Origin of the sequence: Comamonas halotolerans (assembly GCF_030162935.1) — a bacterium.
Classification (GTDB): domain Bacteria; phylum Pseudomonadota; class Gammaproteobacteria; order Burkholderiales; family Burkholderiaceae_C; genus Comamonas; species Comamonas halotolerans.
On sequence record NZ_JASAUZ010000067.1, the window covers coordinates 113,712 to 170,390 of the forward strand.

Annotated in this window: 54 protein-coding genes (2 of these 54 running past the window's edge); 28 read left to right on the top strand and 26 right to left on the bottom strand. The window is 56.9% G+C overall.

Features of this window, described 5'->3' with window-relative positions; genetic code table 11:
* Positions 1–41, bottom strand: the 5' portion of a protein-coding gene (locus QEP11_RS17195) for a YbhB/YbcL family Raf kinase inhibitor-like protein (protein WP_284337876.1). The gene continues 457 nt to the left of window position 1, outside the view; only the first 41 of its 498 coding nucleotides appear in the window; it begins with the start codon at positions 39–41; its stop codon lies beyond the left edge, outside the window.
* A gap of 151 nt (positions 42–192) precedes the next feature.
* Between QEP11_RS17195 and QEP11_RS17200 the strand changes: the two genes are divergently transcribed.
* Positions 193–1,233, top strand: a complete 1,041-nt coding sequence (locus tag QEP11_RS17200; protein WP_284337877.1) for an alpha/beta hydrolase — start codon at positions 193–195, stop codon at positions 1,231–1,233.
* Positions 1,234–1,364: 131 nt separating this feature from the next.
* A complete protein-coding gene (locus tag QEP11_RS17205) occupies positions 1,365–2,549 on the top strand; it encodes a DSD1 family PLP-dependent enzyme (RefSeq protein WP_413788748.1) in 1,185 nt (394 codons plus the stop codon).
* A gap of 74 nt (positions 2,550–2,623) precedes the next feature.
* On the opposite strand, the gene ccsB is transcribed toward QEP11_RS17205, so the two are convergent.
* From ccsB to QEP11_RS17220, 3 genes are all read right to left on the bottom strand, one after another.
* The gene (ccsB, locus tag QEP11_RS17210; protein WP_284337879.1) at positions 2,624–3,961 is read right to left on the bottom strand and encodes a c-type cytochrome biogenesis protein CcsB; all 1,338 of its coding nucleotides are present in this window, start codon (positions 3,959–3,961) and stop codon (positions 2,624–2,626) included.
* A complete protein-coding gene (locus tag QEP11_RS17215; RefSeq protein ID WP_284337880.1) occupies positions 3,958–6,123 on the bottom strand; it encodes a cytochrome c biogenesis protein ResB in 2,166 nt (721 codons plus the stop codon). Before QEP11_RS17215 ends, ccsB begins: the two co-directional genes overlap by 4 nt.
* A 117-nt stretch (positions 6,124–6,240) precedes the next feature.
* The gene (locus QEP11_RS17220; RefSeq protein ID WP_284337881.1) at positions 6,241–6,864 is read right to left on the bottom strand and encodes a c-type cytochrome; all 624 of its coding nucleotides are present in this window, start codon (positions 6,862–6,864) and stop codon (positions 6,241–6,243) included.
* A 69-nt stretch (positions 6,865–6,933) separates the two neighbouring features.
* Here QEP11_RS17220 and yihA point away from each other — a divergent pair, with 69 nt between their 5' ends.
* Together yihA and QEP11_RS17230 are read left to right on the top strand one after the other, a co-directional pair.
* A complete protein-coding gene (gene yihA / locus QEP11_RS17225; RefSeq protein WP_284337882.1) occupies positions 6,934–7,680 on the top strand; it encodes a ribosome biogenesis GTP-binding protein YihA/YsxC in 747 nt (248 codons plus the stop codon).
* Between the two features lie 42 nt (positions 7,681–7,722).
* Entirely contained in the window at positions 7,723–8,625 is a 903-nt protein-coding gene (locus QEP11_RS17230) for an alpha/beta fold hydrolase (RefSeq protein WP_284337883.1), read from the top strand.
* 34 nt (positions 8,626–8,659) lie between these two features.
* Here the strand turns inward: QEP11_RS17230 and QEP11_RS17235 are convergent, their stop codons facing one another.
* Both QEP11_RS17235 and QEP11_RS17240 read right to left on the bottom strand, forming a co-directional pair.
* Entirely contained in the window at positions 8,660–9,541 is an 882-nt protein-coding gene (locus QEP11_RS17235; RefSeq protein ID WP_284337884.1) for a lysophospholipid acyltransferase family protein, read from the bottom strand.
* Complete coding sequence (locus tag QEP11_RS17240) at positions 9,538–10,395, bottom strand: lysophospholipid acyltransferase family protein (RefSeq protein WP_284337885.1); 858 nt, start codon at positions 10,393–10,395, stop codon at positions 9,538–9,540. Before QEP11_RS17240 ends, QEP11_RS17235 begins: the two co-directional genes overlap by 4 nt.
* A 127-nt stretch (positions 10,396–10,522) precedes the next feature.
* Between QEP11_RS17240 and metK the strand changes: the two genes are divergently transcribed.
* On the top strand, positions 10,523–11,707 hold the full coding sequence (metK, locus tag QEP11_RS17245; protein ID WP_284337886.1) for a methionine adenosyltransferase: 1,185 nt from the start codon (positions 10,523–10,525) through the stop codon (positions 11,705–11,707).
* Between the two features lie 12 nt (positions 11,708–11,719).
* Here metK and QEP11_RS17250 read toward each other — a convergent pair whose 3' ends face one another.
* Entirely contained in the window at positions 11,720–11,899 is a 180-nt protein-coding gene (locus QEP11_RS17250) for a hypothetical protein (RefSeq protein ID WP_284337887.1), read from the bottom strand.
* A 25-nt stretch (positions 11,900–11,924) separates the two neighbouring features.
* Between QEP11_RS17250 and QEP11_RS17255 the strand changes: the two genes are divergently transcribed.
* From QEP11_RS17255 to groL, 10 genes are all read left to right on the top strand, one after another.
* Positions 11,925–14,006 (top strand): carbon starvation CstA family protein, encoded by a 2,082-nt coding sequence (locus QEP11_RS17255; protein ID WP_284337888.1) that lies wholly within the window; start codon positions 11,925–11,927, stop codon positions 14,004–14,006.
* A gap of 17 nt (positions 14,007–14,023) precedes the next feature.
* Positions 14,024–14,233 carry a YbdD/YjiX family protein gene (locus QEP11_RS17260; protein WP_284337889.1) on the top strand — a complete coding sequence of 70 codons (210 nt, stop codon included), beginning with the start codon at positions 14,024–14,026 and terminating at the stop codon, positions 14,231–14,233.
* 243 nt (positions 14,234–14,476) lie between these two features.
* Positions 14,477–14,662 carry a DUF1328 domain-containing protein gene (locus tag QEP11_RS17265; protein ID WP_284337890.1) on the top strand — a complete coding sequence of 62 codons (186 nt, stop codon included), beginning with the start codon at positions 14,477–14,479 and terminating at the stop codon, positions 14,660–14,662.
* A 102-nt stretch (positions 14,663–14,764) separates the two neighbouring features.
* A complete protein-coding gene (locus QEP11_RS17270; RefSeq protein WP_284337891.1) occupies positions 14,765–15,592 on the top strand; it encodes a cysteine hydrolase family protein in 828 nt (275 codons plus the stop codon).
* An 18-nt stretch (positions 15,593–15,610) separates the two neighbouring features.
* A complete protein-coding gene (gene pncB / locus QEP11_RS17275; RefSeq protein ID WP_284337892.1) occupies positions 15,611–16,807 on the top strand; it encodes a nicotinate phosphoribosyltransferase in 1,197 nt (398 codons plus the stop codon).
* 60 nt (positions 16,808–16,867) lie between these two features.
* A complete protein-coding gene (locus QEP11_RS17280) occupies positions 16,868–17,941 on the top strand; it encodes a bifunctional nicotinamide-nucleotide adenylyltransferase/Nudix hydroxylase (RefSeq protein WP_284337893.1) in 1,074 nt (357 codons plus the stop codon).
* Positions 17,942–17,962: 21 nt separating this feature from the next.
* Positions 17,963–18,454, top strand: a complete 492-nt coding sequence (locus QEP11_RS17285; RefSeq protein ID WP_284337894.1) for a GNAT family N-acetyltransferase — start codon at positions 17,963–17,965, stop codon at positions 18,452–18,454.
* A 125-nt stretch (positions 18,455–18,579) separates the two neighbouring features.
* Positions 18,580–19,764 carry a GGDEF domain-containing protein gene (locus QEP11_RS17290; protein ID WP_284337895.1) on the top strand — a complete coding sequence of 395 codons (1,185 nt, stop codon included), beginning with the start codon at positions 18,580–18,582 and terminating at the stop codon, positions 19,762–19,764.
* A 278-nt stretch (positions 19,765–20,042) separates the two neighbouring features.
* Complete coding sequence (gene groES, locus QEP11_RS17295) at positions 20,043–20,333, top strand: co-chaperone GroES (RefSeq protein WP_174862408.1); 291 nt, start codon at positions 20,043–20,045, stop codon at positions 20,331–20,333.
* Positions 20,334–20,503: 170 nt separating this feature from the next.
* Positions 20,504–22,153: a chaperonin GroEL gene (gene groL / locus QEP11_RS17300; RefSeq protein ID WP_284337896.1), complete on the top strand. Its 1,650-nt coding sequence runs from the start codon at positions 20,504–20,506 to the stop codon at positions 22,151–22,153.
* A gap of 140 nt (positions 22,154–22,293) precedes the next feature.
* Here the strand turns inward: groL and pgi are convergent, their stop codons facing one another.
* The 3 genes from pgi to tal are packed head-to-tail and all read right to left on the bottom strand — an operon-like array spanning position 22,294 to position 26,034.
* Positions 22,294–23,910 carry a glucose-6-phosphate isomerase gene (gene pgi, locus QEP11_RS17305; protein ID WP_284337897.1) on the bottom strand — a complete coding sequence of 539 codons (1,617 nt, stop codon included), beginning with the start codon at positions 23,908–23,910 and terminating at the stop codon, positions 22,294–22,296.
* Positions 23,911–23,915: 5 nt separating this feature from the next.
* A complete protein-coding gene (locus QEP11_RS17310) occupies positions 23,916–25,034 on the bottom strand; it encodes a beta-ketoacyl-ACP synthase III (RefSeq protein ID WP_284337898.1) in 1,119 nt (372 codons plus the stop codon).
* A 52-nt stretch (positions 25,035–25,086) separates the two neighbouring features.
* The gene (gene tal / locus QEP11_RS17315; protein ID WP_284337899.1) at positions 25,087–26,034 is read right to left on the bottom strand and encodes a transaldolase; all 948 of its coding nucleotides are present in this window, start codon (positions 26,032–26,034) and stop codon (positions 25,087–25,089) included.
* A gap of 144 nt (positions 26,035–26,178) precedes the next feature.
* Between tal and QEP11_RS17320 the strand changes: the two genes are divergently transcribed.
* Positions 26,179–27,027 carry a MurR/RpiR family transcriptional regulator gene (locus tag QEP11_RS17320; protein ID WP_284337900.1) on the top strand — a complete coding sequence of 283 codons (849 nt, stop codon included), beginning with the start codon at positions 26,179–26,181 and terminating at the stop codon, positions 27,025–27,027.
* Positions 27,028–27,077: 50 nt separating this feature from the next.
* Here QEP11_RS17320 and QEP11_RS17325 read toward each other — a convergent pair whose 3' ends face one another.
* The 3 genes from QEP11_RS17325 to QEP11_RS17335 form a co-directional block, all read right to left on the bottom strand.
* Entirely contained in the window at positions 27,078–28,439 is a 1,362-nt protein-coding gene (locus tag QEP11_RS17325) for a porin (protein WP_284337901.1), read from the bottom strand.
* 196 nt (positions 28,440–28,635) lie between these two features.
* Positions 28,636–29,691: a porin gene (locus QEP11_RS17330; protein ID WP_284337902.1), complete on the bottom strand. Its 1,056-nt coding sequence runs from the start codon at positions 29,689–29,691 to the stop codon at positions 28,636–28,638.
* Positions 29,692–30,057: 366 nt separating this feature from the next.
* On the bottom strand, positions 30,058–30,507 hold the full coding sequence (locus QEP11_RS17335; protein WP_284337903.1) for an OsmC family protein: 450 nt from the start codon (positions 30,505–30,507) through the stop codon (positions 30,058–30,060).
* 376 nt (positions 30,508–30,883) lie between these two features.
* On the opposite strand from QEP11_RS17335, the gene ilvA reads away from it, so the two are divergent.
* The 7 genes from ilvA (at position 30,884) to QEP11_RS17370 (ending at position 36,593) form a co-directional block, all read left to right on the top strand.
* Entirely contained in the window at positions 30,884–32,443 is a 1,560-nt protein-coding gene (ilvA, locus tag QEP11_RS17340) for a threonine ammonia-lyase, biosynthetic (protein WP_284337904.1), read from the top strand.
* A 67-nt stretch (positions 32,444–32,510) separates the two neighbouring features.
* Positions 32,511–33,317, top strand: coding sequence for an adenosylcobinamide-GDP ribazoletransferase (locus QEP11_RS17345; protein WP_284337905.1), 807 nt, complete (start codon positions 32,511–32,513; stop codon positions 33,315–33,317).
* 1 nt (position 33,318) lies between these two features.
* Positions 33,319–33,930, top strand: a complete 612-nt coding sequence (locus QEP11_RS17350) for a histidine phosphatase family protein (RefSeq protein ID WP_284337906.1) — start codon at positions 33,319–33,321, stop codon at positions 33,928–33,930.
* Positions 33,931–33,963: 33 nt separating this feature from the next.
* The gene (locus QEP11_RS17355; RefSeq protein WP_284337907.1) at positions 33,964–34,227 is read left to right on the top strand and encodes a DUF2164 domain-containing protein; all 264 of its coding nucleotides are present in this window, start codon (positions 33,964–33,966) and stop codon (positions 34,225–34,227) included.
* Positions 34,228–34,272: 45 nt separating this feature from the next.
* Complete coding sequence (locus QEP11_RS17360) at positions 34,273–34,569, top strand: hypothetical protein (protein WP_284337908.1); 297 nt, start codon at positions 34,273–34,275, stop codon at positions 34,567–34,569.
* Positions 34,570–34,664: 95 nt separating this feature from the next.
* Positions 34,665–35,666, top strand: a complete 1,002-nt coding sequence (locus QEP11_RS17365) for an LLM class flavin-dependent oxidoreductase (protein WP_284337909.1) — start codon at positions 34,665–34,667, stop codon at positions 35,664–35,666.
* A gap of 12 nt (positions 35,667–35,678) precedes the next feature.
* A complete protein-coding gene (locus tag QEP11_RS17370; RefSeq protein WP_284337910.1) occupies positions 35,679–36,593 on the top strand; it encodes a 5'-nucleotidase in 915 nt (304 codons plus the stop codon).
* Between the two features lie 54 nt (positions 36,594–36,647).
* Here QEP11_RS17370 and QEP11_RS17375 read toward each other — a convergent pair whose 3' ends face one another.
* From QEP11_RS17375 to QEP11_RS17385, 3 genes are all read right to left on the bottom strand, one after another.
* On the bottom strand, positions 36,648–37,091 hold the full coding sequence (locus tag QEP11_RS17375; protein WP_284337911.1) for a hypothetical protein: 444 nt from the start codon (positions 37,089–37,091) through the stop codon (positions 36,648–36,650).
* Between the two features lie 146 nt (positions 37,092–37,237).
* Entirely contained in the window at positions 37,238–37,711 is a 474-nt protein-coding gene (locus QEP11_RS17380; RefSeq protein ID WP_284337912.1) for a cyanophycin metabolism-associated DUF1854 family protein, read from the bottom strand.
* Entirely contained in the window at positions 37,708–40,008 is a 2,301-nt protein-coding gene (locus tag QEP11_RS17385) for a cyanophycin metabolism-associated ABC transporter (RefSeq protein WP_284337913.1), read from the bottom strand. The genes QEP11_RS17380 and QEP11_RS17385 overlap by 4 nt, the downstream gene beginning before the upstream one ends.
* A 221-nt stretch (positions 40,009–40,229) precedes the next feature.
* Here QEP11_RS17385 and QEP11_RS17390 point away from each other — a divergent pair, with 221 nt between their 5' ends.
* On the top strand, positions 40,230–42,230 hold the full coding sequence (locus QEP11_RS17390; protein WP_284337914.1) for a cyanophycin synthetase family protein: 2,001 nt from the start codon (positions 40,230–40,232) through the stop codon (positions 42,228–42,230).
* 78 nt (positions 42,231–42,308) lie between these two features.
* The gene (gene cphA / locus QEP11_RS17395; protein WP_284337915.1) at positions 42,309–44,891 is read left to right on the top strand and encodes a cyanophycin synthetase; all 2,583 of its coding nucleotides are present in this window, start codon (positions 42,309–42,311) and stop codon (positions 44,889–44,891) included.
* An 83-nt stretch (positions 44,892–44,974) separates the two neighbouring features.
* On the opposite strand, the gene QEP11_RS17400 is transcribed toward cphA, so the two are convergent.
* Both QEP11_RS17400 and QEP11_RS17405 read right to left on the bottom strand, forming a co-directional pair.
* On the bottom strand, positions 44,975–45,811 hold the full coding sequence (locus QEP11_RS17400) for an alpha/beta fold hydrolase (protein WP_284337916.1): 837 nt from the start codon (positions 45,809–45,811) through the stop codon (positions 44,975–44,977).
* A gap of 92 nt (positions 45,812–45,903) precedes the next feature.
* Positions 45,904–47,124, bottom strand: coding sequence for an MFS transporter (locus tag QEP11_RS17405; protein WP_284337917.1), 1,221 nt, complete (start codon positions 47,122–47,124; stop codon positions 45,904–45,906).
* Positions 47,125–47,329: 205 nt separating this feature from the next.
* Here QEP11_RS17405 and QEP11_RS17410 point away from each other — a divergent pair, with 205 nt between their 5' ends.
* Positions 47,330–47,812: a CreA family protein gene (locus QEP11_RS17410; protein WP_284337918.1), complete on the top strand. Its 483-nt coding sequence runs from the start codon at positions 47,330–47,332 to the stop codon at positions 47,810–47,812.
* Positions 47,813–47,821: 9 nt separating this feature from the next.
* On the opposite strand, the gene QEP11_RS17415 is transcribed toward QEP11_RS17410, so the two are convergent.
* Positions 47,822–48,745: a LysR family transcriptional regulator gene (locus QEP11_RS17415; protein ID WP_284337919.1), complete on the bottom strand. Its 924-nt coding sequence runs from the start codon at positions 48,743–48,745 to the stop codon at positions 47,822–47,824.
* Positions 48,746–48,870: 125 nt separating this feature from the next.
* Here QEP11_RS17415 and QEP11_RS17420 point away from each other — a divergent pair, with 125 nt between their 5' ends.
* Positions 48,871–49,923: a YeiH family protein gene (locus QEP11_RS17420; RefSeq protein WP_284337920.1), complete on the top strand. Its 1,053-nt coding sequence runs from the start codon at positions 48,871–48,873 to the stop codon at positions 49,921–49,923.
* An 80-nt stretch (positions 49,924–50,003) separates the two neighbouring features.
* Here the strand turns inward: QEP11_RS17420 and QEP11_RS17425 are convergent, their stop codons facing one another.
* On the bottom strand, positions 50,004–50,270 hold the full coding sequence (locus QEP11_RS17425; RefSeq protein WP_284337921.1) for a DUF2789 domain-containing protein: 267 nt from the start codon (positions 50,268–50,270) through the stop codon (positions 50,004–50,006).
* A gap of 249 nt (positions 50,271–50,519) precedes the next feature.
* Here QEP11_RS17425 and QEP11_RS17430 point away from each other — a divergent pair, with 249 nt between their 5' ends.
* On the top strand, positions 50,520–50,768 hold the full coding sequence (locus QEP11_RS17430) for a hypothetical protein (RefSeq protein ID WP_284337922.1): 249 nt from the start codon (positions 50,520–50,522) through the stop codon (positions 50,766–50,768).
* 85 nt (positions 50,769–50,853) lie between these two features.
* Here QEP11_RS17430 and QEP11_RS17435 read toward each other — a convergent pair whose 3' ends face one another.
* The 6 genes from QEP11_RS17435 to QEP11_RS17460 form a co-directional block, all read right to left on the bottom strand.
* On the bottom strand, positions 50,854–52,296 hold the full coding sequence (locus QEP11_RS17435; RefSeq protein ID WP_284337923.1) for an NAD-dependent succinate-semialdehyde dehydrogenase: 1,443 nt from the start codon (positions 52,294–52,296) through the stop codon (positions 50,854–50,856).
* 383 nt (positions 52,297–52,679) lie between these two features.
* Complete coding sequence (azu, locus tag QEP11_RS17440; protein WP_284337940.1) at positions 52,680–53,138, bottom strand: azurin; 459 nt, start codon at positions 53,136–53,138, stop codon at positions 52,680–52,682.
* A 60-nt stretch (positions 53,139–53,198) separates the two neighbouring features.
* Entirely contained in the window at positions 53,199–53,735 is a 537-nt protein-coding gene (locus QEP11_RS17445; protein ID WP_284337924.1) for a RidA family protein, read from the bottom strand.
* An 83-nt stretch (positions 53,736–53,818) separates the two neighbouring features.
* A complete protein-coding gene (locus QEP11_RS17450; RefSeq protein WP_284337925.1) occupies positions 53,819–54,289 on the bottom strand; it encodes a c-type cytochrome in 471 nt (156 codons plus the stop codon).
* A 29-nt stretch (positions 54,290–54,318) separates the two neighbouring features.
* A complete protein-coding gene (locus QEP11_RS17455) occupies positions 54,319–55,905 on the bottom strand; it encodes a flavin monoamine oxidase family protein (RefSeq protein WP_284337926.1) in 1,587 nt (528 codons plus the stop codon).
* Between the two features lie 311 nt (positions 55,906–56,216).
* Positions 56,217–56,679: the 3' portion of a Bug family tripartite tricarboxylate transporter substrate binding protein gene (locus QEP11_RS17460; RefSeq protein ID WP_349816787.1), read on the bottom strand. The gene runs 518 nt beyond the window's last position; only the last 463 of its 981 coding nucleotides appear in the window; its start codon lies off the right edge, out of view; its stop codon occupies positions 56,217–56,219.

A 56,679-nucleotide genomic window follows, 5' to 3' on the forward strand; every position in this document is an offset into this window, starting at 1 on the left:
TCCGCAGCAATATCAGGGCTGTGTAAACGGAATGCGGTCATGGCGAGGACTCCTTCTCAATAACAAGCGATCAAGTATGCCTTCTGCGCTGCCTGATAGCCAACTGCACCAGACTCCAATAGATAGATTTCAACCCAATATTGAGAATGGATCGCATTTAAACTAATCCGCTTCGATGTTTCTGGATCTGCCATGCCTGCCCCAATATCCTCCGTTTGCCTATCGACCGCCCGACGCCACTGGATGATCAGTGCCTTGGCCGCTCCCAGCCTTGGCTTGCTGGGATGCAGCACCGCAGCGCTGACACTGCAGGAACGCGCAAGCACACTGAGGCACCCCTGGCAGATGCCCGGAGTACACAGTTTTGATATGCCGGCAACCCCGCTACCTGGATCCTCCAGCACACGCCAGCACCGCGTGATGGTGTACGTCCCCCAGGGGCCTGCCCCTCAAACGGGCTGGCCTGTGATCTATGTGCTTGACGGCAACCTCATGTTTGCACCACTGGCTCAACTGATCCACAACCGGGGTGCACGCGGAGTGGAAACACGTGGCCCCAGTGCCATTGTGGTAGGCCTCGGTCATGCACTGCCTGTGGACAGCGTTGAAGTGCATGATCGCGCAGCACGCACCTATGACTACACCCCGCCTTTTGATGGAGTGGCGCCCGACAGCCAGGGGCGCGCACAAGGAGGTGCCGATGCGTTTCTGGATTGGATGTCCGGGCAGTTGCAGCCCCGGCTTCAAGCCCAGCTTCCCATCAATCCCCAACAACGAACCCTGGTAGGCCACTCCTATGGCGGCTTGTGCACCTTGCACACGCTGTTCACGCGCCCAGCCATGTTCCAGCGTTATGTAGCTGCCAGTCCATCTCTGTGGTGGGGCAATGGCATGCTGCTGGACGAAGCCGTGCAGTTCATGCGCCGCCATCATGCCTCCCCCTTGCCTCACAAAGTCAACGTCTATGTCAGCCAGGGGAGCCTGGAGATGGGGCAACCCAGAGGCCCGCAACCACGTGCAGCGGTGCAGGCAGAGCGAGAGGCTTCCGCCCGAAAAGCACAGCAGCGTGCGCAACAACACGGGCTGCACTCGCTCGCAGAGTTGTCTCAGGCTTTGAACAGCATGGACCAGCTCAGCAGCCAGCACGATGTATGGCCTGGCGCCAACCATGGCGGCACCCAGATGTTTGCCTGCATGCAAGCAGCGCGGATAGGCATTTTCTCGGAGCTCTGAGCCGACACCCTCCAGCGCTGAAGATCCGAGGAAGCCACGCCAGCAAACAACCTTTGCGTCCCAGCATGTTTGCAGTCTTTTTGTTCGAGCCTTGCTACGCTTGAAGCCTGTTTACCCGCGTGATGTCTGCCATGCCCTCTGCTTCATCCTCCTTGCTGGCTCTGATCGGCCAGCCGGTACAAGCCATTGAAACGCCTGCGCTGGTCATTGACCTGGACGCCATGCAAAGCAACATGACCCGCATGGCCCAGCATGTGCGGCAGCACCGCGTGCGCTGGCGGCCCCATGCCAAGCTGCACAAAAGCGTACAGATTGCCCGGTGGCTTGAGCAAGCCGGTGCATGCGGCCACTGCGTGCAAAAACTAGAAGAAGCCGAGATTCTGGCCGCTGGCGGCATTCGTGACCTCTACATCAGCAATCAGGTCATCGCCCCCAGCAAGCTGGCACGTGTAGCACAACTGGCACTGCGCCTGCATGCAGCAGGCGGAAGGCTGGCACTGGCTGTCGATCAACTTGAGGGCGTCCACCGTCTGGCTCAGGCCATGCAGGCCGCAGGCGCTCGTCACGCAGTCATTGATGTGCTGGTGGAAATCAATGTGGGGCAAAACCGCTGCGGGGTCGCACCCGGTCATGCCGCTGTTCCACTGGTACAAGCCATCCTAAAACAGCCTTGTCTGCGCTATGCAGGTCTGCAGGCCTACCATGGCGGCGCGCAACACTTGCGCAGTGCAAAGCAGCGCAAGGCAGCTATCGATGAGGTGCTGAACCATGTCCACGCCACACTGCAGGCCTTGGAGGCTGCTGACATTGCAACCCCACTGGTCACAGGCGCAGGAACGGGCACCTTCATCCACGAAGCCGCAAGCGGTGTGTATGGTGAGCTGCAAACCGGCTCTTTTTTGTTCATGGATGCAGACTATGCGGTGAATGAACCTGACCCTAGCCAGCCAGCGTTTGAGCACGCTCTATTTGTCAAAACCCAGGTGATTTCGGTCTGTGCCAGCCATGCAGTTTGTGATGCAGGGCACAAGGCCCATGCCATTGATTCAGGCATGCCCACAGTTCATAGACTCCTGCCCAGACACGCTTTGCGTTTTGCCAATGGAGGTGATGAACATGGCGTCTTGCATGCAGACAGCGCTGCAGGCAATGCCAGCGGCTGGTTACCCGCCTGGGGCAATACGCTGTGGCTCATTCCCGGCCACTGCGACCCTACGGTCAATCTGCACAACCACATGATCGGTGTGCGCGGCGGCCTGCAATCCGGCACCGTGGAATCCATCATCACCGTGGACGCGCGCGGCGCTTTGCGTTGAAATGCACGATGCCCATGAGAAAAAAGCCTGCGCAGATCATCTCTGCGCAGGCTTTTTTGTAGGTGCTGTGAGGCTTACAACTCGCCGTAGCTATGCAGGCCAGACAGGAACATATTCACACCCAGGAAAGCAAAGGTGGTGATAGCCAGACCCACCAGTGCCCACCAGGCAGATACGGTGCCTCGCAGGCCCTTCATCAGGCGCATATGCAGCCAGGCTGCATAGTTCAGCCAGACAATCAGCGCCCAGGTTTCCTTGGGGTCCCAGCTCCAGTAGCCACCCCACGCCTCTGCTGCCCACAACGCGCCCAGTACAGTAGCGATGGTGAAGAACGCAAAGCCCACCGCAATGGATTTGTACATCACGTCATCCAGAATTTCATAGCTGGGCAGACGTGCTGCAATGGCCTTGCGCCCTGCAAGAATGGCAGCCACGATCAGGGAAGAAATGCCAAAGTAAATTATCCAGTAGCTGCTGCCTGACTCCGTGCTCTGACGAAATGCCAGGGGCTCAAAACACAGCGCCACACCCAGCAGCCACAAAGGTGCCAGCTTGTACCACTTGGTCTCATTGGCCTGCTGTTTGATCAGATAGGCAAAGGCCACCATGGCCGCCAGAGCAAATGTACCGTAGCCAATAAAGTTGGCAGGCACATGAACCTTCATCCACCAGCTTTGCAAAGCCGGCACCAAAGGCTGGATCGCATGGGCTTCTCGGACCACGGTGTACCAGAGCAAAAAACCAACCGCAGCACTGACCACCAGCATCACAAAGCCACCCAGAGCGCGGGTTTGGTACTGTGCTTCGTAATAGAGATAAAACAGTGCCGTCATCCAGATGAACATGACGAACACTTCATACAGATTGCTGACCGGGATGTGTCCAATATCTGGCCCCAGCAAATAGCTTTCAAACCAGCGCACCATGGTTCCCACCAATGCCAAGGTGATGGCTATCCAGGTGATGCGAGAGCCCATCGAGCCGAAGGTGTCACGCTCTCCTTTGGCAAACAGGCTGATCCAGTAGAAGATGGTGGACATGAAGCACAGAACACTCATCCACAAAATGGCGGACTGGCTGGACAGAAAATACTTCAGGCCAAACACCGTTTCGGAGCGGTCAATTTGTGCCACACCGTCTGGGCCCTGGTACAGCCCGATAGCCAGCAGCGACAATCCCGCCACGGCCAGCATCAGCTTTGCCAGCGGACGCCAGAACCACCCCATCCAGATCATGGCAGGAATGCTGCCCAGCAGAATGCCTTTCTCATAGACATCCATGGCATGGCTGTATTGGCTCAGCGCAAACAGGCCGCCAGCCACCACAAGCGCTGCAAACAACCAGTCAAACCAGTTGCGGCGCGCAAGGTAGCCTTCGTTCAAGGTAATGGTGGAAGTAGTCGTGCTACTCATACAGAACGCTCCGTGGGGGTCTGCCCTGCACCCGATGTGCTCAGCAGTTTCTCAGTCAAATTCTCAAATTCGCGGTCAGTGTCCATGATCTTGCGATTTGACGAAAGCGCCATGGTTGCTCGCGCCGCATCACCTTGTGGCGCAACCCAGACCCACAGACGACGATCACGCACATACAACATGGCAAAAACGCCAATGATCAGAAACAGGCAGCCCAGATAAACAATGTTTTTTCCCGGTGCCCGAGCCACCTGGAAGACACTGGCTTGCACCTGAGTGAAATCATCCATCATGAAAGCCATGGGCGCTGGGTAGAACTGCGCATCACTGAGTGCAAACACCGATTGGGTCATGAACGCCAAGGTCTGCTCTCCAGGCTCCAACGCTTTCAGGCCGGCTTTTTCACGGCTGAGCTGGGCCAGATCAAACAATACGCCATTCAAGATCCGAATGAGTACCTCGCTGGCACGCTCACGCTCGGCCTCAGGCACATTGGCCTCCATGAACTGGCCAATAGCTTGCAAACCGCCATCAGGTTTACCCTCGGATTGTCCCGTCCCAGCAAACAGGCCCACCGCCCGCAACGCCGACTGCTCCAGCGCATCACGCAGATCTTCACGATCTTCCGGAACAGCCTGTTTGGCGTAACGGCGCACCGCTTCTGCCCGCATGGCAGGGTCCATCAATGCGGCACGCATGCGCATGAAACCTTGCATGCTGCCTTCGTCATCCGCAGGAATGCGCAGGTAGCGGAAGGGCTCTGACGGATTTTCTCGCACTCCCAGCAGAAACATCGGCACACCATCTCCGAAGTCAACCGGACTCATGTAGTTCTGATACTCACGCGCCTGACCCGAGGCATCACGCAGCTTGTAACCGATGCTGGGCCCAATATTGCGCAAGTCCTGCGCAGTAGTCGTTTTGTGACCACCACCCAAGCGTGACTCGATGGAGCTGCGCAAATCCACCTTGCGCACATCCACAGCAGCTTTGTTGCCCGCCTGGCCGCTGAAGTTCTCCACGTTGATCGTGCGCAGTTCGGTGAATTCCAGCGTCAGGCTGTCCTCAGGCCTGGTCGAGCCGCCGCGCATCAGCTGTGTGACACTGCCGATATGGCCCTCCACCTCAAAAACTTCTCCTCCAGCAGTGAAAGGTACGGCGCGCAGTTTCACGCGTGAGCCACCATCATCAAAGCTGGACTGATAAATCTCGATGCCTTTGTAACTGGCGGGGTGATTCACCTCGATGCGCTTTTCCACCTGTTCGCCGGTTTCTTTGTCGTGAATGATCACATCACTGGCAAACAGCTTGGGCATCCCCGTGTCGTAATACTCCACGATGAACTTTTTCAGCTCCACTGCAAACGGCAGCTCTTGCAGCAGCACACCATCGGACTGGTTCAAAATAGCCGTACCGGCCTGCGTGCCCTCAGCCACCATCAAGTTGCCGCGGAAAGTGGGGTTGCGCAACGACAGGCGGTGCTCCTCGGGCACATCAGAAATGCGTCCTGCCCCGATGTACGGGGTTTTCCCCCCTAGCCACATCTGGGCACGCACCACCAGATCACCATCCAGCAGCCCGCCAATGCAGATCAGCACAATCGCTGTGTGCGCCGCGATATAGCCCAGCTTGTTAGCCGCGCCAGCCTTCGCGGCCAGCATATAGCCCTTGCCTTGCGGGGTTTCACGTTCTTGCAGCTTCACCTTCCAGCCACTGCGCGCCAGGATGCCGCCTATGCGCTGCGCCGCAACCTGCGGAACCTCTGCCAACACTGAATCGGCTTTGTGGTGGAAGGCCTTGAGGCTTTGCTCGCGAATGTTCTCTTTGTAATTGCGCAGATCCGCCAGGTATTTGGGCGTATGGCGCAACAAGCACAGCGAAGTGCTGATCACCAGGAATGCCAAGATCAACAGAAACCACCAGGCGCTATAGACAGCGTTGAGCTTGAGCGCCAGAAACAGCTCCGCCCAGAACGGACCAAACTGGTTCACATAATTGACATTGGGCTCGTGCTGTTTGAGCACTGTGCCGATCACCGAAGCGATACAGATGACGGTAAGCAGCGCAATCGCAAAGCGCATGGAAGCCAGCAACTCAAGCAACGCACGCATGCGCTGGGGGCGCTCAAATTCAAAAGGCTTGCCAGAAGTGGAATCAGACATGGGAAGAGACACAGAACCCGAAAGAAAAAAGGCGGGGCCATCACATCATGATGGACCCGCCTTGATTAGGATTTGGTTTGGGCGGCAAGTTCCCGCACTCAACGCGGGAAAATTGATTTAGCGCAAGCCAGCAATATAGTCGGCAACCGCCTTGATTTCGCGGTCGTTGAGTTTAGCGGCCACATCTGTCATTTGCACATTGTTGGCACGAGATCCATCACGGAAAGCATTCAACTGCTTGACTGTGTATTCAGCGTGCTGGCCCGACAAGCGTGGATACTGCGCAGGAATACCAGCACCATTAGGGCTGTGGCAGCTTACACAAGCCGCAATCTTGCGGTCAGGAACACCACCACGGTAAATGCGTTCGCCAATGGTCACCAGCTCCTTGTCAGTGGCAAAGCCAGGCTTGGCTGGCTGTGTAGACACCCAGGCTGTGACGTTTCTCAATTCTTCTTCCGAAAACATCGTCGCAAAGCCCTTCATGACGGGGTCGATGCGCTTGTCATCGCGGAAGTCATGCAGCTGCTTGAGCAAATACTCTGGATGCTGTTGTGCCAATTTAGGATTGATGACAATAGTGGAGTTGCCATCGGCAGCGTGACACGCCACGCAAACAGATTCAAAAATGGCCTGGCCTTTCGCCAGGTCTGGCTTAGCCGGTGTATCGCCCGCCGCGAAGGCCGGGAGAGCGGGTGCTGCCAGTGCGGCAGCCGTCAGCAAAGAGGCGAGCAACTTCATATTGTGGGTCTGGTTATGTGCGCAAATCTGCCAGATTCTACAATGAGGCCCTTACGCTTAATACCCCCCATGACGACCAACTCTCCCGCATTTGCTTCGGGTCAAACTTCTGACCTGATTGATCCCAAGCTGGCCATGGGCTGGATGCACACGGCACGCTTTTTGACTACAGCGGCTCAACTGCACCATTTACCCAAGGTAGACGTCCCGGAAATAGCCTTCGTGGGCCGCTCCAATGCTGGCAAATCTACTTCCATCAACACGCTGACACAGCAAAAGCAACTGGCTTTTGCATCCAAGAAACCAGGCCGCACTCAGCACATCAATTTGTTCTCCTTGGGCAAGCAAGGTGTGACCGATGCCGTTTTGGCTGACTTGCCTGGCTACGGCTATGCCGCAGTATCGCGCTCGGACAAAGAGCGCTGGCAACGTGTGATGCTCAACTACCTCATGCAGCGCGAGAGCCTGACTGCGGTCGTCTTGCTTTGCGATCCTCGCCTGGGACTGACCGAACTGGATGAAGCGCTGCTGGACGCCATCCGCCCGCGCGTGGAAAACGGCCTTAAATTCTTGATTTTGCTGACCAAGGCCGACAAACTCACCCGTGCGGAGCAAGCCAAGATCCTGTCCATCACCAAGCTCAATGCCGGTGGTGGCGAGGTGCGCATGTTCTCCGCACTGAAAAAGCAAGGTGTGGATGCAGTGGCGCAACTGCTGTGGCACTGGAGCCATCCCGAGGGTTTGCCCCCCGGGAAAACAGAGCCTGTTGCCGTCACCCCAGAGACCCCTGAGTCGCCCGCACCAGCTCAAGATTGACTCCCTCGGCACCGCTGAGGTGCTGTTTTGCGGGAGATCAGCATGGTTCGTACTGGCACTCTTACCTTGCCCCAGGGCATCACGCTGCATTGCCACAGCAGCGGTAGTCCAGACCGGCCTTTGCTGGTCTTTTTACATGGTTTCCCCGAGGGTGCATTCATCTGGGACGTCCTCATGGAAAACCTGGGTCAGGATTTCTACTGTGTTGCGCCGAACTTACGCGGCTATGGCGCATCCAGTCAGCCCACAGCCGTTGAAGACTATCGCCCCAAAGTCTTGGTTCACGACTTGGTCACCTTGATTGAACGTCTCTCGCCAGGGCGCCCCGCGGCTTGCGTGATCGCTCACGATTGGGGCGGCGCACTGGCATGGAATCTGGCCAACCAACATCAGCGCTTGCTGCAGCAACTGCTGATCATCAATGCTCCGCATCCAGGCAGTTTTGTACGCGAGCTGCAAAACAATCCCGCTCAGCAAGCCGCCAGCCAGTACATGCACTATTTGCGCCGTCCCGACGCAGCGCAGCGCTTATTGGCCAACGATGGCGCCCAGCTGTTTTCCTGCTTTCAGACGAAGCACGGGCATTGGCCCTCCTGGCTAACGCAAAAATTGCGCACCCAGTATCTGGCCCACTGGAAACTGGGACTGCATGGCGCTTGCGCGTACTACGCGGCCAGTCCCTTGGTTCCACCCCGCGGCGATGACCGCAGCATCATGGGCGTTGACCTCCCCGAGAGCATGCTTCGTATTGAAGTGCCTACGCGCATTCTTTGGGGAGACCAAGACACAGCGCTGCTGCCTGCGCTCCTGGATGGGCTGCACAACTGGGTGCACAAGCTGCACATTCAGCGTGTGCCGGATGCAGGCCATTGGCTGGTACATGAAAAGCCGGCGCTGGTGGAGCAAAGCCTGCGCCACATCCTGCGCAGTCTGGACATGGAATGAGAATTTCCCCTGTACCCAGCCTCTATCGGCCTGGCTACTTTTGCGCGTAGAGCGAAGCCTGTCCCTCTGGGCGTGTCTTGAAGCGTTTGTGCACCCAGTAATACTGAGGAATCATGGTGCGAATGGCGGCTTCAAGCTCGCGATTCATGCGCGCCGTGTCTGCCACATGATCTTCCGTCGGAAAATTTTCCCATGCGGGCGTCATCTCTGCCACATAGCCATCGGGTGTCATGCGGTTGTACAAGCCCACCACCTTGGCTTTCCCCAGGCGCGCAAAGCGCGACAAAGAAGGAATGGTGGCAGTCTCAGGAACCTCAAAAAAAGGCACGAAAACAGAGTCGTTTTTACCGTAATCCATATCAGGCAAGAGGTACAGCAAACCTCCCTTGCGCAGCACCGAAATGATGGGTTTGACTCCGTCTGCGCGGTTAAGCATGCGAACATTGCCAAAGCGCTGGCGCCCCGCCATGAACCAGGCATCAAGCACAGGATCAGGATTGGTGGCGAAGATGGATGTGAATTCGCGCTCGGTATTCAGCGGCAGGGCCAAGCCACCAGCGTCCATGCTGTAGAAGTGCGGTGCAAACACAATGGTGGGCGTGTCGCCATCGAGCTCATGCACCGCGCCTGTGAGCTTGACACGGCTGCGTACCAGGGCTTCCGAGCCGAACCACAGCCAGCTGCGATCCAGAAAGGTCTGGCAAAACACCACAATGCTTTCTCTGGCCAGGGCTTTGCGCTGCGCCTCGGTTTTCTCCGGAAAACAGAGCTCCAGGTTACGCAAGGCAATCTTGCGCCGCGGGGCTGCCGCCACATACAGCACATTGCCAACCATCCGCCCCATGCCACGCAGCACGGGCAACGGTAATTTGGCCAGCACATGCATGCAGGCCACTCCGAATTTGCTCCAGCTCATGCTGCACCACCTTCTGTGCCTGCTGCAGCCTCGTGACGAGGCTGCTTGTAGCGGCCATATCCCCACAAATACTGGCTGGGGCATTGTCGAATCGTATGTTCCATGGCTTGGTTCAGTTGCACCACTGCTTCATCCAGCTGATCGGACAGCGGCTCGGACAATGCTTCGAAAAAGAGTTCGTAGCCACGGCCTGCCGCCAGCCGTTCACAGCGCGCCAGCACCACAGTGGCTCCGGTTTGCAATGCCAGACGCGCGGCGAGTGTCATGGTGTAGGCATCTTTGCCAAAAAATGGAGCCCACTGCCCCTGACCGTGCGGAGGCACCTGGTCAGGTAGCAAGCCCACCGCCTCACCTTTGCGCAACGCCTTGATCATCTGGCGCACGCCGGAAAGACTGGTGGGAACGGCCTGGATACCGCTGCGGTTGCGTGCGGTAAGCATCATCTCTGCCAACCAAGCTTGCTTGGCAGGACGGTACAAAATGGTGATCGGACCATGTTCTGCCGACCACAACTTCGCTGCCCCTTGCACAGACAGCTCGAAACACCCGAGGTGCGGCGTCAAAAACAAAATGCCCTTCCCTTTGGCCCAGCCCTGTTCCACCACTTGCGCGCCATGCACGGCATTGACCGCCGTTTCCGTCAGCCATAGGCGGGGAAGCTCCGCCACCATGCGGCCCGCATGTCCCACCGCATCCTTCACTTGTGCAAAGCGGTAGCCCGCCTGCGCACTATTGGCCGCAAACCGGCGACGATAAGTAGGGGATAGCGCCCAGGCCAGCCAGCCCATGCACGCCCCCAAGAGGTGCGCCAGGGACAATGGCACTACAGAAAGAAAACGAAAAAGGGTTGGCATTACAATAAGCGGATGTCGCCGAGTTAACAGAGCAACTTGCAGGGCGACGTAAAACAAAACTGCTAAAGCGTTCGCCCGACTCCTGTCAGCCGCGGCAACGCAATTGCCCAACACAGGAGTTTATTCAATGGCGAACGACTTTCTCTTTACGTCGGAATCGGTCTCTGAAGGCCACCCCGACAAAGTAGCCGACCAAATCTCCGATGCCATCTTGGACGCAATTTTCGCCCAAGACCCACACAGCCGCGTGGCAGCCGAAACGCTGACCAATACCGGCCTGGTGGTATTGGCTGGTGAGATCACGACTGGCGCAAACGTGGACTACATCCAGGTGGCCCGCGACACCATCAAGCGCATTGGTTACGACAACACCGATTACGGTATCGATTACAAGGGCTGCGCAGTCCTCGTGGCTTACGACAAGCAAAGCCAGGATATCGCTCAAGGCGTGGACAAGGCCAGCGACGACGAGTTGAACATCGGTGCCGGTGACCAAGGTTTGATGTTCGGCTACGCATGTGACGAAACACCCGAGCTGATGCCTGCCCCCATTTACTATGCGCACCGCCTGATGGAGCGCCAGGCCCAGTTGCGCAAGGACGGCCGTCTGCCTTTCCTGCGCCCTGACGCCAAGAGCCAGGTGACCTTCCGCTATGTAGATGGCAAGCCTCACAGCATTGACACCGTGGTGCTCTCGACCCAGCACAGCCCAGACCAATCCGAGTCGGCTACCAAGATGAAGGCATCGTTTACCGAAGCCATCATTGAAGAAATCATCAAGCCCGTGCTGCCCAAGGAATGGCTGCTGGATACCCAGTATCTGATCAACCCCACAGGCCGCTTTGTGGTGGGTGGCCCTCAAGGCGACTGCGGTTTGACCGGTCGCAAGATCATTGTGGACACCTACGGCGGTGCCTGCCCGCACGGTGGTGGCGCATTCTCTGGCAAAGACCCAACCAAGGTGGACCGCTCCGCCGCTTACGCCGCACGTTACGTTGCCAAGAATGTGGTGGCCTCGGGCCTGGCACGCCAATGCCAGGTGCAAGTGGCATACGCTATCGGTGTGGCGCGCCCCATGAACATCACTGTGTACACCGAAGGCACAGGCGTGATTCCTGATACGGAAATCTCCAAGCTGGTCGCAGCTCACTTTGATCTGCGACCACGGGGCATCATCGAGATGCTGGACCTGCGTCGCCCCATCTACAGCAAGACTGCAGCCTACGGCCACTTTGGTCGCGAAGAGCCAGAGTTCACATGGGAAAAGACGGACAAGGCTGCTGCACTGCGCGCTGCGGCTGGCCTCAAGTAATCTCAACCATCGTCATACAAACGGCCGCTGGAGCTTAGCTTCAGCGGTTTTTTTATGCCTTAGCAATATCAGCGCCATCTTCTTTCGCCAAAAGACATTTTTTGTAGACACATTGGCCCCTTGATAAATATCACCTTTTCCTGCTGTTGCCTTTTTAGACTCTTTCAGTGCACCAAGTTGGAGCACTCCCATGCAATAAATAGAAGGGGCTTTGCATATGCAACAGCAAGAAGAGAAGGGGTGGCTCAGCCATGCAGGCTGGATTGCTTTAGCCATCGCAGGAGCGGGCTGTCTAGGTGTGGTCGCTCTAAGAAGAGGAGAAAGCATCAATGCCATTTGGCTGGTTGCCGCGGCAGTCAGCATTTATTTGGTGGCCTATCGCTACTACAGCAAATTCATTGCAACCAAAGTGATGGGCCTGGATCCACGTCGGGCCACTCCCGCCGTACTCAACAATGATGGCCTGGACTACGTCCCGACCAACAAACACATCCTATTCGGACACCACTTCGCAGCCATCGCGGGCGCAGGCCCTTTGGTGGGTCCAGTTCTCGCCGCGCAGATGGGCTATTTGCCTGGCACGCTGTGGCTGATTGCCGGTGTGGTTCTGGCAGGGGCTGTCCAGGATTTCATGGTTTTGTTCATCTCGACCCGCCGCAATGGCCGCTCTCTGGGCGAGCTGGTCCGCGAGGAAATGGGGCAGGTCCCAGGCACGATTGCACTGTTCGGGGCTTACATGATCATGGTCATCATCTTGGCGGTGCTTGCCCTGATTGTGGTGAAGGCGCTGGCCGAAAGCCCCTGGGGCATGTTCACCGTGATGGCCACCGTACCAATTGCGTTGTTCATGGGCATCTACATGCGGTATCTGCGCCCAGGCCGCATTGGTGAGATCTCCATCATTGGCGTGGCACTGCTGCTGCTTTCCATCTGGGCTGGCGGCATAGTGGCGGCCGACCCGTACTGGGGTCCCGCATTTACGTTCAACGGCGTCCAGATCACATGGATGTTGATTGCCTACGGCGCTGTGGCTTCCATGCTGCCCGTTTGGTTACTGCTGGCACCACGCGACTATCTGTCCACGTTCCTCAAGATCGGCACAATTATGGGCTTGGCCATTGGAATTCTGGTGGTGGCACCGGATTTCAAAATGCCGGCACTGACCCAATTCACCGATGGCACAGGCCCCGTCTGGAAGGGTTCCATGTTCCCCTTCCTGTTTATCACCATCGCCTGTGGTGCGGTCTCCGGATTTCATGCGCTGATCTCTTCCGGCACCACGCCCAAACTGCTCGATAACGAAGCCAATGCCCGCTACATCGGCTACGGCGGCATGCTGATGGAGTCCTTTGTGGCCATCATGGCCATGGTGGCGGCCTGCGTGATTGAGCCCGGCGTGTACTTTGCAATGAACAGCCCTGCAGCACTTGTGGGAAGCGATGTACACAGTGTGGCTACTGCCGTCAGTCAATGGGGTTTTCACATCACCCCCGACCAATTGACCCAGGTCGCTCAGGATGTCGGGGAACACACTATCTTGGCCCGTGCTGGTGGTGCTCCCACACTGGCGGTAGGCATTGCTTTCATCCTGCACAATATGTTGCCCGGTGAAAACACCATGGCATTCTGGTACCATTTTGCTATTCTTTTTGAAGCATTATTCATTCTGACGGCGGTAGACGCAGGCACTCGCGCTGGGCGTTTCATGCTGCAAGACTTGCTGGGTAATTTTGTGCCCTCACTCAAGAAGACGGATTCGTGGACAGCCAATATCACCGCCACCATGGGCTGCGTGATCATGTGGGGCTGGCTGCTATACCAAGGGGTGGTGGATCCGTTGGGTGGAATCAACACCTTGTGGCCCTTGTTTGGCATTTCCAACCAGATGCTGGCAGCCATCGCCCTGATGCTCGGCACCGTCGTCCTATTCAAGATGAAGCGTTCGAACTATGCCTGGGTCACCGCGATGCCCGCCGCCTGGCTTGTTCTCTGCACCTCTGCTGCGGCGTTGATCAAATTGCTAGATTCCAACCCTGCCGTAGGCTTCACCAGCCTGGGGCAAAAGTACAGCAATGCCATCGCGTCCGGTGAACTTCTGGCGCCTGCCAAGAGCATGGAGCAGATGCAGGCCATTGCTTTCAATGCCTATACCAACGCAGCGCTGACTGCCGTGTTCCTGCTCGTGGTGTGGAGCGTCCTGTTTTACGCCATCAAGGTATCGTTGAGCGCACATCGCAACCCAGAGCGCACCGATCGTGAAACCCCATTTGTCCCCATGCCACCGACACCGGGGGTCTGACTACGGAGTCTCCAGAGATGCTGAACTTTCAACAAATCCGGCAAGCAGGCAGCTACCTTGGGCAAGCTGCCCGAATGATGGTGGGCATGCCTGATTACGGCACCTACGTGCGGCACATGGAGCAGACCCACCCGGGCCAGCCTTACATGAGCTATGAGGAGTTCTTCAAAGAACGGCTTAACGCACGTTACGCAGGCGGCTCAGGCGGTCCCGTGCGCTGCTGTTAAGCATGCTGTGCCATGACAGCTAAGCGCACTGCCTACCGCTGTCATGGCGCACAATGTTCTCCGTCGAGAGCATGAGCAACCACTCGCCTTCTAATGCAGCACGTACGCCTCCTACACCATTCGTCAGCAATCACCGGACGGGCGTATCTGTCACATCAGCACACCATGGCATCAGGCTTCAAGCCACATGCATTTTGTGCATGTCATTTTCGACTGACAGAAGAACTGACAAGGGGTTTCACCATGCTCAAGTACGCCATTATCTTTGCCATCATTTCCCTGATTGCCGGTTTATTTGGGTTTACCGGGATTGCAGCGGGTGCAGCAGGCATTGCCAAAGTTCTGTTCATTTTGTTCCTGATCCTGGCCGTGGTTTTTGTGGTTCTTGCCGCCATGGGCGTCGGAGCAGCACGCAAAATCATGAAGTAAGGCCAAGCTCCCAGGTCTGTGCTGGGCTGCGCAAGCAGCCCTTTTCTTTGTCACGCTGGCGCTTGCTTCTACACTCAGCCATCCATTGCATGCAACGCTGCCATGACGCTTGATACCCAACTGCTGCTGATTGATCCGCAAAACGACTTCTGTGACCTGCCTGCCAACCTGTGCCCGCAAGACCTGAGCCCCACACTGCCAGTGCCCGGCGCACATGCCGACATGCAACGCGTGGCCCAATGGCTACGTCTGCACGGCAGGCATATCGACCACATTACGGTGACGCTCGATTCGCACCAGATCTTTGATATTGCTCACCCTGTTTTCTGGCAATGCAGCGACGGCAGCGAAGTGCCTCCATTCACTAGCATCCATGCTGCGCAAGTGCGTCAGGGCCTATTCACGCCACGTCAGCCTGCGCACCTGGAACGCGCCTTGGTCTATCTGGATGCTCTGGAGACGCGGGGGCGCTACACCCTGATGGTCTGGCCCGTGCACTGCGAGATTGGCAGTTGGGGCCACGGTGTGCATGCGGATGTGCTCGCCGCCTGTGCCAGCTGGCAGCACATACGGCAGCGGGCCGTGCTGAATGTTTTCAAAGGCACGAACCCCTGGACCGAACACTACAGCGCACTCGAGGCGGAAGTACCTGATACCGCAGCACCAGAGACTTGCTTAAACCAGCCACTCCTGGCAACCCTGCTTCAAGCCCGTCACCTGATTGTGGCTGGCGAGGCCAGCAGCCATTGCGTGCGTGCCACTGTCGAGCACTTGCTGGAACAAGCGCCCAATGGCTTTGCTTCACGCATCACTTTATTGACTGACGGCATGAGCCCCGTCCAAGGCTTTGATACTCAGCAGCAGGTTTTTCTACAACAGTTGCAAGACGCTGGTGCCCGCCTTTGCAGCACATCTGAATTCAAGCTGTAACCCGCGAAAGTTCCCCGCATGCCCATCATTCACAGTCTGCTCGACACCGATCTCTACAAATTCACCATGTGGCAGGCCATGCTGCACCGCCACCCGCAGACACAAGCTGAATACCGTTTTGCCTGCCGCAACACCACGGCCTACCCATTGGCCGAGTTGCAAGCCGAAGTCAACGCCGAGCTTGACCATCTGTGCAGCCTGCGATTTACCAAGGACGAACTCGATTATCTGGGTAGCCTGCGCTACGTCAAAAGCGACTTTGTTGACTTTCTTCGCCTGTTCCAGTTTCAACGCAACTTTATCCAGGTAGAGGCTACGCCCGATGGAAGCCTGAATATTGAGGCACATGGCCCGCAGGTACATGTGATGGGTTTTGAAATCCATGTGCTGTCCATCGTCAACGAACTGTACTTTCGCCGTCTGCAAACCGAAGCCACTTTGGACGAAGGCCGCCGCCGCCTTCAGAAGAAGATTGAGCACCTGCGCACCGTCAAAGATGAGCCCGTTCTGGCCCACCCTTTCGAGCTGTCCGACTTTGGCCTGCGTCGCCGCTTTTCCGAACCATGGCACCGCGAGGTTGTCAGCACGCTCACGCGCGAGGTGCCAAACTGGTTCAAGGGCACTTCCAGCGTGCTGCTGGCCAAAGAACTGAACATCGTTCCAATCGGCACCATGGCACACGAATACCTGCAAAGCTTTCAAGCGCTTGGCGTGCGTCTGCGCGATTTCCAAAAAGCTGCTTTGGAAGATTGGGTCCAGGAATACCGCGGCGACCTCGGCATCGCACTGACCGACACCGTGGGCATGCATGCTTTTTTACAAGACTTTGACCTGTACTTTGCCAAGCTGTTCGATGGCTTGCGCCACGACTCCGGGGATCCTTTCGACTGGGGTGACCTGGCTCTAGCGCACTATCGCAAGTTGCGCATCAACCCGCATACCAAGCGCCTGGTGTTCTCCGACGGCCTGAATCTGGAAAAAGCACTGGAGCTTTGGCGATACTTTGCACCACACATCCAGCTGGGCTTTGGCATAGGCACCAATCTGACCAATGATGTGGGGCTGACGCCGCTGAACATCGTGATGAAACTTGTTCGTGCCAACAGCCAGCCCGTAGCCAAGATTTCAGACACGCCGGGCAAGACCATGTGCGACGACGAGACCTATCTGGCCTATCTGCGCCAAGTGTTTGGCATTGCCGACCCGATTGTTTGAGCGCCCTTCCAAACTGCTGCCTATGCCACCGAGTGCACGGTACATACGCTTTTTTTCACCATGTCCCAGACCGAACAAGCCCCCCATACCGCAGTTTTGATTGGCCGTTTTCAGCCTTTTCACAACGGCCATCTGGCGCTGCTGCGCCAAGCCCTCCAAGCCGCCCGGCAAGTGGTGGTCGTGCTGGGCAGTGCCTGGCAGGCGCGCAGCCCCAAAAACCCTTTTACATGGCAAGAACGTGCACACCTCATTCATAGCAGTCTGAGCCATGAAGAATCTGCCCGCGTGCGCTGCGTTCCAGTGCGTGACTACTACGATGAACCACGCTGGGTGCAGGCCGTGATGACGGCGGTGCAAATTGAAGCCCCCAAAGGCGCAACCATTGCACTGGTTGGGCATTTCAAAGATGACAGCAGCAACTACCTGGCACGCTTTCCTGGCTGGCAATTGCTGAGCCTGTCGCGCCAGGGTGATTTCGATGGAACTCCAATACGCGAAATCTACTGGAACCTGCCCGATCTGTCGGAGACGGCCAAGTGGGATAAGCTTCGCCAGCTCTTACCCCCGGCGGTGGCAGACTGGCTACTCCAGTGGCAAGCAACCCCTGATTACACTGGCATGCAAGCCGAATGGCGCATGATCAGCAACTACAAAGCCGCTTGGGCTGCTGCGCCCTATCCACCAGTCTTTGTCACCGTGGATGGGTTGCTGCTATGCAATGATCACGTGCTGCTGATCCAGCGTGGTCATGCACCCGGCAAAGATCTGTGGGCATTACCGGGTGGCTTTGTGGAGCCACGCGATACGTTATGGCAATCGTGCTTGCGTGAACTGGACGAAGAAACCGGTCTGCCACTTACTCAAGCCGACATGCGCAAAGCTTGGCGGGGCACCGAAGTCTTTGACCATCCTGACCGCAGCCTGCGCGGTCGCACCATCACCCATGTGTTTGTATTTCACCTGCCTGGTTCGGCATTGCCCAGCGTGCATGCAGGTGATGATGCTGCCCGTGCACGCTGGGTGCCTCTGAGCGATCTGGCCGAAATGGAAAGCCAGATGTTCGAAGACCACTTTCACGTGCTTCGCCGCTGCTTTGCACAATTTGGCTCCGGCCCCCGGCCAGCACTTCTTTGATTGTTGATTGATTCCTCGCTTATGACTACCCTGACCATCCGCGCCGCAACTATTGAAGACACCGACCTTATCTTGCACTTTGTGCGCGAGTTGGCCGTCTATGAAAAGGCCGAGCACGAAGTGCTGGCCACACCAGCCCACATACACCGCACGCTGTTTTGTGACAATCCAAAGGTGTTTGGACTGATTTGTCTGGACGGCGATGTTCCCGTTGGATTTGCGGTGTACTTTTTTAACTATTCGACCTGGCAAGGCCGCCACGGTCTGTATCTGGAAGATCTGTACGTCTCTCCCGATCAACGCGGTAACGGTGCAGGCAAAGCGCTGCTCGCTCACCTGGCACAAATCGCTGTGGACAACGATTGCGGACGGTTCGAGTGGAGTGTTCTGGATTGGAACACCCCCTCCATTGAGTTCTATGACAGGCTTGGGGCTATCCCCCAATCGGAATGGATTCGCTACCGTATGACGGGTGATGCCTTGCTGACGCTGGCACGCTCCAAACAGCTTTGATCCCCCTTTCAGCAGGAAAGCGATATTGCGTAGCAAAGGCCTAGGGTTTAATAGAAGTATCAGGTCAATATTTTCTAAAGTATCAAAAATATTGTCAGTTCCACTTCGTCCAAGGATCGCTGCGCTTGAACCGCCTTGCCACACATGCATCGGAAGCGGAGTCGCTGCACTACAACTTGGCGCAACGACTCAGGAACCTGCGTTTTACACCCAGGCTAGAGAGCGATTTTTTGGTGTACTTGCGCACCAGCCAACGCCTTAGCACTCTCTCCACTCTGGTTGCCGTCTGCCTTGTCTGGAGCTTCTATGCGCTGCTTGATTTTTGGCGCCTGCAAGCGCTGTCAGGCAGCGGTTTTGAAAACCATTTTTTCTGGCGCTCCATAGTGCTGCGCTGGCTGGTTTTCGGTTGCTTCGCCTGCTCGCTCTATACATTGCTGAAGCCCCATAGCCCGCAACGAGATTACGAAGCCAGTGTGTGTGGTTCCATTCTCACTTGTTCCATGGCCATTGCGGCTTCTTCGTACACTCTCAAAAATGCCAACATGCCAGACACCAGCGTAGTCATGGTGCTGATCGTCTGCGTTGCTTTTTTTCCTTTGGGTGTCCGGTTTCGCATCATGGTCTGGATTGCAGCAGCGACCGTCTTACTCGTGCTGCTTAGCGGCCCTGCGCTACTACGCTCAGAATCGCATATGCTGCCGCATTGGGTATTGAGCGCAGTCATGTGCGTAGCCTTTGTGCTGTCGGGAGTCGCAGCCTATCACCGCGAAAAGGGCCAGCGCGAGCAGTTCTTGCTTCGCCGCTTGCTCAACTGGGAGGCAACGCACGATCCGCTCACCGGGCTGGCCAATCGACGCATGTTCCATGAACACCTGAAGCGCTGCATGCGACTTGCACAACGCGAGCAAGAAACGCTGTTTTTGGTGCTATTCGATATCGACTACTTCAAGCACTACAACGACCACTATGGTCATGCTGCAGGGGACAAGGTACTGTGCAAAGTGGCTTCTTTGCTGCAGCGCCATGCCCAACGCCCAATGGATCTGGCTGCGCGTTTGGGTGGCGAAGAATTTGCCTTGATCATCTACGGCATGCAGCCAGATGTACTGAAGCTGCATTTGCAGCGTATGCAAGGCACCTTGGCAGGCATGCAGCTAGCCCATGCAAAATCGCCAACGGCAGCGCACATCACGTTCAGCATCGGTGCTACAGCTGTCACTGCGCAAGACTCTCCCGACAGCGCATTCCAGCGTGCAGATGCCTTGCTCTACCAAGCAAAACACCAAGGTCGCAATCAAATCTGCGTCTGAACAGCCAATTACGCCAAGTAATACAGCAGAGACCCCTTGGCTGTGGAGAAGACGATAGAGCACCGTGCTCTGCGGCGTTAGCGCTTGACCCCTGGAATTCCCAAAAACTACCAGGATTTGAGTACGCCTACCTCTTGAAAGCAAAAATTTTTACCTTATTATTAGCACTCGATGGGGTTGAGTGCTAACAACTCATCCCCACATGACTTGGAAGACTGTCTGTGCCTGCACAGGCAGAAGCCTGAATTCACCTTGTTGATTGATATCTAGGAGATGTTATGAACCTGCGTCCTCTGCACGACCGCGTGATCGTCAAGCGCCTCGAAAACGAAACCAAGACCGCTTCGGGCATCTATATCCCTGACAACGCTGCTGAAAAGCCTGACCAGGGTGAGGTATTGGCTGTCGGTCCCGGCAAGCGCAACGACAAAGGCGAGCAAATCGCGCTGAACGTGAAGGTAGGCGACCGCGTACTGTTCGGCAAGTACTCGGGGCAAACCGTGAAGGTCGACGGCAATGAATTGCTGGTGATGAAGGAAGACGACCTGTTCGCAGTGGTCGAGAAGTAAATCACCAAGTGATTTGCTTGCGTCAAAGGCGCACTTGCCCCATTCAATGGAATGGACGCCAAGTCCCGCCAACGACATAAGTTCCACTCAAAACATTGAATTCCATAGCTGCTAACACTTGATTTGAGTGTTTTAGCAACCTGTTTGAATCAGATTTCTAGGAGCCAAAAATGGCAGCAAAAGACGTAGTATTCGGTGGTGAAGCACGTGCACGCATGGTTGAAGGCGTGAACATTCTGGCCAACGCAGTCAAGGTAACTCTGGGCCCCAAGGGCCGTAACGTGGTGCTGGAGCGCTCCTTCGGCGCCCCCACCGTGACCAAGGACGGCGTGTCCGTGGCCAAGGAAGTGGAACTGAAAGACAAGCTGCAGAACATGGGCGCCCAGCTCGTGAAGGAAGTGGCTTCCAAGACCAACGACATCGCTGGTGACGGTACAACCACTGCAACCGTACTGGCTCAAGCCATCGTGCGCGAAGGCTCCAAGTACGTCGCTGCTGGTCTGAACCCCATGGATCTGAAGCGCGGTATCGACAAGGCTGTCGCTGCCTTGGTGGAAGAGCTGAAGAAGCAGTCCAAGGCCACCACCACTTCCAAGGAAATCGCCCAAGTGGGCTCGATCTCCGCCAACTCCGACGAATCCGTGGGCAGCATCATTGCTGAGGCCATGGACAAGGTGGGCAAGGAAGGCGTTATCACCGTGGAAGAAGGCAAAAGCCTGGCCAACGAACTGGATGTCGTGGAAGGCATGCAGTTTGACCGTGGCTACCTGTCGCCCTACTTCATCAACAACCAGGAAAAGCAAGCTGCTATTCTGGACAACCCCTTTGTCCTGCTGTTCGACAAGAAGATCAGCAATATCCGTGACCTGTTGCCTACCCTGGAGCAAGTTGCCAAGGCTGGCCGTCCTCTGCTGATCATTGCTGAAGATGTCGAAGGCGAAGCCCTGGCAACCTTGGTGGTGAACACCATTCGTGGCATTCTGAAGGTTGTGGCCGTGAAGGCGCCAGGTTTCGGCGATCGCCGCAAGGCCATGCTGGAAGACATCGCTATCCTGACTGGCGGCAAGGTCATCGCCGAAGAAGTGGGCCTGACTCTGGACAAGGTGACTTTGGAAGACCTGGGCCAAGCCCAGCGCGTGGAAATCGGCAAGGAAAACACCACCATCATCGACGGTGCTGGCGCTGCTGACGAAATCGAAGCCCGCGTGAAGCAGATCCGTCTGCAGATCGAAGAAGCCACTTCCGACTACGACCGTGAGAAGCTGCAAGAGCGCGTGGCCAAGCTGGCTGGCGGTGTTGCCGTGATCAAGGTGGGCGCAGCCACCGAAGTCGAAATGAAGGAAAAGAAGGCCCGCGTGGAAGATGCCCTGCACGCTACACGCGCTGCTGTGGAAGAGGGTATCGTGGCTGGTGGTGGCGTAGCTTTGCTGCGTGCCAAGCAAGCTGTGGGCGAACTGGCTACAGGAAATTCCGAGCAAGACGCTGGTGTGAAGCTGGTGCTGGCCGCAGTGGAAGCACCTCTGCGTGAAATCGTTGCTAACGCCGGTGGTGAGCCTTCTGTCGTGGTGAACGAAGTGTTGAAGGGCCAAGGCAACTTCGGTTTCAACGCCGCTAACGACACTTACGGCGACATGCTGGAAATGGGTATCCTGGACCCAACCAAGGTCACTCGCACTGCACTGCAAAACGCTGCGTCCGTGGCATCTCTGCTGCTGACCACCGAGTGCATGATCGCTGAAGCCCCCAAGGCTGAAGGCGCTGGCGTGCCTGACATGGGTGGTATGGGCGGTATGGGTGGCATGGGCGGCATGGGCATGTAATTGCCCTGCGGCTGATCGAGGTTTTACGCCTCGATTGCTACACAAACAAAAGGCCGCATTCGCGGCCTTTTGTTTTTCTACATCTCACATGGGAATCATCAACTCCTCAACACTGATTCGCCTCTAACCAGGTTATCGGTTCAACTCCCGTTGAATGGAGACTCCGCTAGGCGCTGCATCAACGCAACCGTTGAGGGATCAACACCTTGCCAATCATTGCTTTGCTGGCGGCTGCGCAACGCTTGCGCCAGCTTTTTGCCAAGCTCTACACCCCATTGGTCAAAACTGTTGATGCCCCATACCGCTCCAGAGACAAAGACGCGGTGCTCATACAAAGCAATCAGGGCACCCAAGGAGGCGGGATCCAACGCTTGGAGCAGCAAAAAGGTGCTGGGTCGATTACCCGGACAGTCTCGCTCCAAACCTTCGCCAGAACGACCAACCATCAGCGCCTGCGCCTGCGCAATCGCATTGATTACCAAGCTTTGATGGTGCGCCCCCAGATATTTGCCGCCATCTCGCAAAGCAATGAATTCCACGGGAATTACATCAGGCCCTTGGTGCAGCATCTGGAAGAATGCATGCTGACCATTCGTACCTGGTTCCCCCCAAACGATCGGAGCTGTAGCCACAGACAGCAGTTCCCCCGTACGCGTAACTCTTTTACCGTTGCTCTCCATCTCAAGCTGCTGCAAATAGGCCGTCAGCCGACGCAAGCCATGACTATAGGGAGCAATACAACGGCTGCCAAAACCACAGAAATTTCGGTTCCAGACGTCCAGCAGACCTAAGCGAACTGGAAGATTTCGCTCATCTGCTGTTGTGAAAAAGTGCGCATCCATTTCATGTGCGCCTTGCAGCAGGTTGCGGAACTGCTGAGCGCCAATCGCAATGGCTATGGGCAACCCAATGGCAGACCACAAGGAAAAGCGTCCTCCTACCCAGTCCCAAAAACCCAGCGTGCGAGAGATCCCGAATGCGCTGGCGGCAGCCGTATTCGTGGTCAGCGCAATAAAGTGCCGGTCAATGCAGCAATTGGCATCTGTCTCCTGACTTCCTCCATTGGCCAAAAACCAATCTCGCGCAGAGTGCGCGTTGAGCATCGTCTCTGCAGTAGTGAATGACTTGGAGGCGATCAGAAACAAGGTGCTCTCTGGTTTCACTTTGCGCAACACATGGCCCAGCTCATGCCCGTCCACATTGGAGACAAAGTGAAAGTTTTTGCCTGGCTCAACCCAGTCTTCCAGTGCCTGGACCACCACTTCTGGCCCAAGGTGCGAACCTCCGATGCCAATGTTGACGATGTCGGTGATGAGCGGGTCTGCTCGCACCTGCTCGGCCAGCTCAAGCATGGCATCCAAAGTGGTATGCACATCGCCCAACGCTTGGTGCATGTAGGAGTCCCATGCATGCACCACCGCACTGTCGCGCAACAAACCACCATCGCGAGGCATTCGCAGCAGCCAATGCATGACCGAGCGCGCTTCCGTGCTGTTGATTGCCTGCCCTGACAGCATCGCATCGCGCAAGGCGTGCAAAGAACAAGCCTGGGCCAATGCACTCAGATACTGCCCGGTCTCATCCTTCAGCCAGTTCTTCGACAAATCAGCAAACACATATGGCGCTTGCTGGCTGTGTTTTTGCAAGCGATCAGCATCGTTTGCAAAAGCTTGCTGCAGGTCGAGGCCTCCTTCAAACGTTTGAAAGTGTGCCTGCAACTGCGCCCACTCGGGCAATTCATGACAAACCAAACTCAACCCTTTTAGTGCTTGCGCACTACAACACTTCCGACCGAGTAACCGGCTCCAAATGAGCAAATCACACCACAATCGCCCGACAGCAAGTCGGCACGGTGTCTGTGAAAGGCAATGATGGAGCCTGCTGAGGCAGTATTCGCAAACTCGTCCAGAATAAGTGGAGCGCGATCATTATTTGCCTCACCCACCAATTTCTTCAGCACCAACTGGTTCATGCCCAGATTGGCCTGATGCAACCAATAGCGACGGACCTGCTGCGGTGTCTGCCCCAGTTTTTCCAGGTGTGCCTCAATATGCGCAGCAGCAATCGGCACCACTTCTTTAAATACTTTGCGCCCTTCCTGGCGAAAGGTTTTGTCGCGCGCAGCAGGATCACTGTCTTCGCTGCGATTCATGAAGCCAAAGTTGTTGCGAATATTGTTGGAGAACTGCGTTGCCAAGCTCGTACTCAGTACTTCCCAGGCGTCTTTGCTGCTGGCAGTTTCCGCTCTCTCAATGATGATGGCGGTACATACATCACCAAAGATGAAGTGGCAGTCACGATCCTTCCACTCCAGGTGGGAAGATGTGATCTCAGGATTCACCACCAGCACACATTTCGCCGTGCCGCAGCGAACTGCATTCACTGCCTGTTCAATCGCAAAAGTGGCAGAAGAACATGCCACATTCATATCGAACCCATAACCTCCCGCACCCAGAGCCTGCTGAATCTCTACAGCCAAGGCTGGATAAGCGCGCTGCATATTAGAAGCAGCACACAGCACCATATCAATGTCCGCCCCGGTCTTGTCGGCTTGTTGCAGAGCCTGCGTTGCAGCTGTCACCGCAATTTCTGCCATCAGTGAGAGCTGCTCATCACCCCGTTCTTCAAAACGCGGATACATGCGCAATGGATCCAGCACTCCGCTCTTCTCCATCACATAGCGCTGACGAATTCCCGATGCCTTTTCGATGAACTCGACACTGGAGTGCTGCAGGGCTGGCTGTGTGCCTGCGGCTATCTCGCCAGCATGCCGCTCGTTGTGAATATCCACATAGCGGTTGAATGCCTCAACCAGCTCTGCATTGCTAATGGTATGCGGAGGCTGGAACAAGCCTGTGCCACTGATGACGACTGAGTGCATAGTAATTTTTCTGAGCTTGCGCCGCATGCAGCGCAAGCAGTATGTTTAAAGATCAGGCAGCTTGAACCAACTGCTCCAACTTGATGGCGTCCACTACAAATGCGCGGATACCCTCAGCCAATTTTTCTGTAGCCATCGCATCTTCGTTCAAAGCAAAGCGAAAGCTCGCTTCGTCATAGTGCACCGCTTCGTGCGATTGCTGCTTGGATCGCTCTGCGTCCAGCGCACGCTCTACATGGGCATCATTCTGACTGAGCTGCGCCAATAATTCGGGAGCAATCGTCAAAAGGTCACAACCCGCAAGGGCGAGAATTTGCCCTGTATTGCGAAAACTCGCACCCATCACTTCGGTTGCAATACCAAAATGCTTGTAGTAATCGTAGATTGCACGCACGGACTGTACCCCTGGGTCATTACTCCCTGACATGGCCACTTCGTCCCACTGGGCCCCCGCTCGCTTTTTGTACCAGTCGTAGATACGCCCCACAAATGGAGAGATCAGCTGGACTTTGGCCTGCCCACAGGCAATCGCTTGTGCCTTTGAAAACAGCAAAGTGAGATTGGTCGCAATACCGCGTTGCTCCAGCTTGCGCGCAGCTTCGATACCTTCCCAAGTGGCCGCGATCTTGATCAGCACACGCTGGGTATGAATGCCGGCAGCTTGATACAACTCAATCAAACGCTGCGCACGTGCAACCGTGGCTTCGGTATCAAAAGACAAACGTGCATCGACCTCGGTAGATACACGTCCCGGCACCGATTGCAAAATCTCACAACCAAACCTCACCAACAATCTGTCCACGATTTCATCCATTGGCTTGGACTTCCACTGGCTGGCGGTTTCCACCAGCAGCGGGCGGTATTCAGCTTGCTGTACTGCTTTCAAAATCAAAGATGGATTGGTTGTTGCATCCTGGGGCCTGAACTGTGCAAGCTGCTGAAAATTCCCCGTATCAGCGACCACGGTGGTGTACTGCTTAAGTTGCTCCAACTGATTCATCTTGCCTCGATTCTTTGCGCTACCTACCGATAAAAGAGCAAGTGTAGTCTCCGCTGACTGAAATACGACAGGCAAATCCCGAGCCCCACTTGGTTTGTTGCAAGTAGCGCAAAATCACGCAATCACGTGTTTCCAAGGCTCCGTATGCTTGACCGAATCTCCGCCTCTTTGCCCTCTCTGGCTCCAGCAGAGCAGCGCGTGGGTCAGCTCGTACTGGCAGACCCCCACAGTTTTGCACGCTTGCCCGTGAGAGAGCTGGCGGAAAAAGCCAATGTCAGCAAACCCACGGTCGTGCGCTTTTGTCGCAGCATGGGCTATGACGGACTTGCTGACTTCAAGCTCAAGCTGGCTGGCAATGTGGCTGAAGGCGTACCCTTTGTGCACCGCAGCGTGGACGCCGATGACAAAACATCCGATGTACTGGTCAAGGTCATCGACAACTCCGTAGCTGCAGTCCTGCAATACCGCAACAATGCCAACGCAGCGACGCTTGAACAAGCCGTTGAGACCATCGTCAGCACTGGTCGCAACAAGAACCGCTTGGAGATCTATGGTGTTGGCAACTCTGGAGTTGTTGCGCAAGATGCACAGCACAAATTCTTTCGCTTGGGCATCAGCAGCCAGGCAACCAGTGATACCCATATCCAGATCATGGCAGCCACCATGCTGCAGCCCGGGGACTGCGTGATCTTGATCTCCAACTCTGGTCGCACCAAAGATCTTGTGGATGTTGCAGGGATTGCCAGACAGCGCGGAGCCACCGTACTGGCCATCACTTCCAGCCACACGCCATTGTCGAATGCAGCAGACATTGTTTTGGCGGCAGACAACCGCGAGGGTTCTGACCTTTACAGCCCGATGGAGTCGCGTTTGCTGCACCTGCTGATCATTGATATCTTGGCTACGGCTGTGGCACTGAGACTAGGGCCTGAGCTCACGCAAAAACTACAAAGCCTGCAGACCAGCTTGCAGAACCGACGGTACAGCTTGTAGGGAACCATAAAAAATCCGGCATCTCTGCCGGATTTTTTCAGACTGCCAGTTTAGAAACGATGGCGGATACCCGCCGTAATGCCAGTACGAGAGCGGGCTCCGGAAGTATCGATGGCCATCGCTGAACCACCACTCAGCTTGGTGTGATCCACAGCAAAGTACGCATCCGTACGCTTGCTGAATGCATAGTCAACCGCGGCAATCATGAAGTTAGCCTTGCCGTTGTATAGGCCAGAAGCACCACCCGACTGCTTCGCATGGAAGTAATGCAGACCAGCATTGATCTGCGGCGTAATTTGGTAGCCAAATCCCACCTTCATCATCTGGCGTTTGTCTGCATCTCCAGGCTGGAAGCCGCCATTGGTTTGGCCTGACCACATGCTACCCACGATTGCCAGATCGGTCTGGTTGCGAATTTGCCCCACAATGTCTGTCGCTCCCGCACGATCAATCCTGATCTTGTTCAGACCATACCCCACGTTCACGTACAGCGGACCGGAGCGGTAGGAACCGCCGATTGTCCATGCATCCAAATCCGAGCCACCAGGAAGTTCGGTGCGCAAGAAACCACCACCCACGGAAACTCCATTCTCGGAGTAACGCAAGAAACCGCCCATAGTTTTCAACGCGCCTGAAGCAACGCCAGGAATAGCACCAGTTGCATAAGCACCCACTGCCTGACCCACCGCATTCATCGTGTACTGATACCCAGCTGCCTGAGCAGCAGCGTTTGCTTGAGCAGGAGTTCCGCCACCAGCGAGGACGGCTTGTGCAGCAGCCTGACCAGCTGCCGCCGCACCGGGTGCTGCAGCAACTTGCGCTGCGCCTGCTGCTGATAACGCCCCTTGCTCAATTTTTTTAGTGTCGTTTCCTTCTTCAAAGGAGTATTGCAAAGTACCCACCCAATTGCGGCTAGGTGTCGCCAGCGTGTACTTCAAAGCATTACTGGTACGTGCACCCGCAGCCATTCCCAGCTCCGGCTTATAAGCATCCATATAGGGCGAATATGGGAAGGACGAATAGGTGCTGGTGACCACATCAAACAACACGTTCCACTGGCGCCCCATGGTCAGGCGACCATATGGACCTTGCAAACCAACGTAGGCCAGCTGGAAAAATGGTGTACTCACACTGCCATCGTCGGCATTGAAGCGGTTTTCCATGTGTGCAATGGCTTTGCTACCCCCACCAAGATCCTCTTCAATATTCAGTCCCCAACGACTTTGAGACATGCCTCCTCCAATCATCTTTGTCAGACGATCTTGACCAGCCCCTTCGTTGTTGGTGTGGCGAACTGCTGCGTCAACAATCCCCCACAACTCCACCTTGCTAGCACCTGAGTTCTGTGCCAGCACTGGCAAGGCACTGCCACACAAAAGCGTTGCAGCCATAGCAATGATTTTCTTCTGCATCTTTTTGTCTCCTTGAGTGAATGTTCGAATCAGGATGCAAAACCATTCTAGAAAAGCACAGCCGTTCTAATTATTTTTTTCGCACGAAAACCACGCTCGTTTTCCCGTGTCTTTTTTCCCTACAAACGCAAAAAAGCCAGTCCGAAGACTGGCTTTTTTGATATCTAACTAAAGCTGAGGCTAGCTCAGCTTCAAATTAGAAAGCGTGGCGAACGCCCACTTGTACGGCTTGGATCTTGCCGTCGTCCAGAGCTGGCTTGCCAACACCTGCACCACCCAGGGTGAAGTTGCTGCCGCCGTTCTTGTTCTTCAGGTAAGAGTATGTACCGTACACAGCAGTGCGCTTGGACAGGTTGTGCACATAACCCAGGGAGAACTGGTCAGCCTTGCCGTCAGCAGCGCCATCCACTTCGTAGCGGTTGTACGAAGCCTTCACTTCACCAGCTGCGCCAACAGGAGCGGAAACAGCCAGCAGGAAGTTGTCGTAGTCAGCGCTTTCAACGCTTGTAGGATGAGGTTGGCTCTCTTGGTTCAGGTAAGCAGCAGCCAGCTTCACAACGCCGAAGTTGTAAGAAGCACCGATACCGTAAGCAGTCAGGCGGTCAGAAGTAGAAGCAAATGCAACGTTAGGATTGTTCTGACGTTCAGCGCCGAAGCCAATGCTCAGAGGGCCGTTATCATAAGTAACGCCCAGGCCGTAGTAAGCGCCGCGCTTCCAGGTCTTGTCGTCTTGCTCGCCGAATGCATAGTTAGCAGCGAACTTGAAGCCGCTGAAGTCTGGCGAGTAGTAACCAACCATGTTGCTCTTACGATTGTCGTAGCCACCTGTGGACCACACGCGCGAAGAGCCGACACCGACGGTGCCGAAGTTGTCGTAACGGCTCACAGCGTCGTAAGCGGCTGTAGTGGAACGACCCAGACGCAGTTCACCGTAGTTGCTCAACAGGCTCACGGTAGAACGACGCTTGAACTCGAAGCCTTGACCAGCGCCAGCACCAACACCGCTACCGTCGTCGTTAGAGATAGCACCTTCCAACCAGAATTGAGCCTTCAGGCCGTTACCCAGGTCTTCCACGCCGCGGAAGCCCAGACGGGAAGAAGAGTTGCCGCTGTTGCCCAGGCCGGAAACGGTTTCTTCGCCGTCATACACAGTTGCTGCTGCATCCACAACACCGAACAGGGTCACGGAAGATTGGGCGAAAGCAACGCCAGAAGCAGCAACAGCTGCCAAAGCGATCAGAGATTTCTTCATTTGATTACTCCAAGGTTTGTTGAAGGCACGCTGCAGCTTTTTATTGCCTTGAGACAAGTCAGCCTCCGCAAGTCGCGCCAACCTCCTGGTGGGGAAGTTGAGCTTATTGCACCAGACTGGACAACCTTGCGCAAAGAAAATCCCTTCCACAGAGCAAAAAACGGCACTTTTTGTTGCCCCGTTGCAACACCTTGTAGGACAAACCGACCCTCTCCTGTAATGTCGACGGTGTCCACAATTAGTGACAATTAACCCATCCCCAAACAACATCGGAGAGCGAGTAGCCACTCTCCACCTCATCACGGCACACCTGCATCAAGAGTCCCAAAAAGCGTCTTTTCGGCGCTTTTAAGACTTATTCCAAGCTCAAGCCTCCACCACCGCAAAGCTGGTGGTGATTTCTGCTGTTTTGCCCAACATGATGCTGGCTGAGCAATATTTCTCATGACTCATCGCAATGGCTCGCTCCACCGCAGCAGCCGGCAGATTCTTGCCCGTCACCGTGAAGTGCATATTGATCTTGGTAAAGACCTTGGGCTCAACCTCCGCCCGCTCCGCTGTCAATTTGACGGAGCATCCCTTCACATCGTGACGCCCCCGCTTCAGGATGAGCACCACGTCATACGCTGTGCATCCACCTGTTCCCGCCAGTAACGCCTCCATGGGGCGAGGTGCCAAGTTTTGGCCACCATTGGAAGGATTGCGTTCATCGGGAGCGCCGTCCATTGCCAGCACATGACCGCTGCCTGTCTCGGCTATAAATCCCATTCCCGAACGTGTGCCAGCCGCGCCTGTCCAGCTTACGGTGCATTCCATAGTGTTTCTCCTGTGCAACTCTCAAATCGATAAAACTGCATTTCTGAACCGATTGTCCTCTTCGGTAGAACAGGACTTTCAGAAAATATTGAAATCTTGTTGCGGCGCAGCATGTTCAGCGTATAATCTGAATCTCGCGTTAATCGTTTGCATGGCAAGCGACACACCACAGTCCAGACTGTAGCGCACCCTTTGTCTCCTCCACCTCCTCTAACGGTGGATTCAGCCCCAAGCCCCAGCGGCTCGGGGCTTTTTTTTGGTCCACGATGCCGCCCGTACAGGACCAACATGCCCACTCTTCAAGTCATGTGCCTATGATGGAGGGTTTCTGCGGGCACTCCCATCAGCGCCTGCTGCCTTTTCGGTTTGTCGCTGTATGACTGCATCCAAGACACTTACTCCCTTTGATTACTTGACCAAGATCTTGACTGCCCGCGTCTATGACGTAGCTGTGGAGTCTGATCTGGAGCCAGCCAAGAATCTCAGCCGCCGCTTGCACAACAAGGTGCTGCTCAAGCGCGAGGACCAGCAACCTGTATTCAGTTTCAAGCTGCGTGGCGCTTACAACAAAATGGCCAATCTTTCGGCAGAGCAGCTCCAGCGCGGAGTGATTTGTGCCTCGGCTGGCAACCATGCCCAGGGTGTGGCTCTGGGTGCCAAAAAGCTGGGGTGCCGCGCTGTAATCGTGATGCCCACCACCACCCCTCAAGTAAAGATAGATGCCGTACAGGCTCTGGGAGGTGAAGTGGTGCTGGCAGGTGACAGCTATTCCGACGCCTACAAACACTCCGTCAAGCTGCAAAAAGATGAGGGTCTGACCTTCGTGCATCCCTTTGATGACCCAGACGTCATTGCCGGACAAGGCACGATTGCCATGGAAATGCTCAGCCAGTTGCAAAAACTGGGCAGCCCGCGCCTGGACGCGGTATTCGTGGCGATTGGTGGAGGCGGTCTGATCAGCGGTGTTGCCAATTACATCAAGGCGGTGCGTCCTGACATCAAAGTCATTGGCGTGCAGACCAAGGATTCCAACGCCATGTTTCAGTCCGTACAAGCTGGCCAGCGCGTGGAATTGCCCGATGTCGGGCTGTTTTCGGATGGCACTGCTGTAAAGCTGGTGGGTGAGGAAACCTTCCGCATTGCTCAAGGATTGGTGGATGATTACATCGAGGTGGACACCGACCAGGTCTGCGCTGCCATCAAGGACATCTTTGTCGACACACGCTCCATCGTCGAGCCGTCAGGCGCTCTGGCCGTAGCAGCCATCAAGCAGTATGTGGCCAAGCACAAGACCAAGGGTGAGACCTATGCGGCCATCCTGTGCGGCGCGAACATGAACTTTGACCGCTTGCGCTTTGTGGCCGAGCGTGCGGAGGTGGGTGAAGAGCGCGAAGCTCTGTTTGCCGTCACCATTCCGGAGGAGCGAGGAAGCTTCAAGCGATTCTGTGAAGTGGTGGGCCAATTGCCAGGCGGCGCGCGCAACGTCACCGAGTTCAACTACCGTATCAGCCACGACAGCAAGGCCCATGTGTTTGTCGGTCTGACCACCAATGCCAAGGGTGAAAGTGAAAAGATCGCCAAGAACTTCGAGAAAAAAGGCTTTTCGGCCCTGGATCTGACATTTGATGAAATGGCCAAGGAACACCTGCGCCATATGGTGGGTGGGCACTCTCCGCTGGCGCAGGAAGAGCGCTTGCTTCGCTTTGTCTTTCCGGAACGTCCCGGTGCCCTGTTCAAATTCCTGAGCCTCATGGCGCCAACCTGGAATATCTCGCTGTTCCATTACCGCAACCAGGGCGCTGACTACGGCCGTATTCTGGTGGGCATGCAAGTGCCTGCCAAGGACAGCAAAAAATTCGACACCTTCCTCAAGCAACTGGGCTATCCCTGGGTGGAAGAAACCGCCAACCCCGCTTACCAGCTATTCTTGAAATAAGACGGCGCGCCTTATCTGCCCACCCAAACACCCCTCCGCTGAATGGGGGATCTGGCTTTTCACACGCATGCCATTCCTTCGCCACTTCTTACTGGCCGTTCAATTCTTCAGCCGCATTCCTGTGACTGGTCGCTTGGCCGCCTGGGTTGGCTGGAGCCCCGAGCTGCAGCGTGCCAGTGCAGCCCATTTGCCAGGTGTTGGCTGGCTGGTGGGCCTGGTCGGTGCGATTGCTTTGATGGCTGCGGGCTATCTGCTGCCCTCACACCCCATGCAAGCTTGGGTGGCTGCCGTGATCAGCACGATCGCCACGCTGCTCATAACCGGCGGTTTTCACGAAGACGGCATGGCCGACGTGGCAGACGGCCTGGGTGGTCACCTGCCGGCAGAGCGAGCTCTGGAGGTCATGAAAGACTCGCGCCTGGGCGCGTATGGCGTAATGGCGCTGTGCATCGGACTGATCAGCAAAATCACCCTGGTCGCTCTTTTGGCCTCTATCAACTTCACAGCAGCTGCGGTGCTGCTGTGCTGCGTGCATGTACTCTCTCGTGGTGCCCCATTGGTGCTGATGCGCCTGCTGCCGCATGTCAGCTTGCCAGCATCCTCGAAAACCCTGCACATCGCAGGACAGCCCTTAGGCTGGGCTGGACTGGTGACAGGCCTGCTGTGGTGCCTGCCCGCAGCTGTTGCAGTGGCTGTGGACTTATGGGTTGAGGTGGCTCTGGCCATGCTGCTGACGGCCGCTGTCATCACCAGCTATATGGGCTGGCGCTTTCACCGCCGCCTGGGCGGCATGACCGGTGACTGCCTGGGTGCCACCCAGCAAGTGTGTGAGCTGGGCATGTACCTGGCCGCAGCAACCGTGCTTTGGCATTGACATGCAAGCACAAGCACCATCCCTGTGGCTGCTCCGTCATGCACAACCACTGATTGCCCCTGGTGTCTGCTACGGTCAGCTGGATGTAGCAGCAGACCCGCAATCCACGGCTCAAGCTGCACAGCGCTTTGGCGCACTGCAAGCACCCGGCACCACAGTGCGTATTTCCCCACTGCAAAGATGTGTACACCTGGCACGTGCCCTCCCGGTAGAACCCGCAAGTTTGATCCTTGACCCACGTTTGCAGGAAATGCATTTTGGACACTGGGAAGGTCGATCCTGGAACGATATCGAGCGTAATGCCGTGGATGCCTGGTCGCAGGATTTGTACAACTACGCGCCGGGAAATGGCGAAAGCCTGCGCAGCATGCTGCAACGCGTGCGCAGCGCTTTGCTGTACAGCTGGCAGCACGACAGCCTGCAAGGCAAGCGCAATGTCATCTGGGTCACACATGCCGGGGTGATCCGCTGTGTACAGTGGCTGCTGCACCATGGCGAGGCACAACCCCATGCAGCCAACTGGAACCTGCCTGCACCGGCCTTTGGTCAAAGCTTGTGCCTGCACTGGGAAAACCACGCGAACGCATTGCACACCTTGCAGGCTACGCACTGAATCCACGCCTTTTCACATTTTCTACAGACTGCCATGCCCCTTGAATTACCCGAAGCCGCACAACAGCAAGCCATTGCCTCACTGGAGCGCTATTTTCGCGAATACATGGACGAGCCCATTGGCAACGTGGCTGCGGGAGGTTTGCTGAAATTCTTTGTCGCAGAAATTGGCCCAGCCCTCTACAACCAAGGCGTGGCGGATGCACAGACGCACATGCAGCAACGCGCCGCCGAGATGGATATTGACGTGCACCACACCCCGTTTACGTTCTGGGACTCGCGCAAGCGCCGCCCATAACCTGCGCGGCAGGGGGATATCCACCTCCTGCCCCACAATGTGCATATGTTTGAATCCTTGCGCTCTTGGGCCACCCCTTACGGTGGCGATGCTTTTCTCTACATCACGCTCCTGGCGGTGCTCAGCTTTGCGGCCCTGCTGGTACTTAAACCACGGCTGAGCACATTCACTCTCAATCGCATGATTCGCCTGGGCGCGCTCATTGCACTGCCTCTGTCCTTTGTGTCCATGGAGATGGGCAACAACAACTGGGGAGTCGCTGTGGTGGCCATTGTCTGGGCCGTCCTGGTGGCCATCATCTGTAAAAACGAAACCGTCAAACGCGAATTGGCTAAAAAATAAGGCTGGAAGGCGACTTTATCGCCTAGCTTGCCGTAGCAAACCGCAACGGACAGCGACAAGCGCTTGCTGATTCCCTTTCAAGAGTGGAGACCGATATGCATTTCAAAACACCGCGGCTTTCCATGCTGGACCTGGTGGCTGTGCGCGAAGGTGGCAGCGTCCGTCAGGCGCTGGACATTGCCGTGCAGACCGCGCAAAAGGTCGAAGCGCTAGGTTTTGCCCGCTACTGGCTGGCCGAGCACCACAACATGCCGGGCATTGCCAGCTCGGCCACTGCAGTGCTGATCGGTCATATCGCCGGCAAGACCGAACGCATCCGCGTGGGCTCGGGCGGCATCATGCTGCCCAATCATGCACCCCTGGTTGTTGCCGAAGCCTTCGGCACTCTGGCTGAACTGTACCCGGGACGCATTGATCTGGGCCTGGGCCGTGCGCCTGGAACCGATGGCCCGACCATGCGCGCTTTGCGTCGTGATCGGGTAGAGACTGAGGAAGACTTCCCACGCGATGTGGCCGAGCTACAGCGCCTGCTGGGCCCTGCGCAGGCTGATGCACGCATCAGTGCCACACCAGGCACAGACACCAACATTCCTATCTGGTTGCTCGGATCCAGCCTGTACTCCGCACAACTGGCCGCCATGAAGGGGTTGCCATACGCCTTCGCTTCTCACTTCGCCCCGCGTTTTCTGCACCAGGCCATTGCGCTGTACCGCCAGTTGTTTCGCCCCTCTGCCGCCCTGTCCAAGCCCTATGTGATGGTGGGCGTACCAGTGGTCGCTGCAGCAAGTGATGAAGAGGCGCAATTTCTGGCCAGCAGCACCCAGCAGCGCGTACTGGGCATTTTGACCGGCCAGCGCGGCAAGCTGCCACCGCCCGTGGATGGGTTCATGGCTCAACTGGGCCCACGTGAGCAAGCCGCCATCAATGACTTCCTGGCCATGTCCGTCATCGGCGATGCGGACACCGTGCGCAAAGGCTTCGCACGCATCCAGCAAGCCACAGAAGCCGATGAGCTCATTTTGGTGACCGATGTGTACGATCCCGCTTTGCGCATGCGCTCCCTGGAAATCGCAGCGCAGGCCATTCAACCCACCTGAGTCCGCTTCACCATGGCCGCATCGCTGCTAGATCAACTTGTCGTAGCCATCTCCTCACGCGCGCTCTTCAATTTTGAAGAAGAAAACCGTGTGTTTGAAGAAAACCCCGGTGCCTACATCCAACTGCAGCGCCAGCGGCTTGATGTCCCTGCAGCACCCGGTGTGGCGCTACCCTTGGTGCGCAAGCTGCTGGCCTTCAATCAGGTTGATCGGCGCCGCGTCGAAGTCGTGGTGTTGTCGCGCAACGATCCGGTCAGTGGCATGCGCGTCTTTCGCAGCGCCAAGGCACATGGACTGGACAGCATCCAGCGCGGCGTCTTCACCCAGGGGCGAGACCCTTTTGGCTATCTGCGGCCGCTGGGTGCGCACCTGTTCTTGTCCGCCAACGCTGCCGATGTCACCGAAGCACTGGAACTGGGCTACCCTGCTGCGCGTGTGCTGACAGAGTCGATGGGGGCCAGCAATGCCCATCCGCAAGAGGTACGGATTGCCTTTGACGGTGATGCCGTGCTCTTTTCTGACGAGGCCGAGCGCATCTACCAGGCCGAAGGGCTGGATGCTTTTTTGCGGCACGAGGTTGAGCACGTCGCCCAGCCCTTGCCCGATGGCCCTTTCAAGCCACTGCTGGCCGCCCTGCACCGCCTTCAACAGGCTGCCCAGGAGGGACAGACGGGTGGCATGCATCTGCGCACGGCGCTGGTCACGGCCCGTAGTGCCCCGGCGCATGAGCGCGCCATCCGCACGCTCATGGATTGGCGCATTGAAGTGGATGAAGCCATGTTTCTTGGCGGGTTGCCCAAGGGACAGTTTCTGCGTGAGTTTGCACCCGATTTTTTCTTTGATGATCAGACGGGGCATGCGCAATCGGCCAGTGCCCACGTACCTGCTGGCCATGTGAGCAGCGGCATTGCCAACCGCTCTCAATAATTCCACGCATGAAAAAAGCCACCTCAGGTGGCTTGGTACCGAGCTTGGAATGCTTTAGAGACCACTTGTGCGCTTGACCTTGGGTTCGTCGTATGTCAGCGGCTGTGAGCGCACTTGCAGCATGTTGCGCTCTTGCTGGTCAATTTTTTGGGACTCTTGCGCCGCTTCCACCGCCATGGCACTGGCACGCCACATGGAGCGGATATTTTCCAGCAACTCCTTGTAGATGGGCTCTTTGGGCGGCTCTGGTTTCTCTTCTTTGACCTGCTTGGCCTGCACTTCCGTCCAGTCGCGGTCTTGCACGCTTTTGTCAGTAGGCCGCTCCGGGCTCTTGATGGTGACGGTCACGCCCTCACCGATGGCGTCGATGGACTCAACGGGGTTGACCGCATGTACTGGACGGACAGCTGCTGGCCCCGAGGCACCTGTGGAATACAAATTGGCACCCTGGGTATTCGTCCATTGGATCGGCGTATGTTCTACAGGTGGTATTTGCATAGCTAGGCCCTTGGTTTAGCGGTCTGAAAGGTCGACAAAAGATGGTTCCGACCTAGCTATCGGCAGCTTGAAGCAAAAGTTTAGAGAAATTTTCACATTTCTCCCTTTTTTTGCTCCCAGCTTATATATCGCTGTTTTTCAACAAGTTACAAGAAAAGCTCGAGGAACTTTTGCGATTGTTTGTCCATTTTGCGAGCATCCCTGATGCGATATTGCACACCGTCGCGGCTGGTGATCAGCAAATGATGCCGACCTTGCAGCTTGCGAATGTCTTCTTCCGCCTTCAGGCTGAGATGGGCAGGGCCTCGGTCGGTTTCCACTGTCCAGACGCTGGGCACTGAAATCGCATCAATGGCTTCAATGCGCTGGACTTCCGGAACGAACTCCCGAACGGCAAATTCTTCGGCCAGCAGCTCTCTCATGGGTGCAGGAACTTCTTGCAGCTTGTCAATCCAGTACACCTCCTTGCCGTCCCCGCCCACCAAAGAGATTGCCTCCTGCGGCGCTGCAATGGGAAAAGCACGCACCGGTGTCACCGCTTCGTGCACCGTGCCATCGGGCAAAGTCAGGCACAAGCGGCCATGGGCATTGCGGTGAAGCAAAATTTCAGCGGCACTCATGCTTTCTCTCCTTCTCGGGCCAGTGTCAAACCAGCAGCTTGTGCATCCTCTTCCGCGCGGCGGGCCTGGGCCTCGTACAGGCGCCAGTACGCCCCTTTGGCCGCCATCAGTTGGTCGTGCGGCCCCACTTCCACAATCTCGCCGCGGTCCATGACAACCAGACGATCAGCTTTCCGCAACGTGGAAAGACGGTGGGCAATTGCGATGGTGGTGCGCCCCTGAACCAGGTTATCCAGCGCCTTCTGGATCTCCTTCTCGGTTTCCGTGTCCACCGCAGAAGTGGCTTCGTCCAGAATCAGCAAGCGAGGGTCGATCAACAGCGCACGCGCAATGCTGATGCGCTGGCGCTCACCACCCGAAAGCCCCTGCCCTCGCTCGCCCACCACGGAGTCATAGCCGTGCGGCAGGCGCAAGATGAACTCGTGGGCATGAGCCGCACGTGCAGCAGCCACGATTTCGGCACGCGTGGCATTGGGTTTGCCGTAGGCGATGTTTTCTGCCACGGTTCCAAAGAACAGAAACGGCTCTTGCAACACCAGACCGATGTTGCGGCGGTAATCAGCCACCGCCAGGCGACGCACATCCACGCCATCCAGCTGAATGCTGCCTTCGGTCACGTCATAGAAGCGGTTGATCAAGTTGACCAGCGTGCTCTTGCCCGAGCCACTGTGTCCCACCAGACCAATCATCTCTCCAGGCTGGATGTTCAGATTCAGGTTGCGGATCACCTGACGGCTACCGTAGCGGAAACCCACGTCATGCAAAGAGATACCACCCTTCACTGGCTGAGGCAGCTGCACCGGGTTGACAGGTTCCGGCACGCTGCTGACTTGGTCCAGCACATCAAAAATACGCTTGGCACCCGCTGCCGCCTTTTGGGTGATGTTCACAATGCGGCTCATCGAGTCCAGACGGGTATAAAAGCGTCCGATGTAAGCGATGAAAGCCGAGAGCACACCCACGGTGATCTGGTCGTGGGCCACCAGCCAGATGCCAAAAGCCCAAACCACCAGAAGACCAACTTCCGTCATCAGGCCCACAGTGGGCGAGAACAGTGACCAGACTTTGTTGACCTTGTCGTTGGCTTCCAGGTTGCGCACATTGGCCTGACGGAAGCGCTCGATCTCATGTTCTTCCTGAGCGAATGCCTTGACCACGCGAACACCGGGAATGGTGTCCGAGAGCACATTGGTCACTTCTGCCCAGACACGGCTGGTTCGGTCAAAGCCTACGCTCAGGCGGCCACGCACTTTCTGGATCAGCCAGGCAATAAAGGGCAGAGGCACCAGAGTGACGAGCGCCAGCCACGGGTTGATGGAGGCAAGAATCACCGCCGTCATCACAATCATGATCACGTCAGTGACAAAATCCAGCGCATACAGCGACAGGAACATGTTGATGCGGTCCGTATCAGCGCTGATACGGCTCATCAAGTCACCGGTCCGCTTGCCGCCGAAGTACTCCAGCGACTGTTTCATCATGTGCGAATAGGTGGTGGTACGCATGTCTGCACCAATGCGCTCCGACACCTTGGCCATCACCCAGGTACGCGCCCAACCCAAACCCCAGGCCAGCAAAGCCGAAAGCAACAAACCGCCCAGATACATTCCCACCAGCCATGGATCAATGGCCTGCCCGCTTTTCTGGTACGGGATCAGGATGTCATCCATGATGGGGATGGTCAGATAGGGCGGCACCAGCGTCGCTGCCGTGGACAGCAGCGTCATGATGAAACCCAGAATCAGCATGCCTTTGTAAGGCTTGGCAAAACGCGCAACACGCAGCAACACCCAGGTCGATGTTTTGGGAGCAGACTGGCGGGCGCAAGCAGGGCACTCATCGCTGTCAGGAGGCAGGATTTCACTGCACACGCTGCACCGACTTTCATCGACAGGCACCAGCGCTTGCTCCAACGCTCCCGCAGCGATGGCATCACGCAATTGCTCAAAACGCTGCAAAAAGCGCAGAACCTGAGCTTGCTGACTCAAGGTGAAACGCCACAGCGCCAGCCGCTGCTGGCTGTCATGCAATTCGAGGGTACCGACCCCAGCATGATCAATGAGACGCAAATGCATATCTGCAGCCAGCGCCCAACTTTGCCATGAGGCATCCGCATCTTTACCCACAATACGGGTTTCGGTCAGTGCCAACACCCCTGGTGCAAAGCGCAAAGAGACCGTCAAGTCAACCAAAAGTGCTGCTTGTACGTTTTCATGGGGTGCGAGCTGCGCTCGCAGTTCAGCCCCCAAAGGGCCATTGAAGACACCAGAGGTATCCGCAGGATGGTGATGTTGCATGTTGAATCGTTAGAACCCAGCGTTGGCAAAGCTGCCAAAGGAAGGGGGCATGACGTATTCTCCGAAAGAACACATCACACCAAAGTAGGAGCTACACCCTTGAACGCATCAGGGGTGAGTTTGGCTGACAAACAGCCGCGGCTTTACCTCCTGCACACAATAGCCCTCTTTTTACAGACTGTGGCCTTTAACCCCAGGCTTTCACTTCAACGCTGATATTCATGGCGACATTCAAAGACATCCAACTGCTTCGTACCACCTACCTGCGTGGCCCCAGCGTCTGGACTTACCGTCCAGTCCTTGAAGTGTGGTTGGACTTGGGCGAGTTGGAAGAGTACCCCTCCAACAAAATCGAAGGTTTCACACCGCGCCTGACCGCCTGGCTACCCGGATTGATCGAGCACCACTGCGGTGTAGGCCATCGTGGCGGTTTTCTAGAACGCCTAAATGAAGGCACCTGGTGCGGTCATGTGATGGAACACACCATCATCGAATTGCTGAACATGGCGGGCATGCCCGCCGAGTTTGGGCAGACCCGCTCTGTCTCGCAGCACGGCGTGTACCGCATGGTGTTCCGCTGCCCAGAGGAGTCCGTGGCGCATGTGGCGTTGAAGCAAGGCCACGCGCTGATCATGGCAGCCATCAACGACTTGCCCTTTGATGTGACCGCTGCGGTGGACGCCATCAAGGCCGAAATCGAAAACCGCTACCTCGGCCCCAGTACGGCAAGCATTGTCAATGCCGCCGCCGAACGTCGCATTCCCTGCATTCGCCTGAACGACGGGAACCTGGTGCAACTGGGCTATGGCGCAGCGCAACGCCGTATCTGGACCACAGAAACGGACAAGACCAGTGCCATCGGCTTTGGCATTGCCGAGGACAAGGATCTGAGCAAGCAGCTCATCAAAGCCTGTGGTGTACCCGTCCCCGAGTGGGAACTGGTCAACTCTGCCGACCACGCCTGGGAAGAAGCCGATTACATGGGTCTGCCCGTCACGGTCAAACCCTACAACTCCAACAAGGGCCAAGGTGTCAGCGTCAACCTGAACACCGAAGCCGAAGTGCGCGCCGCCTATGACGAGGCCCGCAAGCTGACTCGCTATGTGATGGTTGAGCGCCATGTTCCCGGCCACGTGCACCGTCTGTTGGTGGTCGGCGGCAAGGTGGTCGCCGCTTCACGAGGTGAATACCCCGAAGGGGGCCACAATCCCCGCGCCAAGGTGGTGACGGTGGACTGCACCGATAACGTACACCCCGACGTGGCCTATATGGCGGCACTGTCGGCCAAGGTAGTTGGCCTTGACATCGCCGGTGTTGACCTGGTCTGCCACGACATCAGCCAGCCGCTGGAAGCCCAGGGCGGTGCGATCTTGGAAGTCAACGGCGGCCCTGGTCTGCTGATGCACCTCAAGCCCAGCGTGGGCGTGGCTCGTCCTGTGGGGCAAGCCATCGTGGAACACCTGTTCCCTACCACCGATGGTGACAGCGACGGCCATGCCTCGCGTATTCCCGTGGTCGGTATCGCTGGCACGCGCCACAACGCCTTCATTGCCCGTTTGGTGGGATGGTTGCTGCAACTGAGCGGCAAGCGCACTGGCGTGGCCAGCAGCGAAGGCACCTTTCTGGAAGGTCGCCTGACCCAGAAAGGTGACAACACCAATTGGCATGCGGCCCACCGCCTGCTGGTCAACCGCCTGGCAGAGGCAGCTGTGGTGCAGACCACGGCCCGCTCCATCCTGGAAGAAGGTCTGGCCTATGACCGTTGCCAGGTGGGCGTGGTCACCGATATGGATGGCTTTGAAAACCTGGCAGACCACGATGTGCTGGAAGCCGAGCAAATGACCCGTGTCATGCGCACGCAGATTGACGTGGTCCTCAGCCAGGGCGCGGGGGTGCTGAATGCAGACGATGAACTCACCGTCGACCTGGCACGCCTGTGCGATGGTCAGGTCCTGTTCTACACCCACGACCCCAAGAACACCGCGGTGCTTGCTCACCGCGAAGCCGGTGGTCGTGCCGTGATCCTGAATGGCAACGAAGTGCTGCTGGCGCAAGGTGCAACTGAACGCGTACTGGGCAAACTGGATGCGCTGCGCCCCGTCAATGGCTTTGAGCCTGACTCCTGCGCCCTCCTGGCAGGCATTGCAACTGCCTGGGCACTGGACATCACACCCGAATTGATTGCTGCTGGCATCAAAACCTTTGATTACCAGCCCGCTTAATTGAAAAGATAGCTATCAGCGCTTGTCTCATCTACCTTAGAAGCCAATTTGATTATTGAGTTGGCGGAAAGACAGACCATGGAAATTTCACGCTCTCGCGCCTTGCGTGGCCCCAACCTCTGGAGCCGCAATACCGCTATCGAATCCATCGTGCATTGCTCTCCTGAAGAGCAAAACTTCACGCTGATTCCTCGCTTTGAGGAAAAGGTTCGCGCCCGCTTTCCTGCCATTGGCGGCTTACGTGCCCAGGGAATGGACAACACCCTCTCCCTGGCACATGTGCTGGAAGCCGCGGCGCTGTCGCTGCAAGCCCAGGCTGGCTGCCCTGTCACCTTCAGCCGCACGCATGAAACCGTGGAAGCAGGCACTTACCAGGTAGTGGTGGAGTACACCGAAGAGGCCGTCGGCAAGCGTGCCATGGCATTGGCCGAAACACTGATCAATGCAGCTCTGACGGATGCAGAGTTTGATATCAAGGCGGCCCTCGCAGAACTGCGTGAGCTGGACGAAGATGAGCGCGTGGGCCCCTCCACAGGCTCGCTGCTCAATGCCGCCATTGCGCGGGGCATTCCTTTCCGGCGCTTGACCGCAGGCAGCCTGGTGCAGCTTGGATGGGGCTCCAAAGCGCGCAAATTTCAGGCCGCAGAGGTGGACCAGACCAGCTCCGTAGCCGAAACCATTGCCCAGGACAAAGACCTGACCAAACGCCTGCTCCACGCAGCGGGTGTTCCGGTCCCCATGGGCCGCCCCGTCAAAGACGTGGAAGATGCGTGGGCAGTGGCGCAGGAAGTGGGTATGCCTGTGGTGGTCAAGCCCCAGGACGGCAACCAGGGCAAGGGGGTGACCGTGAACATCACCACCCGCGAGCAACTGGAGAAGGCCTATGCCACCTCCATGGAGTTTGGCACGGTGGTGATGGTTGAGCGCTTTTTGCCCGGTCATGACTTCCGCCTTTTGGTGGTGGGCAACCAGCTGGTGGCCGCTGCCCGCCGCGACCCTCCTCAGGTGCTTGGAGATGGCGAACACACCATCCGTGAGCTGGTCGACATCGTCAACCAGGACCCTCGCCGTGGTTCCGGCCATGGAACGGCACTGACCAAGATCCGCCTGGACGATATCGCCCTGGGGCGCATCGCCAGCGAAGGGCTGACACCGGATTCCATTCCTGCCCAGGGGCAGCGTGTGGTGCTGCGCAACAACGCCAACCTCTCAACTGGCGGCAGTGCCACTGACGTGATGGACGACGTGCACCCCGATATCGCTGCGCGTGCGGTTGAAGCCGCGGCCTGCGTGGGTCTGCACATCTGCGGCGTTGACGTGGTTTGCGAAACCATGCTCAAACCACTTGAAGAGCAAAACGGCGGCATTGTCGAAGTGAATGCTGCCCCCGGCCTTCGCATGCACCTTGCCCCATCATTCGGTAAACCGCGCAATGTGGGCACGCCCATGATCGACCTGTTGTTCGGACCTGGCGAGGATGGCCGCATCCCGGTAGTGGCCGTCACCGGAACCAACGGCAAGACCACCACCACCCGCCTGATCTCGCACATCTTTGCCACACAAGGCTTGCGTGTGGGCATGACCAACACCGACGGTGTCTATGTGAATGGGCGCCAGATCGACAGCGGCGACTGCTCAGGCCCCAAGAGTGCACGCAATGTGCTGGCCCACCCCGAGGTGGATGCTGCCATTTTGGAGTGCGCACGTGGAGGCATCTTGCGCGAAGGCCTGGGCTTTGACCGTTGCCAGGTGGCCGTGGTCACCAATGTGGGCGAAGGCGATCACCTGGGTCTGAACTTCATCACCACCGTCGAAGACGTCATGGTCCTGAAGCGCGTGATTGTGCAGAACGTGGCCCCTACTGGCTACGCCGTGCTCAACGCCATCGATCCGCATGTGGCACCCATGGCCAGTGTCTGCCAGGGCAAGATCATCTACTTTGGTGCTGACCGCCACCACCACGTCATGGCCACACACCGTGCGCAAGGCAACCGCGTGGTGTATGTCGACGATGGTCACATCGTCTGCGCCGAAGGCGCATTCAAAGAAAGCATTGCGCTGGCTGACATTCCCCTCACACGCAATGGCAGCATCGGCTTCCAGGTGGACAACGCCATGGCCTCGATTGGCGCCGCATGGGCCGCAAATCTGCCTTGGGACACCATCCGCCGTGGTCTGGCCTCCTTCCACAACGACAGCGCCAACGCTCCGGGCCGCTTCAATGTGATGGATTACAAGGGAGCCACCATCGTGGCCGACTACGGTCACAACCCCGATGCCATCCGTGCGCTGACGCAGGCCGTATCCAGCATGCCTGCCAACCGCCGTAGCGTGGTGATCAGTGGCGCTGGCGATCGTCGTGACCAGGACATCATTGAGCAGACCCGCATTCTGGGTGCCGCGTTTGATGACGTCATCCTCTATCAGGATGCCTGCCAACGTGGCCGTGAAGATGGTGAAGTGCTGGCCCTGCTGAAGAAAGGCCTGGAAGGCGCTAGCCGCACCAGCTATACCACGGAGATTCATGGCGAATTCATCGCCATTGACCATGCACTCAGCCGTCTGCAAGCCGGTGATCTGTGTCTGGTATTGGTTGACCAGGTGGAAGAGTCGCTGGAACACCTGCGCAAGCATGTGGAAAGCGCCAATACCGCAGCCTGAACGGCGTTAGCCTCCGTCGCATCGCCTCGAAGGCGCTGGTGCTTTTTTTGCACCAGCGCCTTTCTTATTTCTGCAGTGATGGCCTAGCGCTTGAGAAAATCGATCAGCGCATGGTTGAACTCTTCGGCATGTGACACATTGCAGCCATGCGGACCACCTGCAATCACGTGCAACTCTGCCCCCTGTACCAACTTGTGCGTACGCTGACCACTGACTTCAATCGGAACCGTCTGGTCACTATCTCCATGAATCACCAGCGTCGGTAGGTTGAACCTGGCAAGGTCATCTCGAAAGTCGGTACAGGAGAAGGCCTGCACGCAATCATGCGTTGCTTTGGGCGAAGCCATGGATGCGATCGCTTTGGCGAACAGCCGCTGATCTTCGCTGACAGCCAGCCTGCCACCTTTGGGCGTGAAAAACTTCTGCGTAAAAGCTTCCAAAAATGCCTGACGGTCTGCTTTCACGCCTGCTTGTTTTTCCTCCACGTCTTTTTCACTGACCGCACCTTCCGGGTTGTTCTCTGCTTTGAACAAATATGGCGGTACGGCCGCTGCAAAGACAGCTTTGGTGACGCGTGCGCTGCCATAGGTGCCTACATAGCGCGCGACCTCGCCGCCGCCCATGGAAAAACCCACCAGCGTGGCATCTTCCAGATCCAGTGCTTGCATCAAGTCGTGCAGATCCTGCGCCATCACATCGTAGTTGTAGCCGTCCCAGGGTCGGCATGAGTCACCAAAGCCGCGGCGGTCGTAGGTAATTACTCGAAAACCAGCATCAACCAAAGGCCCGACCTGTGCCTCCCACGACTTGCCACTCAAGGGCCAGCCATGGATGAGCACCACGGGCTTGCCCGAGCCCTGGTCTTCGTAATACAGTGCACCACCTTGGGCAGTAGGATGTGTCAGTGTCACAAACGGCATCGCGATCCTCCTTGCAGCAGTTGAAAGCTGTCAGCTTGGTCTGGCAGACACTCTGCGTCTGTCAGCCGATCCCGAAGTTACCCTCGCAAACGTTACAAGGCTGGCGTCAGCAAACGCTGCTGCATGCGGCTCCATCGCACACCACGCCACACACTCAAAGCCGCACATGCTGCCAGTCCGGCACCTATGCTGCAGGCCCCCATCCATCCCGCCATATTCCAGGCCCATACGCCCAGGGCCGAGCCTAGCGATGCCCCCGCAAAATACCCTGTCATATACACCGCGTTCATGCGGCTGCGTGCCTCGGGCAGCAGGCTGGCAATGCTCGATTGGTTGGTCACATTGATGGCCTGCAATCCCAAATCCATCACCAGCACACCCACCACAAACCACAGCACACTCATCTGCCCCCACCACAGCGGCAGCCAAGACAGCAGCAGCATCGCCGCGCCCAGCCGCAGCAAGGCATTGTCCTTGCCACGATCAGCCCAACTGCCCGCCACATTGGCGATCAATGCGCCAGTCACGCCCGCCAGTCCGACCAGGCCGATCTGCGCATCACTGAGCTGCAGCGGCGCGCTGGACAGCACCAGCGCCATGGTGGCAAACATCACACTGACCGAGGCAAATGCCAGTGCACTGGCCGTGGTGCGCAGGCGCAGCGCAGGCTGGGTGCGCAGCAACTGCCCCATGGATAACAGCACCTGCGTGTATCGCATGGGTTGCGGATGGCGCGAGGTTGGCAAGATATGACGCATCCAAAGCGCCATCAGCACCATAGCCACTGCGGTGAGCTGGTAAACCAGACTCCACCCGCCCAGCGCAGACAATCCACCTGCGACACTGCGTGAAAGCAAGATACCAACGAGCAAACCGCTGAGCACCAACCCCACATTGCGCCCCGCACGGCCAGGCGCTGCCAGAGCCGCCGCCATGGGTACCAAAACCTGGGCGGCCACCGAGAAAAGCCCAGCCACCAGGGTACCCCCCATGAACCAGGCAAAGCTGTTGCCCCACCCGACCATGGCATGCCCCGCAGCCGCCAGCATCATCAGCACCACGGCCATGCGACGGCGTTCCAACTTGTCTCCCAGCGGCGTGATAAACAGCAGCCCCACCGCATAGGCTACCTGCGCCACGGTGACAGATAGACCCGCAGTGGCATCCTCCACACCGAAGTGCAAGGCAATGGAATGCAGCAAGGCTTGGTTGAAGTAATTGCCACCGGCACACAAGCCACAGGCGACGGCCATCAAAAGCAAAGCTGGCGCAGCCAAAACGCGGGGCCGCACCAAAGTATCGGGTTCAGACATGGAGAAGAGATAAGCAAGAAAAAGCGGCCTGCCATAGCGCATGACCGCAGCGCGAAGGGGAATGCGAGATTCCCGTGCGCCGATCCAATCAGCCTTGATTGTCCTTCGGCTGCGCAGGAACTGCAGCCATCTCTCACAAACCTGCAATCCGCCAAGTACATGGTCTCGCTGCAAAGCACGCTGGCAAATCGTATGCTTGCAGCCTATGAAAGTACATCGACTCTGGCTGGCCAGTGCCACCTTGCTGCTGGGCTGTGGCTACGCTGCCGCAAACTCCGAAACCATTGGATCGGTGGATACCGTTTTCAAACTCTTTGGCCCTGACCACAAGATTGTGGTGGACGCTTACGACGACCCTAAAGTCACCGGCGTCACCTGCTACGTCTCGCGCGCAAAAACAGGTGGCATCAAAGGCGGACTGGGCCTGGCCGAAGACCGCTCGGAAGCTTCCATCAGCTGTCAGGCTACCGGCCCCGTGAGCTTTCCGGCCCCCATCAAGCAGCAAGAAGAAGTCTTCACCGAACGCACATCGCTGCTGTTCAAACGTCTGCGCGTGGTACGCATGGTGGATAGCACACGCAATACGCTGGTGTACATGACCTACTCCGACCGCGTGATTGAAGGCTCGCCCCAAAACAGCGTGGCCGCCGTGCCCGTGGCCCACAGCACGCCCATTCCTGTGAAATAAGTCTCGGAACTAGCTTCGGGGAATGGATGCCTGCTCCGCATAGGCAGTGCAGCTGTCCAGAAAAGCCTGTAGCGCAGGAGAGGCATGCCTGCCCACACGCTGGACCATGGAGAACTGCCGCTCCATCTTCGGCAATGATGAGGGTAGCAGCACCAGCTCTCCCGCATCCAGCATGGATTTCACCACCACCCGCGACAGGCAGCTGATCCCCAGGCCCTGCGCAACGCAGCGCGCAATCGCCTCCGAGCTGCCCATGGTGGCTGCTGCTGGCAACTGCTGCAAACGCGGCAGCAAGGCGTGCTCCACCACCTCGCGTGTGCCTGACCCTTCTTCACGCAGCAACCAACGTGCCTCACGCAGCATGCTCACGCCAACCGGCTGATGCTGCGCAGACAGTGCCAAAGCGTCTGTAGGCGCTGCCACGATGACCAACTCATCGGCCATCCAAGGCCACACATGCAGGCCATCCCAATGGCTGCTTCCTTCGATGAGCCCTATATCCACTTCCAGGGCCTCCACCGCTTGCGCCACTTGCCGGGTATTGGCAATGCGAACATCGACACTGATATGGGGATGGCTACGCGCCAGTGCTGCCAGCACATGGGGCAGCACGTAGCTGCCCACGGTGGTGCTGGCAGCCACACGCAAGCGAACGGGCAATCCCTTGGCAGTACTGCGAAAAGCTTGCTCCATGCCACCTACCTGCTCCAGCACCGACAATGCCTGAGGCAGCAGCGCACGCCCGGCATCGTTGAGGACCAGTTTGCGGCCGGCCCTTTCAAACATGTGCGCGCCCAGCACAGTCTCCAACTGCTGCAAAGCTGCACTGGTTGCAGACTGCGACAACCCGACTGCATGAGCCGCTGCAACCGTGGAGCCACTTTGGGCCACCGCACTGAAAATTTCCAACTGGCGCAATGTGAGATGCAACATGGGTAGATTGAAACACTATCAACCTGTTTTACAGGTAGCTTCTACATAAACTATTAGTTATACAAATATAACCAAGTTATCTAAAGTTCCGCCATCGCCGTGCCCAACGCTACGGCGACGGCGTTATGAAAACTTTTGCATCTTCGTTTTCTCCCACCTTGGCGCTGCACTGGCTACGCCGCACAGCACCCGGTTTGCTGCTTTGCGCAGCAGTGGCCTGGCTCGCCATGCATCTGTCGCAAAAACCCTGGTTCGCAGGCTATGGCATGGGGCCCCTCACTCTCGCCATTGTCCTGGGGTTGTTAATTGGCAATACCGTCTACCCCCGCATGGCAGCCACCACCACCCCAGGCGTACAACTGAGCAAGCAACAGCTGCTGCGCGCAGGCATCGTGATGTATGGCTTGCGCCTGACCTTTCAGGATATTGCGCAGATGGGCTGGGGTGGGGTGGCGCTTGATGCGTTGATGCTCACCTCCACTTTCGGTCTGGCATGGGTGCTGGGTCTGCGCATCTTCAAGCTAGACACCCGCACAGCACTCCTGATTGGCGCGGGCAGCTCCATTTGCGGCGCTGCAGCCGTTCTGGCAACCGCCCCTGTGGCCAAAGGACGTGCTCAAGATGTGGCCGTGGCAATTGCAACTGTAGTGGTGTTTGGCACCGTGGGAACTTTTCTCTACCCCGCTTTGTTTCATCATGGCGGGCTGGGCTTGAATGATCAGCAATACGGACTGTATGTGGGCGCTTCGGTGCACGAAGTGGCGCAGGTTGTGGCCGCTGGCGCAGCCATCAGCCCAGACGCCACCAGTACAGCCGTGATCGCCAAGATGGTGCGGGTCATGATGCTGGCGCCCTTTCTATTGCTGCTATCGGTCTATCTGGCTCGCCGCACGCCCGCTGATAACACACAGGGCTCTGCCGCCATCACCATCCCCTGGTTTGCCCTGGGCTTTGTCATCACGGCGGGATTCAACTCCACCGGTTTTCTGCCTGAGCATGTGATCAGCATGGGCGTGGAAATCGACAATCTTCTGCTCGCCATGGCCATGGCGGCGCTGGGTATGACCACACACTGGCAAGCCGTGCGTGCAGCAGGTATCAGGCCCTTGCTGCTGGCCGCCATCTTGTTTGCCTGGCTGGTAGGTGGGGGCCTGTTGCTCACCCGCTGGCTGTCTTGACCCCTGCTGTCACATCGCGCGGTGCGCAGGCGCAAAAAAGGCAACCCTGAGGTTGCCTGATCAGGCGTCAAGCAAGCTTATTACAGCTTGTCCAAATCCGGCTTTTCTTGCAGCACCACATTGAGTTGGTCCACCACAATCGCCCAGTCATCGTCACACCTGATTTTCTCTTTCAGCATCTGTGCCTGCTGAGGGGTCCAGAAGGCGGCGTCATGCAGCAGCACGCCTTCTGGCAAAGGTCGGTGCTGGCGAATGAACTGCTCAATGCTTTCAGGGTCATTGGGCAGGCCCAGTTGGGCAAACAGCTCGGTAAAGCCTGGTTGAGATTCACCGGGAGTCAAGGTCATGGCATCCTCCGTGTTGTGATTGAAAAAACCTTTTCTGTCACTGTGCTGGCAGGCACAGCCACATACGCGCATCTTGCATGCTAGCTGCTTTGGGTGGTGTAGGACACCCGAACATGCTGCGGGTGCGGATAAACAATTGAAAAGCGTTTTTCATTTTCACGCAAAGCATTTCGCTATCCACCTACATGACAGTGACATGGTGCATTCCAAACTGTGGTCAGAACGTGTTTAAGGTCCAAGGAGTGCGATATGCCCAAGTCACCACCTCAATCCATTAACCCGGAAACCCAGATCGACACCACGCGCCGGCAAACGCCCGGTGATCCTGGCGCCAGCGGCAAGCTGCCCCATGAGCGCGACCAATCGGTCAACATGACCGACCAGACGCCCTCGCCAGATATGCAGCAAGCGCACCGTGATTTGAAAAAAGGCTTGGTGGATACCGATGCACGCGGCACTGATGGCAAGCCTTTGGGTGATGATGTGCCCACCGCATAAGCCTCTAACAGCAGCTTGAAAAAAGGCCGCAACATGCGGCCTTTTTTGGGAGCGCGCCAGGTGTTGCTCAATACCTGGCCATGGTCTAAACCATGGCAATGGACACTGCCTTGGGAATCAGATAAGCCTCCAGTGCCTCCGGACCTCCTTCTGAGCCATAGCCCGAATCCTTCACGCCGCCAAACGGCATTTCAGCCGATGCCACGGCTGGCTGGTTGATCCACAACATACCTGTTTCCACCTGCTGGCTCAGTTGGTGCGCGTGCTTCAGCGACCCGGTAAATGCATAAGCGGCCAAGCCATATGGCAGGCGGTTGGCCTCTGTGATGGCTTCCTCCAGCTTGTCAAAGCTGCGCATGGCAATCATGGGGCCAAAGGGTTCGTTGTTGAACACATCGGCATCCAGGGGCACATCGGCCAGCACCGTGGGCGCATAGAAGTTGCCCACTTCGCCCAGCGTCTTGCCCCCCAGAAGCAGCTTGGCTCCCTTGTCCTGTGCGTTGGCGACCAGCTGCTTCATGGCCGTAATGCGGCGAGGATTTGCCAGCGGCCCCATCTTGCTCGTTGCATCCAGCCCATCGCCCACTTTGATGGATTCAAAGTACGCCACCACCTGCTCGGTAAACTGTTTTTCCAGACTCTTGTGCACCAAAAAGCGAGTTGGAGAGATACACACCTGACCCGCATTGCGCAACTTTGCGGCACCCGCCGCTTTCACCGCCAGTTCCACGTCTGCATCTTCGGCAATGATGACTGGCGCATGCCCGCCCAGTTCCATGGTGCAGCGCTTCATATGCGCGCCAGCCATTGCTGCCAGCTGTTTGCCCACTGCGGTGGAGCCGGTGAACGTCACTTTGCGAATTGTGGGGTGGGGAATCAGATAACTGGAGATTTCATGCGGATCGCCATACACCAGACCAATCACGCCAGCTGGCACGCCTGCATCGACAAAGCACTGGAACAAAGCGGCGGGTGAGGCTGGGGTCTCTTCGGGAGCTTTGCACAGAAAAGAGCATCCAGTTGCCAGTGCCGCACTGATCTTGCGCACGATCTGATTGACGGGAAAATTCCACGGCGTGAATGCTGCCACTGGACCTACCGGCTCTTTGATCACCAGTTGCTGCACGTCGCCGCGGCGTGCTGGCACGATGCGACCATACAGGCGCAGCGCTTCATCAGCAAACCACTCGATGATGCCCACACCAGCCAATACTTCCACCTTGGCTTCAGCCAAGGGCTTCCCCTGCTCTTGTGTCAGCAGCGCGGCAATGTCGTCTGCGCGCTCTTTGAGCAAAGCTGCAGCCTTGCGCATGGTGGCCTGACGCTCGTGCGCACTGGTGTTTTTCCAGATTGCAAAGCCCTTTTCAGCCGCTGCCAGCGCGCGGTCCAGATCCTCTTTGCCTGCATGCGCCAGCTGACCAATCACGGCCCCTGTTGCCGGGTTGTGCACAGGAATGGTCTTGCCACTGGCTGCGGGTTGCCATTGACCGTCAATGAGCAATTGCGTATCGGGGTAGGAGTAAGACATGGAGTTTTCTCGACCAAAAAGAAGATGTACCACGCCAAGGCGTGGCGCGGCGATTCAAGTGTGCCTGACTGCGCGCTGGATGTGAAAAAGGCTTTTCGTCCTGAGCACCTGCAACCTCGCGCAACATTTCATTGCACGACGCCAGCGCAACGGTACCCGTGGGACATTGTAGAAATCCTGGCCGAGGACTCAATCCTTGATTGCACCAATCGCATCCTCAATTGGCGATGACCTGCGCGCAGCGGCGGCATGCCCTCAAGCGCGGCTGTTGGAACCACTGGACCTATGCTGCAACTTCTTCAAGCTTTGGCATCCCTCAAAGCCGGAGCCTCACGCACAAAGCCCGCCAAAAGGCGGGCTTACATTGCATGCGCTTGAGTTCGTCAACCTGCCAGCTTGAGGCTGCCCTTCATGATGGAAGAGTGCCCGGGAAAGGAACAGAAAAAGCTGTAGGCTTCACCGGTGACCAGCTTGGCTACATCCAGTTTTACCGAGCTGCTTTCTCCGCCACCAATCAGGGCTGTATGCGCCAGCACGCGGGCATCTGCAGGCTGCAAATAGTCCTTGCCCACTCCTGCACCAATACCGTCCTTGGCTACAGCGGCCATATCGGATGACTTGCTGATGACGATGTTGTGCCCCATGGCAGTCTTGGGCAGCTTGCCCACATGCTTCAGTGTGATCTCAAAACTTTTGCAGGATTTGGGCACTTCCATGCTTTTCACATTGAACTGCATGGCATCGTTGCTTTCCACGACCACCGCACATTCCTTGGCCATTGCGCTGGGCATTGCCAGCATGCCAGCAGCTGCGGCAGCTATTGCACACAGCGTGCGAGACATTTTTTTCATACGCATTCCTTCATCGCAAGCGTGCAAGGCACGCCTGCTGCACCACCGCTTTTACTTGACCACGTTCTTGGCGCCACGCACGGCTACCACTTCGATTTCCACCAGGAAAGCAGGATTGGCCAAACCGGCAATTTCAAATGCTGAACGAGATGGCAGATTGGGTTGTTCCGCTGTGCCAAAGAACTGGGTGTAGCCCTTCATGAAGCCGGCAAAGTCCATCTTGTTGCCCTTGGCTGGGTCCTTGACCAGGAACACTTGCATCTTGATCACGTCCGACATGCTCAGGCCCATGGACTTGAGCTGTGACTCAATGCTCTTGAGCACGTTCACAGTCTGACCTTCTGTATCTCCACCAAAGGCCGCGGGGTCATTGGCCGCCTTGGTTTTATCGATCATGGCGGGAACCTTGCCCGACAGGTACACGGTGCTCACTCCGGGAGTAACTTCCACAGCGTTGGAGATGGGGAAGCTTGAGCCAGGAATCTTGTAGCGGATCACTTCCGCGCTCTGGGAGCCATTGGTGGCACAACCCGTCAACACGGCAGCAGCCAGCAAACCAGAAACCAGCAAAGGGGTACGCAAAGACATGAGAACCTCGTTCAAAAGTAAAACAAAAGGAAAAGGGGAAACAGGAAGACGTTGTCCTGCAGGCCAAGCCTGCAATATGGAACTTACTTACGCAACTGTTTAACGTCGTCAGACTGGACGCTATCGGTGAAGCTATTGCCGAAATGCGTGCGCACATAGTTCACAACGTCTGCAACCTGCTCATCATCGAGACGCTTGCTGAAACCCGGCATACCGTGCAATCCATTGAGCACGACACTGACCGGATAAGCAGCAGCCACCAGCTTTTCATTGCTGGCCAAGGCCGGATAAAAACCTGCACCTTGCGCGCCCTGCCCCTGTGGCATATGGCAGCCCTGGCATATCGCCTGGTAGATTTTTTCGCCGCCACGCTGGGTATTGATCTGGCGGTGGTCCGAAAATCCTGCCTTGAGCGCAGCCACCTCGGCATCGCTGATCGCCATCACTTCTTGCGCTCCCCCCGTGGCAGAGCCAGCCAGGGCAGAAAAGCTGCCCATTGCCGCCAATAGGGCGATGGCTGCGGGCAGACTACGGTTCACATTTTTATTGCTCATAGCGTTGTATTCCTCGTGCGGTATTCAGCTCAAATGCTCATGGCCTTGGCATGCAGGCGCTGGATGGCATCCAGTGACGACAGCACTGCCCCCTCCTGCCATGCAGGAATGAATGAAATGTGCTCACCAGCCAGCACCAGCCGGTTATCAATCTGAGCCATGTTGTCGTAATGCTGCGCGCGCAAATCGTCAGTCCACGCACCGAAACACCCTTGAATCCAGCCCATGCGATGCCACGCTACCGATGTACCGTTGAGGAACTCCTGCTTGTATTGCGGATGAATCTGGCTGCCATATTCCAGCGCCAAGCGAATACGCTCCTTGGGTGTGAGCGAAGAGAAGCGATAGGCATTGGTGTTGTCAAACGAATACGCGCCCAGCAACACCGCCGGGCCCGGGCGCATGTAATCGTTGGAGGGATAAGAGATCTGCTGGATAGGCAGGTCGGTATTCGTAATGCCGCCGTAAATTCGCTCGTCTTCTTCCCAGAAGCGGCGCTTGAATTCCAGACCGATCTTCATGGAGCTGCCATAAGGCAATGCCTCAATACCAGCACGCATCTTGTCGCCCACCTGAATATCGAGCTGGCTCAGGATGGATGCAGGGATGGTGCACACACACCAGTCCGCCTGGACTTGCTGCTGCGCGCCATCACGGGTGTAGCTGACCGTGACTGCTTTGTCGTTCTGTGCAATCTTCGTCACCTTGGCGTTGTACTGAATGGCATGCCCCAAATCCCTGGCCATTGCCTTGGCCAGCATGTCCATACCACCAGCCGGCTGGAAGATGGTGCTGTGAAATTCCGTCAGATTGCCTGCCCCGATTTGCGCCCACAAATTGGATTGCAAAATCTCGGTCAGGCCAATCGGTTGTGATGCCTTGGCTCGCGCCATCAGACCGCCAGCAGGGTCCACGTCGTAGCCGCGGTACTCACTGGTATGCAAGCTAGAGACATAGCGGTAATCCTTGTCCAGCGCCCCAAAGCTCTTCAAACTCGCAAGCAGTTTCTCTGTATCTTCCTTGCTGATCGCGGAATCCAGCCCGCCCTGGTTCGCAGCTTTGGCCAGCAACTCAGAAACGTGTCCCCGGAAGTCGGTCGAGATATGCCGAAAACGCTGTGGTTTGCCTCCAAACGCCTTGCTGTTGTGCACATAGGCATTGTGATTCACCTGATTGAATGCCTCCAGCTGCACCCCGTAACGACGGTACAGATCCATCATGGCGTGGTGGTTGTGGGGCACTCGCCATGGGCCAGGATTGAGATAGTTGCCCTTGGCAAATCCGACTGTCTGCGTGGTGCCATCCAGCTCTGTGAACGTATCACCGCCACGCAAGGTCCACGCACGTCCGCCAGCGCGCCCCTGGTACTCCAGCACCGTCACCTTGTAGCCCGCATTGCGCAGTTCCACGGCAGCCACCATGCCTGCAAGGCCAGCGCCCAGCACCACCACAGAAGCGCCAGGCTTGGCCTTGCCCAGTTGCACAGGCCCTTGGTAGGTCGACTGTGCCGCATGGCCTAGACTGGACATGGCTTGATACATCACCGCACCACCCGCGGCTTGACCAATCATCGTGAGCAATTTGCGCCGTGTCAGCGGCATATGTACTTCTGGCATAGATCAGGCTTTCAGTTGTTATGAGTCATGCCTCCAACGTGCATGCAGCAACTTCCTTTGCAACACCTGTGCCAGAACACCGCATCGCAATAAAGCCCTGGGTGCCATTGCTTGTAGCCACGAAATCTGCACCGAAAAGCTGCGCCCCCGATCTTTGCGCTGAACCATAGTGGTTGCATGCGCATCAAAACTGTGCAACCGTTTTCACCATGGTGTCGTGCTTGCGGGCATGCTTGCAGGCAAAAAGACCAGTGCAAGACCCAAAGAAAAAGCCCGTCGAAACGGGCCTTATGGATTGCTAGGTGGTGGTGCTAATCGATGCGTGCTCCCGACGCATCCACCACGGTTTTCCAATGTGCCAGCTCCGCAGGCAAGCTGGCGGCAAAAGTCTTGGGACTGGAGTCCACGGGCTCGGCACCCAGCGTTTTCAAACGCTCTTGCATGACGGGTGTTGCCAGCACTTGCTTGATCGACGAGTGCAGCCTGTCGATGATCGGCTGCGGCGTGCCAGCAGGTGCAAACAGGCCATACCAGGACGTCACGGCCAAATCCTTAAGCACGGGAATCTCTGGGGCCAGAGGGGTTGGTTTGTCGGAGGCCACGCCCAACACGCGCAGCTTGCCACTGCTGACAAAAGGCATCACGCCCGGAAAGCTGCCAAAAGTCACAGGCAACTGCCCAGCAACCACGTCGGTAGCAGCAGCGGCAGCCCCCTTGTACGGCACGTGCAGCAACTCGATACCCTTTTGCTTTTTCAACATCTCGCCCAGCAAA

Excerpts from the sequence above, each read along its gene's own strand:
- QEP11_RS17360 (WP_284337908.1), top strand. The coding sequence starts at position 34,273 with ATGTTTGAATCCTTGCGCTCTTGGGCCACCCCTTACGGTGGCGATGCT.
- QEP11_RS17325 (WP_284337901.1), bottom strand. The coding sequence starts at position 28,439 with ATGCAGAAGAAAATCATTGCTATGGCTGCAACGCTTTTGTGTGGCAGT.
- cphA (WP_284337915.1), top strand. The coding sequence starts at position 42,309 with ATGGAAATTTCACGCTCTCGCGCCTTGCGTGGCCCCAACCTCTGGAGC.
- QEP11_RS17255 (WP_284337888.1), top strand. The coding sequence starts at position 11,925 with ATGCAACAGCAAGAAGAGAAGGGGTGGCTCAGCCATGCAGGCTGGATT.
- QEP11_RS17235 (WP_284337884.1), bottom strand. The coding sequence starts at position 9,541 with ATGAGCTGGAGCAAATTCGGAGTGGCCTGCATGCATGTGCTGGCCAAA.
- QEP11_RS17320 (WP_284337900.1), top strand. The coding sequence starts at position 26,179 with ATGCTTGACCGAATCTCCGCCTCTTTGCCCTCTCTGGCTCCAGCAGAG.
- QEP11_RS17345 (WP_284337905.1), top strand. The coding sequence starts at position 32,511 with ATGCCATTCCTTCGCCACTTCTTACTGGCCGTTCAATTCTTCAGCCGC.
- QEP11_RS17415 (WP_284337919.1), bottom strand. The coding sequence starts at position 48,745 with ATGTTGCATCTCACATTGCGCCAGTTGGAAATTTTCAGTGCGGTGGCC.
- ccsB (WP_284337879.1), bottom strand. The coding sequence starts at position 3,961 with ATGAGTAGCACGACTACTTCCACCATTACCTTGAACGAAGGCTACCTT.
- QEP11_RS17250 (WP_284337887.1), bottom strand. The coding sequence starts at position 11,899 with ATGGGAGTGCTCCAACTTGGTGCACTGAAAGAGTCTAAAAAGGCAACA.
- QEP11_RS17405 (WP_284337917.1), bottom strand. The coding sequence starts at position 47,124 with ATGTCTGAACCCGATACTTTGGTGCGGCCCCGCGTTTTGGCTGCGCCA.
- QEP11_RS17200 (WP_284337877.1), top strand. The coding sequence starts at position 193 with ATGCCTGCCCCAATATCCTCCGTTTGCCTATCGACCGCCCGACGCCAC.
- QEP11_RS17410 (WP_284337918.1), top strand. The coding sequence starts at position 47,330 with ATGAAAGTACATCGACTCTGGCTGGCCAGTGCCACCTTGCTGCTGGGC.
- azu (WP_284337940.1), bottom strand. The coding sequence starts at position 53,138 with ATGTCTCGCACGCTGTGTGCAATAGCTGCCGCAGCTGCTGGCATGCTG.
- ilvA (WP_284337904.1), top strand. The coding sequence starts at position 30,884 with ATGACTGCATCCAAGACACTTACTCCCTTTGATTACTTGACCAAGATC.
- pncB (WP_284337892.1), top strand. The coding sequence starts at position 15,611 with ATGCCCATCATTCACAGTCTGCTCGACACCGATCTCTACAAATTCACC.
- QEP11_RS17330 (WP_284337902.1), bottom strand. The coding sequence starts at position 29,691 with ATGAAGAAATCTCTGATCGCTTTGGCAGCTGTTGCTGCTTCTGGCGTT.
- QEP11_RS17420 (WP_284337920.1), top strand. The coding sequence starts at position 48,871 with ATGAAAACTTTTGCATCTTCGTTTTCTCCCACCTTGGCGCTGCACTGG.
- groES (WP_174862408.1), top strand. The coding sequence starts at position 20,043 with ATGAACCTGCGTCCTCTGCACGACCGCGTGATCGTCAAGCGCCTCGAA.
- QEP11_RS17260 (WP_284337889.1), top strand. The coding sequence starts at position 14,024 with ATGCTGAACTTTCAACAAATCCGGCAAGCAGGCAGCTACCTTGGGCAA.
- QEP11_RS17285 (WP_284337894.1), top strand. The coding sequence starts at position 17,963 with ATGACTACCCTGACCATCCGCGCCGCAACTATTGAAGACACCGACCTT.
- QEP11_RS17370 (WP_284337910.1), top strand. The coding sequence starts at position 35,679 with ATGGCCGCATCGCTGCTAGATCAACTTGTCGTAGCCATCTCCTCACGC.
- QEP11_RS17385 (WP_284337913.1), bottom strand. The coding sequence starts at position 40,008 with ATGCAACATCACCATCCTGCGGATACCTCTGGTGTCTTCAATGGCCCT.
- QEP11_RS17390 (WP_284337914.1), top strand. The coding sequence starts at position 40,230 with ATGGCGACATTCAAAGACATCCAACTGCTTCGTACCACCTACCTGCGT.
- QEP11_RS17400 (WP_284337916.1), bottom strand. The coding sequence starts at position 45,811 with ATGCCGTTTGTGACACTGACACATCCTACTGCCCAAGGTGGTGCACTG.
- QEP11_RS17430 (WP_284337922.1), top strand. The coding sequence starts at position 50,520 with ATGCCCAAGTCACCACCTCAATCCATTAACCCGGAAACCCAGATCGAC.
- QEP11_RS17265 (WP_284337890.1), top strand. The coding sequence starts at position 14,477 with ATGCTCAAGTACGCCATTATCTTTGCCATCATTTCCCTGATTGCCGGT.
- QEP11_RS17445 (WP_284337924.1), bottom strand. The coding sequence starts at position 53,735 with ATGTCTTTGCGTACCCCTTTGCTGGTTTCTGGTTTGCTGGCTGCTGCC.
- QEP11_RS17230 (WP_284337883.1), top strand. The coding sequence starts at position 7,723 with ATGGTTCGTACTGGCACTCTTACCTTGCCCCAGGGCATCACGCTGCAT.
- QEP11_RS17205 (WP_413788748.1), top strand. The coding sequence starts at position 1,365 with ATGCCCTCTGCTTCATCCTCCTTGCTGGCTCTGATCGGCCAGCCGGTA.
- QEP11_RS17220 (WP_284337881.1), bottom strand. The coding sequence starts at position 6,864 with ATGAAGTTGCTCGCCTCTTTGCTGACGGCTGCCGCACTGGCAGCACCC.
- tal (WP_284337899.1), bottom strand. The coding sequence starts at position 26,034 with ATGAATCAGTTGGAGCAACTTAAGCAGTACACCACCGTGGTCGCTGAT.
- QEP11_RS17375 (WP_284337911.1), bottom strand. The coding sequence starts at position 37,091 with ATGCAAATACCACCTGTAGAACATACGCCGATCCAATGGACGAATACC.
- QEP11_RS17240 (WP_284337885.1), bottom strand. The coding sequence starts at position 10,395 with ATGCCAACCCTTTTTCGTTTTCTTTCTGTAGTGCCATTGTCCCTGGCG.
- QEP11_RS17350 (WP_284337906.1), top strand. The coding sequence starts at position 33,319 with ATGCAAGCACAAGCACCATCCCTGTGGCTGCTCCGTCATGCACAACCA.
- groL (WP_284337896.1), top strand. The coding sequence starts at position 20,504 with ATGGCAGCAAAAGACGTAGTATTCGGTGGTGAAGCACGTGCACGCATG.
- QEP11_RS17435 (WP_284337923.1), bottom strand. The coding sequence starts at position 52,296 with ATGTCTTACTCCTACCCCGATACGCAATTGCTCATTGACGGTCAATGG.
- QEP11_RS17280 (WP_284337893.1), top strand. The coding sequence starts at position 16,868 with ATGTCCCAGACCGAACAAGCCCCCCATACCGCAGTTTTGATTGGCCGT.
- QEP11_RS17215 (WP_284337880.1), bottom strand. The coding sequence starts at position 6,123 with ATGTCTGATTCCACTTCTGGCAAGCCTTTTGAATTTGAGCGCCCCCAG.
- QEP11_RS17455 (WP_284337926.1), bottom strand. The coding sequence starts at position 55,905 with ATGCCAGAAGTACATATGCCGCTGACACGGCGCAAATTGCTCACGATG.
- metK (WP_284337886.1), top strand. The coding sequence starts at position 10,523 with ATGGCGAACGACTTTCTCTTTACGTCGGAATCGGTCTCTGAAGGCCAC.
- QEP11_RS17450 (WP_284337925.1), bottom strand. The coding sequence starts at position 54,289 with ATGAGCAATAAAAATGTGAACCGTAGTCTGCCCGCAGCCATCGCCCTA.
- QEP11_RS17380 (WP_284337912.1), bottom strand. The coding sequence starts at position 37,711 with ATGAGTGCCGCTGAAATTTTGCTTCACCGCAATGCCCATGGCCGCTTG.
- QEP11_RS17355 (WP_284337907.1), top strand. The coding sequence starts at position 33,964 with ATGCCCCTTGAATTACCCGAAGCCGCACAACAGCAAGCCATTGCCTCA.
- yihA (WP_284337882.1), top strand. The coding sequence starts at position 6,934 with ATGACGACCAACTCTCCCGCATTTGCTTCGGGTCAAACTTCTGACCTG.
- QEP11_RS17335 (WP_284337903.1), bottom strand. The coding sequence starts at position 30,507 with ATGGAATGCACCGTAAGCTGGACAGGCGCGGCTGGCACACGTTCGGGA.
- QEP11_RS17365 (WP_284337909.1), top strand. The coding sequence starts at position 34,665 with ATGCATTTCAAAACACCGCGGCTTTCCATGCTGGACCTGGTGGCTGTG.
- QEP11_RS17425 (WP_284337921.1), bottom strand. The coding sequence starts at position 50,270 with ATGACCTTGACTCCCGGTGAATCTCAACCAGGCTTTACCGAGCTGTTT.
- QEP11_RS17270 (WP_284337891.1), top strand. The coding sequence starts at position 14,765 with ATGACGCTTGATACCCAACTGCTGCTGATTGATCCGCAAAACGACTTC.
- QEP11_RS17310 (WP_284337898.1), bottom strand. The coding sequence starts at position 25,034 with ATGCACTCAGTCGTCATCAGTGGCACAGGCTTGTTCCAGCCTCCGCAT.